The organism is Bradyrhizobium canariense (assembly GCF_018130465.1).
Classification (GTDB): Bacteria; Pseudomonadota; Alphaproteobacteria; order Rhizobiales; family Xanthobacteraceae; genus Bradyrhizobium; species Bradyrhizobium canariense_C.
In genome coordinates this window covers 276,843-330,608 of the sequence record NZ_JAFCKJ010000004.1, presented here as the reverse complement: position 1 = coordinate 330,608, position 53,766 = coordinate 276,843, and the positions used below count along the sequence as shown (strand labels likewise).

At 64.8% G+C, this 53,766-nt stretch carries 59 protein-coding genes and 1 pseudogene (1 of these 60 cut by a window edge); 33 read left to right on the top strand and 27 right to left on the bottom strand.

The features are described 5' to 3' along the window. The first annotated feature begins 41 nt into the window (after positions 1 to 41). Positions 42 to 1,187, top strand: coding sequence for a GNAT family N-acetyltransferase (locus JQ591_RS14940; protein WP_211396759.1), 1,146 nt, complete (start codon positions 42 to 44; stop codon positions 1,185 to 1,187). A 43-nt stretch (positions 1,188 to 1,230) separates the two neighbouring features. Here the strand turns inward: JQ591_RS14940 and wrbA are convergent, their stop codons facing one another. From wrbA to JQ591_RS14925, 3 genes are read right to left on the bottom strand one after another with little or no spacing between them, the layout of a single operon-like run. Next, entirely contained in the window at positions 1,231 to 1,830 is a 600-nt protein-coding gene (gene wrbA, locus JQ591_RS14935; RefSeq protein WP_211396758.1) for an NAD(P)H:quinone oxidoreductase, read from the bottom strand. Positions 1,831 to 1,879: 49 nt separating this feature from the next. Next, the gene (locus tag JQ591_RS14930; protein ID WP_211396757.1) at positions 1,880 to 2,578 is read right to left on the bottom strand and encodes a pirin family protein; all 699 of its coding nucleotides are present in this window, start codon (positions 2,576 to 2,578) and stop codon (positions 1,880 to 1,882) included. Positions 2,579 to 2,611: 33 nt separating this feature from the next. Next, positions 2,612 to 3,364: an SDR family NAD(P)-dependent oxidoreductase gene (locus JQ591_RS14925; protein ID WP_211396756.1), complete on the bottom strand. Its 753-nt coding sequence runs from the start codon at positions 3,362 to 3,364 to the stop codon at positions 2,612 to 2,614. 117 nt (positions 3,365 to 3,481) lie between these two features. On the opposite strand from JQ591_RS14925, the gene JQ591_RS14920 reads away from it, so the two are divergent. Further along, positions 3,482 to 4,417, top strand: a complete 936-nt coding sequence (locus JQ591_RS14920; RefSeq protein WP_211396755.1) for a LysR family transcriptional regulator — start codon at positions 3,482 to 3,484, stop codon at positions 4,415 to 4,417. A 28-nt stretch (positions 4,418 to 4,445) separates the two neighbouring features. On the opposite strand, the gene JQ591_RS14915 is transcribed toward JQ591_RS14920, so the two are convergent. After that, positions 4,446 to 4,703: a hypothetical protein gene (locus JQ591_RS14915; RefSeq protein ID WP_211396754.1), complete on the bottom strand. Its 258-nt coding sequence runs from the start codon at positions 4,701 to 4,703 to the stop codon at positions 4,446 to 4,448. 155 nt (positions 4,704 to 4,858) lie between these two features. On the opposite strand from JQ591_RS14915, the gene JQ591_RS14910 reads away from it, so the two are divergent. Continuing rightward, positions 4,859 to 5,842, top strand: coding sequence for a tripartite tricarboxylate transporter substrate binding protein (locus tag JQ591_RS14910; RefSeq protein ID WP_211396753.1), 984 nt, complete (start codon positions 4,859 to 4,861; stop codon positions 5,840 to 5,842). Positions 5,843 to 5,952: 110 nt separating this feature from the next. After that, the gene (locus JQ591_RS14905) at positions 5,953 to 6,309 is read left to right on the top strand and encodes a hypothetical protein (protein ID WP_211396752.1); all 357 of its coding nucleotides are present in this window, start codon (positions 5,953 to 5,955) and stop codon (positions 6,307 to 6,309) included. A 91-nt stretch (positions 6,310 to 6,400) separates the two neighbouring features. Here JQ591_RS14905 and JQ591_RS14900 read toward each other — a convergent pair whose 3' ends face one another. From JQ591_RS14900 to JQ591_RS14885, 4 genes are all read right to left on the bottom strand, one after another. Next, the gene (locus tag JQ591_RS14900) at positions 6,401 to 7,240 is read right to left on the bottom strand and encodes an adenylate/guanylate cyclase domain-containing protein (RefSeq protein ID WP_211396751.1); all 840 of its coding nucleotides are present in this window, start codon (positions 7,238 to 7,240) and stop codon (positions 6,401 to 6,403) included. 62 nt (positions 7,241 to 7,302) lie between these two features. Continuing rightward, positions 7,303 to 7,770: a YbaK/EbsC family protein gene (locus JQ591_RS14895; protein WP_211396750.1), complete on the bottom strand. Its 468-nt coding sequence runs from the start codon at positions 7,768 to 7,770 to the stop codon at positions 7,303 to 7,305. 41 nt (positions 7,771 to 7,811) lie between these two features. Next, positions 7,812 to 8,543: a haloacid dehalogenase type II gene (locus JQ591_RS14890; RefSeq protein ID WP_211396749.1), complete on the bottom strand. Its 732-nt coding sequence runs from the start codon at positions 8,541 to 8,543 to the stop codon at positions 7,812 to 7,814. Positions 8,544 to 8,658: 115 nt separating this feature from the next. Next, entirely contained in the window at positions 8,659 to 9,669 is a 1,011-nt protein-coding gene (locus tag JQ591_RS14885) for a zinc-dependent alcohol dehydrogenase family protein (protein ID WP_211396748.1), read from the bottom strand. A gap of 84 nt (positions 9,670 to 9,753) precedes the next feature. Here JQ591_RS14885 and JQ591_RS14880 point away from each other — a divergent pair, with 84 nt between their 5' ends. Then, positions 9,754 to 10,101 carry a MerR family transcriptional regulator gene (locus JQ591_RS14880; RefSeq protein ID WP_211396747.1) on the top strand — a complete coding sequence of 116 codons (348 nt, stop codon included), beginning with the start codon at positions 9,754 to 9,756 and terminating at the stop codon, positions 10,099 to 10,101. Positions 10,102 to 10,227: 126 nt separating this feature from the next. Here JQ591_RS14880 and JQ591_RS14875 read toward each other — a convergent pair whose 3' ends face one another. Continuing rightward, positions 10,228 to 11,112 carry an amidohydrolase family protein gene (locus tag JQ591_RS14875; protein ID WP_211396746.1) on the bottom strand — a complete coding sequence of 295 codons (885 nt, stop codon included), beginning with the start codon at positions 11,110 to 11,112 and terminating at the stop codon, positions 10,228 to 10,230. A 318-nt stretch (positions 11,113 to 11,430) separates the two neighbouring features. Here JQ591_RS14875 and ykgO point away from each other — a divergent pair, with 318 nt between their 5' ends. From ykgO to JQ591_RS14860, 3 genes are all read left to right on the top strand, one after another. Further along, positions 11,431 to 11,556, top strand: coding sequence for a type B 50S ribosomal protein L36 (gene ykgO, locus JQ591_RS14870; protein WP_006611362.1), 126 nt, complete (start codon positions 11,431 to 11,433; stop codon positions 11,554 to 11,556). A 106-nt stretch (positions 11,557 to 11,662) separates the two neighbouring features. After that, positions 11,663 to 12,304: a tetratricopeptide repeat protein gene (locus JQ591_RS14865; RefSeq protein WP_211396745.1), complete on the top strand. Its 642-nt coding sequence runs from the start codon at positions 11,663 to 11,665 to the stop codon at positions 12,302 to 12,304. A 124-nt stretch (positions 12,305 to 12,428) separates the two neighbouring features. Continuing rightward, complete coding sequence (locus JQ591_RS14860; RefSeq protein ID WP_211396744.1) at positions 12,429 to 12,689, top strand: hypothetical protein; 261 nt, start codon at positions 12,429 to 12,431, stop codon at positions 12,687 to 12,689. 12 nt (positions 12,690 to 12,701) lie between these two features. On the opposite strand, the gene JQ591_RS14855 is transcribed toward JQ591_RS14860, so the two are convergent. Beyond that, positions 12,702 to 12,884 carry a hypothetical protein gene (locus JQ591_RS14855; protein ID WP_211396743.1) on the bottom strand — a complete coding sequence of 61 codons (183 nt, stop codon included), beginning with the start codon at positions 12,882 to 12,884 and terminating at the stop codon, positions 12,702 to 12,704. 326 nt (positions 12,885 to 13,210) lie between these two features. On the opposite strand from JQ591_RS14855, the gene JQ591_RS14850 reads away from it, so the two are divergent. Beyond that, positions 13,211 to 14,167, top strand: coding sequence for an alpha/beta fold hydrolase (locus JQ591_RS14850; RefSeq protein ID WP_211396742.1), 957 nt, complete (start codon positions 13,211 to 13,213; stop codon positions 14,165 to 14,167). Between the two features lie 108 nt (positions 14,168 to 14,275). Here the strand turns inward: JQ591_RS14850 and cycA are convergent, their stop codons facing one another. After that, complete coding sequence (cycA, locus tag JQ591_RS14845; RefSeq protein ID WP_211396741.1) at positions 14,276 to 14,671, bottom strand: cytochrome c-550 CycA; 396 nt, start codon at positions 14,669 to 14,671, stop codon at positions 14,276 to 14,278. 274 nt (positions 14,672 to 14,945) lie between these two features. Here cycA and JQ591_RS14840 point away from each other — a divergent pair, with 274 nt between their 5' ends. After that, positions 14,946 to 16,439 (top strand): FAD-linked oxidase C-terminal domain-containing protein, encoded by a 1,494-nt coding sequence (locus JQ591_RS14840; protein WP_211396740.1) that lies wholly within the window; start codon positions 14,946 to 14,948, stop codon positions 16,437 to 16,439. Positions 16,440 to 16,456: 17 nt separating this feature from the next. On the opposite strand, the gene JQ591_RS14835 is transcribed toward JQ591_RS14840, so the two are convergent. After that, a complete protein-coding gene (locus tag JQ591_RS14835) occupies positions 16,457 to 17,446 on the bottom strand; it encodes an alpha/beta hydrolase (protein ID WP_211396739.1) in 990 nt (329 codons plus the stop codon). 18 nt (positions 17,447 to 17,464) lie between these two features. Further along, the gene (locus tag JQ591_RS14830; protein ID WP_211396738.1) at positions 17,465 to 17,800 is read right to left on the bottom strand and encodes a putative quinol monooxygenase; all 336 of its coding nucleotides are present in this window, start codon (positions 17,798 to 17,800) and stop codon (positions 17,465 to 17,467) included. Between the two features lie 222 nt (positions 17,801 to 18,022). Between JQ591_RS14830 and JQ591_RS14825 the strand changes: the two genes are divergently transcribed. From JQ591_RS14825 to JQ591_RS14810, 4 genes are all read left to right on the top strand, one after another. Next, positions 18,023 to 19,261 carry an FAD-binding protein gene (locus JQ591_RS14825; RefSeq protein ID WP_211396737.1) on the top strand — a complete coding sequence of 413 codons (1,239 nt, stop codon included), beginning with the start codon at positions 18,023 to 18,025 and terminating at the stop codon, positions 19,259 to 19,261. After that, positions 19,258 to 20,580: a glycolate oxidase subunit GlcF gene (gene glcF / locus JQ591_RS14820; protein ID WP_211396736.1), complete on the top strand. Its 1,323-nt coding sequence runs from the start codon at positions 19,258 to 19,260 to the stop codon at positions 20,578 to 20,580. The genes JQ591_RS14825 and glcF overlap by 4 nt, the downstream gene beginning before the upstream one ends. Before the next feature lie 86 nt (positions 20,581 to 20,666). Continuing rightward, entirely contained in the window at positions 20,667 to 21,050 is a 384-nt protein-coding gene (locus JQ591_RS14815; protein WP_211396735.1) for a histone, read from the top strand. A 403-nt stretch (positions 21,051 to 21,453) separates the two neighbouring features. After that, complete coding sequence (locus JQ591_RS14810; RefSeq protein ID WP_211396734.1) at positions 21,454 to 22,458, top strand: TorF family putative porin; 1,005 nt, start codon at positions 21,454 to 21,456, stop codon at positions 22,456 to 22,458. 267 nt (positions 22,459 to 22,725) lie between these two features. Here the strand turns inward: JQ591_RS14810 and JQ591_RS14805 are convergent, their stop codons facing one another. Next, entirely contained in the window at positions 22,726 to 24,489 is a 1,764-nt protein-coding gene (locus JQ591_RS14805; protein ID WP_211396733.1) for an ABC transporter ATP-binding protein/permease, read from the bottom strand. Positions 24,490 to 24,801: 312 nt separating this feature from the next. Here JQ591_RS14805 and JQ591_RS14800 point away from each other — a divergent pair, with 312 nt between their 5' ends. Next, complete coding sequence (locus JQ591_RS14800) at positions 24,802 to 26,466, top strand: L-lactate permease (RefSeq protein WP_211396732.1); 1,665 nt, start codon at positions 24,802 to 24,804, stop codon at positions 26,464 to 26,466. Positions 26,467 to 26,604: 138 nt separating this feature from the next. After that, positions 26,605 to 27,003: an META domain-containing protein gene (locus JQ591_RS14795; protein ID WP_211396731.1), complete on the top strand. Its 399-nt coding sequence runs from the start codon at positions 26,605 to 26,607 to the stop codon at positions 27,001 to 27,003. A 168-nt stretch (positions 27,004 to 27,171) separates the two neighbouring features. On the opposite strand, the gene JQ591_RS14790 is transcribed toward JQ591_RS14795, so the two are convergent. After that, complete coding sequence (locus tag JQ591_RS14790; RefSeq protein ID WP_211396730.1) at positions 27,172 to 28,383, bottom strand: hypothetical protein; 1,212 nt, start codon at positions 28,381 to 28,383, stop codon at positions 27,172 to 27,174. Here JQ591_RS14790 and JQ591_RS14785 point away from each other — a divergent pair. Beyond that, complete coding sequence (locus JQ591_RS14785; protein WP_211396912.1) at positions 28,283 to 28,588, top strand: hypothetical protein; 306 nt, start codon at positions 28,283 to 28,285, stop codon at positions 28,586 to 28,588. The two genes, JQ591_RS14790 and JQ591_RS14785, sit on opposite strands and share 101 nt — an antisense overlap. Here the strand turns inward: JQ591_RS14785 and groL are convergent. Both groL and JQ591_RS14775 read right to left on the bottom strand, forming a co-directional pair. Then, positions 28,585 to 30,216, bottom strand: coding sequence for a chaperonin GroEL (gene groL / locus JQ591_RS14780; protein ID WP_211396729.1), 1,632 nt, complete (start codon positions 30,214 to 30,216; stop codon positions 28,585 to 28,587). The two genes, JQ591_RS14785 and groL, sit on opposite strands and share 4 nt — an antisense overlap. A gap of 148 nt (positions 30,217 to 30,364) precedes the next feature. Next, positions 30,365 to 30,661 (bottom strand): co-chaperone GroES, encoded by a 297-nt coding sequence (locus JQ591_RS14775; RefSeq protein WP_211396728.1) that lies wholly within the window; start codon positions 30,659 to 30,661, stop codon positions 30,365 to 30,367. A 315-nt stretch (positions 30,662 to 30,976) separates the two neighbouring features. On the opposite strand from JQ591_RS14775, the gene JQ591_RS14770 reads away from it, so the two are divergent. After that, positions 30,977 to 31,498, top strand: coding sequence for a hypothetical protein (locus JQ591_RS14770; RefSeq protein ID WP_007596953.1), 522 nt, complete (start codon positions 30,977 to 30,979; stop codon positions 31,496 to 31,498). Positions 31,499 to 31,682: 184 nt separating this feature from the next. Here the strand turns inward: JQ591_RS14770 and JQ591_RS14765 are convergent, their stop codons facing one another. Next, a complete protein-coding gene (locus JQ591_RS14765) occupies positions 31,683 to 32,462 on the bottom strand; it encodes a protein phosphatase CheZ (protein WP_211396727.1) in 780 nt (259 codons plus the stop codon). Positions 32,463 to 32,776: 314 nt separating this feature from the next. Here JQ591_RS14765 and JQ591_RS14760 point away from each other — a divergent pair, with 314 nt between their 5' ends. Continuing rightward, positions 32,777 to 33,577 (top strand): L,D-transpeptidase, encoded by an 801-nt coding sequence (locus tag JQ591_RS14760; RefSeq protein WP_211396726.1) that lies wholly within the window; start codon positions 32,777 to 32,779, stop codon positions 33,575 to 33,577. A 69-nt stretch (positions 33,578 to 33,646) separates the two neighbouring features. Here the strand turns inward: JQ591_RS14760 and JQ591_RS14755 are convergent, their stop codons facing one another. The 6 genes from JQ591_RS14755 to JQ591_RS14730 form a co-directional block, all read right to left on the bottom strand. Next, the gene (locus JQ591_RS14755; RefSeq protein WP_211396725.1) at positions 33,647 to 34,465 is read right to left on the bottom strand and encodes a DUF2076 domain-containing protein; all 819 of its coding nucleotides are present in this window, start codon (positions 34,463 to 34,465) and stop codon (positions 33,647 to 33,649) included. Between the two features lie 160 nt (positions 34,466 to 34,625). Beyond that, positions 34,626 to 35,471, bottom strand: coding sequence for a ChbG/HpnK family deacetylase (locus JQ591_RS14750; protein ID WP_211396724.1), 846 nt, complete (start codon positions 35,469 to 35,471; stop codon positions 34,626 to 34,628). Then, complete coding sequence (locus JQ591_RS14745) at positions 35,468 to 36,529, bottom strand: glycosyltransferase family 2 protein (protein ID WP_211396723.1); 1,062 nt, start codon at positions 36,527 to 36,529, stop codon at positions 35,468 to 35,470. The genes JQ591_RS14750 and JQ591_RS14745 overlap by 4 nt, the downstream gene beginning before the upstream one ends. 87 nt (positions 36,530 to 36,616) lie before the next feature. Continuing rightward, positions 36,617 to 37,594, bottom strand: a complete 978-nt coding sequence (gene hisG / locus JQ591_RS14740; RefSeq protein WP_211396722.1) for an ATP phosphoribosyltransferase — start codon at positions 37,592 to 37,594, stop codon at positions 36,617 to 36,619. A gap of 3 nt (positions 37,595 to 37,597) precedes the next feature. Next, positions 37,598 to 38,749, bottom strand: coding sequence for an ATP phosphoribosyltransferase regulatory subunit (locus tag JQ591_RS14735; RefSeq protein ID WP_211396719.1), 1,152 nt, complete (start codon positions 38,747 to 38,749; stop codon positions 37,598 to 37,600). Between the two features lie 132 nt (positions 38,750 to 38,881). Then, positions 38,882 to 39,634 carry a 16S rRNA (uracil(1498)-N(3))-methyltransferase gene (locus tag JQ591_RS14730; RefSeq protein WP_211396718.1) on the bottom strand — a complete coding sequence of 251 codons (753 nt, stop codon included), beginning with the start codon at positions 39,632 to 39,634 and terminating at the stop codon, positions 38,882 to 38,884. A 210-nt stretch (positions 39,635 to 39,844) separates the two neighbouring features. Between JQ591_RS14730 and JQ591_RS14725 the strand changes: the two genes are divergently transcribed. Together JQ591_RS14725 and ubiA are read left to right on the top strand one after the other, a co-directional pair. Continuing rightward, positions 39,845 to 40,504 (top strand): hypothetical protein, encoded by a 660-nt coding sequence (locus JQ591_RS14725; protein ID WP_211396717.1) that lies wholly within the window; start codon positions 39,845 to 39,847, stop codon positions 40,502 to 40,504. Next, positions 40,501 to 41,433, top strand: coding sequence for a 4-hydroxybenzoate octaprenyltransferase (gene ubiA, locus JQ591_RS14720; protein WP_211396716.1), 933 nt, complete (start codon positions 40,501 to 40,503; stop codon positions 41,431 to 41,433). The genes JQ591_RS14725 and ubiA overlap by 4 nt, the downstream gene beginning before the upstream one ends. On the opposite strand, the gene JQ591_RS14715 is transcribed toward ubiA, so the two are convergent. Then, entirely contained in the window at positions 41,430 to 41,948 is a 519-nt protein-coding gene (locus tag JQ591_RS14715; RefSeq protein WP_211396715.1) for a DUF6101 family protein, read from the bottom strand. The genes ubiA and JQ591_RS14715 overlap by 4 nt on opposite strands. A 264-nt stretch (positions 41,949 to 42,212) precedes the next feature. Between JQ591_RS14715 and JQ591_RS14710 the strand changes: the two genes are divergently transcribed. From JQ591_RS14710 to JQ591_RS14680, 7 genes are all read left to right on the top strand, one after another. After that, positions 42,213 to 43,616 carry a TldD/PmbA family protein gene (locus tag JQ591_RS14710; RefSeq protein WP_211396714.1) on the top strand — a complete coding sequence of 468 codons (1,404 nt, stop codon included), beginning with the start codon at positions 42,213 to 42,215 and terminating at the stop codon, positions 43,614 to 43,616. Further along, positions 43,603 to 44,421 carry an inositol monophosphatase family protein gene (locus JQ591_RS14705; RefSeq protein ID WP_211396713.1) on the top strand — a complete coding sequence of 273 codons (819 nt, stop codon included), beginning with the start codon at positions 43,603 to 43,605 and terminating at the stop codon, positions 44,419 to 44,421. Before JQ591_RS14710 ends, JQ591_RS14705 begins: the two co-directional genes overlap by 14 nt. A gap of 60 nt (positions 44,422 to 44,481) precedes the next feature. Continuing rightward, positions 44,482 to 44,724: a DUF4170 domain-containing protein gene (locus JQ591_RS14700; protein ID WP_007596929.1), complete on the top strand. Its 243-nt coding sequence runs from the start codon at positions 44,482 to 44,484 to the stop codon at positions 44,722 to 44,724. Continuing rightward, positions 44,721 to 45,434 carry a lysophospholipid acyltransferase family protein gene (locus JQ591_RS14695; protein ID WP_211396712.1) on the top strand — a complete coding sequence of 238 codons (714 nt, stop codon included), beginning with the start codon at positions 44,721 to 44,723 and terminating at the stop codon, positions 45,432 to 45,434. The genes JQ591_RS14700 and JQ591_RS14695 overlap by 4 nt, the downstream gene beginning before the upstream one ends. After that, entirely contained in the window at positions 45,397 to 46,743 is a 1,347-nt protein-coding gene (locus JQ591_RS14690) for a 3-deoxy-D-manno-octulosonic acid transferase (RefSeq protein ID WP_211396711.1), read from the top strand. The genes JQ591_RS14695 and JQ591_RS14690 overlap by 38 nt, the downstream gene beginning before the upstream one ends. Continuing rightward, positions 46,736 to 47,752 carry a tetraacyldisaccharide 4'-kinase gene (gene lpxK / locus JQ591_RS14685; RefSeq protein WP_211396710.1) on the top strand — a complete coding sequence of 339 codons (1,017 nt, stop codon included), beginning with the start codon at positions 46,736 to 46,738 and terminating at the stop codon, positions 47,750 to 47,752. Before JQ591_RS14690 ends, lpxK begins: the two co-directional genes overlap by 8 nt. Before the next feature lie 202 nt (positions 47,753 to 47,954). Next, positions 47,955 to 48,260 (top strand): hypothetical protein, encoded by a 306-nt coding sequence (locus JQ591_RS14680; RefSeq protein WP_211396709.1) that lies wholly within the window; start codon positions 47,955 to 47,957, stop codon positions 48,258 to 48,260. 10 nt (positions 48,261 to 48,270) lie between these two features. On the opposite strand, the gene JQ591_RS14675 is transcribed toward JQ591_RS14680, so the two are convergent. Continuing rightward, on the bottom strand, positions 48,271 to 48,498 hold the full coding sequence (locus JQ591_RS14675) for a DUF2093 domain-containing protein (protein WP_007596922.1): 228 nt from the start codon (positions 48,496 to 48,498) through the stop codon (positions 48,271 to 48,273). 176 nt (positions 48,499 to 48,674) lie between these two features. Between JQ591_RS14675 and JQ591_RS14670 the strand changes: the two genes are divergently transcribed. After that, the gene (locus JQ591_RS14670; RefSeq protein WP_211396708.1) at positions 48,675 to 49,499 is read left to right on the top strand and encodes a dienelactone hydrolase family protein; all 825 of its coding nucleotides are present in this window, start codon (positions 48,675 to 48,677) and stop codon (positions 49,497 to 49,499) included. A 141-nt stretch (positions 49,500 to 49,640) separates the two neighbouring features. Further along, positions 49,641 to 49,826, top strand: coding sequence for a hypothetical protein (locus tag JQ591_RS14665; RefSeq protein ID WP_211396911.1), 186 nt, complete (start codon positions 49,641 to 49,643; stop codon positions 49,824 to 49,826). A gap of 454 nt (positions 49,827 to 50,280) precedes the next feature. Here JQ591_RS14665 and xseA read toward each other — a convergent pair whose 3' ends face one another. Then, on the bottom strand, positions 50,281 to 51,921 hold the full coding sequence (gene xseA / locus JQ591_RS14660) for an exodeoxyribonuclease VII large subunit (protein ID WP_211396707.1): 1,641 nt from the start codon (positions 51,919 to 51,921) through the stop codon (positions 50,281 to 50,283). A 116-nt stretch (positions 51,922 to 52,037) separates the two neighbouring features. Between xseA and JQ591_RS35300 the strand changes: the two are divergent. The 3 genes and pseudogenes from JQ591_RS35300 to JQ591_RS14650 form a co-directional block, all read left to right on the top strand. Beyond that, positions 52,038 to 52,124: pseudogene (locus tag JQ591_RS35300) on the top strand (transcriptional regulator); the annotation flags it as partial. Positions 52,125 to 52,599: 475 nt separating this feature from the next. After that, positions 52,600 to 53,523 carry a helix-turn-helix domain-containing protein gene (locus JQ591_RS14655; RefSeq protein ID WP_211396706.1) on the top strand — a complete coding sequence of 308 codons (924 nt, stop codon included), beginning with the start codon at positions 52,600 to 52,602 and terminating at the stop codon, positions 53,521 to 53,523. Further along, positions 53,520 to 53,766: the 5' portion of a hypothetical protein gene (locus JQ591_RS14650; RefSeq protein WP_211396705.1), read on the top strand. The gene runs 92 nt beyond the window's last position; only the first 247 of its 339 coding nucleotides appear in the window; its start codon is at positions 53,520 to 53,522; the stop codon falls past the right edge of the window. The genes JQ591_RS14655 and JQ591_RS14650 overlap by 4 nt, the downstream gene beginning before the upstream one ends.

Sequence of the window (53,766 nt, the reverse complement as noted above, 5' to 3'; positions counted from 1 at the left end):
ATAATCTATCCTGACACATTCAGTAACCGTAAGCACCGCGGATGACGTTCGTCAGCGTCGAGCAACCAGATGGTCTTGTGTCCAGTACGTCGGGAATCGCGGTCGATTTCGTGCGTGACTGGCAGCAGGCCGCATCGCACCTGAACGCAGGCCATCGCACTGCATTCCAGCATGGCTACTGGCTCGGCGCCTGGTACGAAGCGTTTCACGACCTCGCGCCGCTGATTGCATTGATCTCCGATGCCACGACCGGCAGGGACATCGCGATGGTGCCCATGATCAGCCACCTCAGGCGCGGCATCCGCATCGTCGAATTCGCCGACCTCGGCGTCTCCGACAACAACGCGCCGATCCTGCTGCTCGATGACGCCTTGGACGCGGCGGCGGCGGATGCGATCGGCAAGGCGCTGATCGAGGCATTGCGCGCATTGCCGGACGGCTTCGATCTGCTGCGCCTGAAGAAAATGCCGGCCCATGTCGACGGCAACCCGAACCCGCTGGTGTCGCTCGGCCGGATCGGATCCTGCTCGCTCAACGGCAACCTCGTGCTGACGGGCGACGACTATGAAGACTACCAGGCCTCGATCAAGCGCATGCAGATGCCACGCTGCTGGCGCGTCTTCAGCCGTCATGCCGGCGCGCGATTCGAGATCGCCACTGATGTTGCACGTGCGCGCGAGCTGCTGGACGTGATGGATGTCCAGCAGCAGACGCGCATGCGAAAGCTGGGTTCGCGCTTCGTCCTCAACGACGAAACCCATGCGCGGTTCTATCGCGAGGTCGCCCGTCAGGGTGTCGCGGACGGTTACGCCGTCATTTCGGCTCTGGTGTGCGACGAGGCCGTCGTGGCCACCACGCTCGGTGTCAGGTTCGGTGCGACCTATTTTCTCCTGCGCATCAGCCACGCCGGCGATTCCTGGTCGAACTGCTCGCCGGGGCTGCTCGTGACCGAGCGCACCATGGCGGCGCTGCATGCGGAAGGCGTGCGCCGTTTCGACCTCAGCATCGGCAACCAGGACTACAAGCGCCGCTTCGGCGCCGAGCCGGTGCCGCTGACCGATGTCAGCGTCGCGCTGTCCTGGCGCGGCATGCCCTTCGCGTGGCGTGACCACGCGGCGCAGGGCCTGCGTCGCCATCCAAGGCTTGCCGCTGTCGCGGCGCGGGCGTTGGGCAAGGGGACGCGCTGACGGGCGCTCCCCTCGCATCAGCCGTGAAGTTCAGCCATGAAGTTCAGCCATGGAGTTTCCTGGCGGTCTCCGCGATCTGGCGGCCCTGATAGCGTGCGCCGGCGAGTTCGTTGGCGCTGGGTTGCCGGCTGCCGTCGCCGCCGGTGATCGTGGTGGCGCCGTAAGGCGCGCCGCCGGTGACCTCGTCGAGCTTCATCTGGCCCGCAAAGCCGTAGTTCATGCCGACCACGACCATGCCGAAATGCAGGAGGTTGGTGATGATCGAGAACAGCGTCGTCTCCTGGCCCCCATGCTGGGTCGCGCTCGACGTGAAGGCACCGCCGACCTTGCCGTGCAGCGCGCCCTTGGCCCAGAGCCCCCCGGCCTGGTCGAGGAAGTTCGCCATCTGCGAGGCCATCCGGCCGAAGCGGGTTCCGGTGCCGACGATGATCGCGTCGTAGTTCGCGAGGTCATCGATCGTCGCGACGGGTGCGGCCTGATCGACCTTGTAATAGGAGGCCTTGGCGACCTCGGCCGGCACCAGTTCAGGCACGCGCTTGATGTCGACGGTGGCGCCGGCTTCGCGCGCGCCTTCGGCAACGGCATTGGCCATCGCTTCGATGTGGCCATAGGCGGAGTAATAAAGGACGAGAACTTTGGTCATTGGTGGTCTCCATTGAATAATGAGTAGAGTTGCTCTGTGAGAGTGGCGCTTACGCCGCGTCGACGAGCACGAGCTCGGTGTCTTCCAGAGCGGTGATCTTCAGCCTGTCCTCGTCGCGGATCGCGGCGCCGTCGCGGGCATTGACGCGCACGCCGTTGACCTCGACTGAACCCGCTGCGGGCACGAGGTAGAGGTGCCGCGACTTGTGCGGCACGTACTCCGCGCTCTCGCCCGCCTTCAGTGTGGTGGCGAGCACCCGCGCATCGGCGCGGATCGGCAGCGCGTCCGTGTCATCCTCGAAGCCGCTCGCGATGGTGACGAGCTTGCCGGAGCGGTCTCCTTTCGGAAACGGCTTCGAGCCCCAGGTCGGCTGCCCCCCGCGCGCGGTCGGCTCGATCCAGATCTGGAAGATGCGAGTCTTGGTCGGCTCGAGATTGTACTCCGAGTGGCGGATGCCGCTGCCGGCGCTCATCACCTGCACGTCGCCCGCCTTAGTCCGCCCCGCGTTGCCGAGGTTGTCCTGATGGGTGATCGCGCCTTCGCGCACATAGGTGATGATCTCCATGTTGGCGTGGGGATGGGCGGGAAAGCCGGTGTTCGGCGCGATCTCGTCGTCGTTCCACACCCGCAAGGCGCCGTGACCCATGTTGTCGGGGTCATAATGGCTTGCGAAGGAGAAATGATGCTTGGCGTTGAGCCAGCCGTGATCGGCGCCGCCGAGCTTTGCGAAGGGTCTGAGTTCGATCATCTGCGTAATTCCTTATGTTGGGACGGGTGGCGCCTAGGCGCCGAAACCGCCGTCGACGTTGAGCACCGTGCCGGTGACGAAGGAGGCTTCCGGGCTTGCGAGGAAGACGACGCCGGCCGCGACTTCCTCGGGGCGGCCGAAGCGCTGCAGCGCGTGCTGCTTGCGCTGGGTCTCGGCGAACTCGCCGCCGTCCTTCGGGTTCATGTCGGTGTCGATCGAGCCGGGCTGCACCACATTCACGGTGATGCCGCGCGGGCCGAGGTCGCGCGCTGCGCCCTTGGTGTAACCGACCACGGCGGCCTTGGTGGCGACGTAGTCTGCAAGGCCCGGGAACGAGGCGCGGTCGGCAAGCATCGAACCAACGGTGACGATGCGGCCGCCTTCACCCATCAACTGCGAGGCGGCACGGATCGCCGCGATCACGCCATGCACGTTGATCGAATCCTGTCGGACCAGCGCTTCCGTGTCGGCATTGGCATCGTCGATCGCGCCGCCGCTCGCGACGCCGGCATTGTTGACGAGGATGTCGAGATGGCCGAACTCCTTTGCGACGTCGTTGACGAGCTGCGCCACGTCCTTGGCCGAGGCCTGGTCGGCCTTGAAGGCGCGGGCCTTGACGCCCTTGGCCTTCAGCTCAGTGACGACCGCTTCCGCCTTTTCGGGCGAGGCGACATAGCTGATGGCGACGTCCGCACCTTCGTCGGCGAGTGCGCGGGCGGAGGCCGCGCCGATACCGCGCGAGCCGCCGGTGACGAGGGCAACCTTGCCTGAGAGCTTCTTGGTCATTGGATTTCTCCATTCCTGAATTTCTGATGGCCCTTGGATAAGCCTCCGCTTGTGGTATAGAAATAGAAACTGTTGAAATGCATTGTTTCCATAAACACCCTAATTGGATCCGCCTTCATGGCCAAACTCCCCGATTTCGAGGCACTCGCGATTTTCGCAAAAGTCGTGGAATTACGGTCGTTTGCGGGTGCCGCGGGCGAGCTCGCGATGTCCAAGGCGACGGTGTCCAAGGCCGTCACGCGCCTCGAAGAGCGGCTCGGCGCCCGGCTGTTCAACCGCACCTCACGCCGGCTCGCGCTGACCGACGCCGGGCATAAGCTCGCCGAGCGTGCGACGCGCCTGCTGTCCGACGGTGAGGCGGCGGAGAACGAGGCGCTGGCGCAGTCGGTGGCACCGCGGGGCCTAGTGCGGCTCGCCGTGCCCATGACGTTCGGAACCAAGGCGGTGGCGCCGCTGCTGCCGGAGTTCTTCGAGGCTTATCCGGAGGTCTCGATCGATCTGCACTTGAGCGATGCGACCATCGATTTGATCGGCGAAGGCTTTGACATGGCGGTGCGGATCGCACGGCTGCCGGACTCCTCGCTGATCGCGCGGCGGCTCTTCACCATGCCGCGTTTCACGGTGGCCGCGCCGTCCTATCTCAAGCAACACGGACGGCCGACGCATCCGATGCATCTGGCCGAGCACAAATGCTTCAGCTACGCCTATCTCTCGACGCCCAACGTCTGGCACTACACCAACTCGACCGGCGAGCAGGCCAGCGTGCGCCCGGGCGGACAGCTCCGCGTCAACAACGGCGAAGCCGTGATGCCGGCGCTGATCGCCGGCCTCGGCATCGCCGAGCTGCCGGAGTTCATCGTCGGCGAGGCGATTTCATCCGGCGAGGTCGAAGTGATCCTGAAAGACTGGAAGCAGGCTGAAGGCGCCGTGCACCTGGTGACGCCACCCGGCGGCCCGCGCCCCGCACGCGTCGAGGCGCTCGGCGATTTTCTCGCGGCGAAGCTGCCGGGTACGTGCAAGCGGCGGGTGCGCGGAAAGGCAAAGCCGTCATAGACCAAGCGGCTTCGGCCACGGTGTCTGACTACGATACCTTCACGCCATCCTTCGCGACAATTCGCAAGCTCGGCTTCAACGTTTCTTCCAGCCGCGACTTCAAATCATGAACACGCGGATCGCGCGAGCGCTTCGCGCAGACCGCGTATTGATGCACGGATTGCGCCAAGGCGCGGCGCGCTTCCGGCGTGCGCGTCACGTCAGGCTTTGAAAGCCGTAAGACGATAGCGGCGAGATTCACCAGCATCTCGTCCAACGCCACGTCAATGGTCCGAAGTCTATTCATCGCTCCTCTCCCTGGGAGGCAACGGTGGGTCCAGGGAGGCGTTCCTGACCGGGCGGAACATGGATAATGCTTCGTAAATGCTGCCGCGCGACTTGTTCTTGCGGACGTTAACGCTAGGCTGGCAGCGAAACAAGAAAAACAGGGGGAAATCTGCCATGGATCGACGCGATGTCCTGCGCGCCGCTGCCGCATTGCCGTTGTTGCCTGCGTTGTCGAGCTCGGCTTTCGCGCAAGCCTATCCCGCTCGCAACGTCACCATGATCGTGCCGTTTCCGGCCGGCGGCCAGGCGGATCTCGCGGCGCGCCCCGTAGCACAGGCGCTGGAGCGAATCCTCGGCAAGGCGGTCATCGTCGACAACCGCGCCGGCGGTGGCGGTGGATCCGTCGGTAATGCCGCGGCGGCGCGCGCCGAGCCCGACGGCTATACGCTGCTGATGACGCTGTCTTCGCTTGCGGTGCTGCCCGAGGCCGACCGGCTGTTCGACCGTCCGGTCGCCTACGAGGTCTCGCAGTTCATGCCGATCGCGCGCGTGCTGGCCGATCCCACGCTGCTGGCGGTCCCGGCCTCGGCGCCGTGGAAGACGGCGCAGGATTTCGTCGAGGATGCGAAGAAGCGCCCGGGCCAGATCACCTATGGCTCGTCCGGTCCCTACGGAACGCTGCACGTGGCGATGGAGATGTTTGCGAGCAGCGCCGGCATCAAGCTGCTGCACGTGCCGTTCCGCGGCGCCGGCCCCGCGCTGACCGCGATCCTCAGCGGCACCGTGCAGGCGATCGCCGCGGCACCCGGCACGCTGAAGCCGCAGGTCGACGACGGCAAGCTGCGCGTGCTCGGCAATTGCGGAGCGCGGCGCATCGCGAGCTTCCCCGACGTTCCGACTTTCCAGGAGCTCGGCTACAAGGACGTCGAGATGTACATCTGGGCCGGGCTCTTTGCACAGAGTGCCCTTCCTGCCCCGATCGCGAGCCGGCTGCGCGAAGCGATGGCGCAGGTGATGACGAGCCCCGACGTGCTCAAGGCCTTCGAAACGTCGGGCAGTCTCGTCGCCTATCAGGACGCACCGGCGTTTGCCGAGTTCGTGGCGGTTGACAGCGCGCGGCTGATTACGGCCGTCAAGAAGATCGGCAAGGTCGAATAGGTTCCCAGCCCGATTTCACATTTTTTTGTTGGTCCAGAACCTCTCCGCGTCTCATTGATTGAAGAGAATTCGAGGGACTCAAATTCAAGAGACTCAAGAAGGATCAGGTCATGCGGACAGAGCGGATTGTGCTGGGTGTAGCGCTCGCGATCGGCGGCATCGTCGCACAGAGTGCTGCGTCCGCCGAAGAGTATCGCGGAACCATGGAGCAGCAGATGGCCTGCACGCCGGATGTGTGGCGGCTGTGCAGCGACCAGATCCCTGACGTGAGCCGCATCACGGCCTGCTTGCAGCAGAACACGCCGCAGCTTTCCAGCGGCTGCCGCGCGGTGTTCCAGTCCAACAACCAGATGCAGCCGCAGCAGCCGGTTCCGCGCAATCGCGCCGCGCCCGTGCCCCGCTATAACAATGCGCCGCCACCACCTCCGCAATCACAGCCGCGGCCTTATGACGACAACGACGATTAGTGCTGCCAGACGATTAGCGCTGCCAAGAGGCTGCCAATGATCCGGGAGCGTGCGCAGCAGTAGGCGCGAAGATGCGGGCGTGCCGCCTCGTTCAGCGCTCGCCCTTGCTGTCCGACTCAGGTCGATGGCGGAGCGCCGTCCGCATGATGGCACCGAAGAGCAAAGCTGCGACTGGCCAATGGAACCAGATCCTGTGCATGCCGGTGAAAATATTGATCAGAATCAGAAAGGCCGACACCGTGAGGGCCGCTGCAACCGGGCGCGGCAGCTTCGCCAACCCATCTGAAACGAAGCGCATCCACGTGGATGACTCGTATCTGTCGCGGTGGACGGCGTCAGTTGCCGAGCCCGCAACTGCGCCCTGAGAAGCCAGGCGTTCGCCAGGCGGAAAGCTCCGTGCTTGAGCGGTTTGGCCGCTCATGGTCACACGATAGCTGGTCACGGGAGCAATGTTTTTCATTGGACGCTGACCGAGACAGTCGAAGCCCACCGATAATTTGTTGTGCACCTGATCATAGGCAGAACTGGAGATCACGATGCCACCGGGTTCGGCAAGTTCTTGCAGACGCGCCGCGATATTGACCCCGTCTCCATAAAGATCGGAACCGTCCACCATCACGTCGCCGAGATTGATGCCGATGCGAAAACGCATCGGTGGAGGTGGGTCCGAATCCTGGTTGGCAATTTCCTGCTGAATCTCGACCGCGCATTGCACGGCCTCGACGACGCTGGCGAATTCGGCGATGACGGCATCACCCCAGGTGTTTACGATGCGCCCGTCATGGCGCTCCACCAATCCCGCAATGGCCGTGCGGTAGCGGCGGAGCGTCTCCAGCGTTCCCGCTTCGTCTGCTTCCATGAGGCGGGAATAGCCGTGCACATCGGCGCACAGCACGGTGGTCAGCCGTCGTTTTACCTTATCGTCGGGCATGGTCCGTACATTAGCCTCCCTGACCGGCGAATGCATCAGGCATCAGGCATTCCGCAACTGCCTTACGGCCTGACCTCGCAGACATCGACCCATTCAGCCCCGGTCAGCTCGGCCATCCGGTCCGGCGTGATGCGCACCGCGCTATGGGTCGAGCCGGCGGCGGGCACCACCACGTCGAACGCCTTCAGCGACACGTCGCAATAGACCGGCAGCGGCGCCTTCAGTCCGAACGGACAGACGCCGCCGACCTCGTGGCCGGTGATCTCGGCAACCTCTTCCAGCCCCAGCATCTTCGGCTTGCCGCCGAAGGATGCCTTCACCTTCTTGTTGTCCATCCGCGACGTGCCGGCCGCGACGATCAGGATCACGCGCTCGCCGATCCGCAACGACAGCGTCTTGGCGATCATTCCGGGTTCGACGCCATAGGCTTCGGCGGCCAGCGGCACTGTCGCGGAGCTGATCGGGGATTCGATAACGGTGATGTCGGGGGCTTTTTCAGCGAAGAAGGCGCGAACGGATTCCAGGCTCATTCCAGTCAGCTCATTCCAGACTTATGGGCGGGCGGCGATTCCTAAGCAATCCCTGGCAGTTCGGAGAGCGCCCGGACGCGGTGGTCCGGCGCAAAGCCGAGCTCGTCCATCTGGGTGCGGATCGCCTTGAACATCGTCAGCGGTGCCACGAGTTCGTTCTCGACGCAAGCCAGCGCCATCGCTTCGGGCGTCACCCGTTCGATCCAGGCAACGTTCAGTCCGAACGCTTTCGCGCCCGCGACGTCCCAGGGATTGGAGGAGACGAACAGCACCTCGTCAGGCGCGGTGCCGAGCACCTCGCCGATCAGCTCATAAGCTTCCGGGCTCGGCTTGAAGATCTTCTTCGCGTCGACGCTGATCGTGGCGTCGAGCAAGGCGTCGAGGCCGGAGTTGCGCACGAGCGCATTCAGCATGTCCGGACTGCCGTTGGAGAGGATGGCGAGTTTTCGCGGTTTCAGAGCCGTGAGCGCTGCCGTCGCATCCGGATAGAGATCGAGATGCAGGTACTTCTCGACGACGCGCTCGAATGCCTCGTTCTCGTAAGCGAGCCCGAGCACGCGCAGCGTATAGGCAAGCGAGTCGCGGGTGACGGCGGCAAAATCCTGGTAGCGCCGCATCAGCGAGCGCAACCAGGTGTATTCGAGCTGCTTGATCCGCCAGATCTGCGTGATGATCTCGCCGTAGCCCGGAAACGCGTCCTCCGTGGTCTCTGCGACCGACTGGATGTCGTAGAGCGTTCCGTAGGCATCGAAGACAACGGCTTTGAGGCTCAATGGACCTGTCCTCCGGGATCTTGCGGTCCACGGACTATACAAGGCGCCGCGATATCGATCCAAGCAGGAACTCGAATGGGGCGCTGCCTTTGCGCGACTGACCCGGCCCTGGCTTCTAGAATCCTACAACGATCTTGCCGAAGTGTGAGCCGGTCCGCAGGTGCGTATACGCTTCGGGCGCATCGTCGAAGCGGTAGACCCGATCGATGATCGGGCGGATCGCGTGTTCGGTCAGGAAGCGATTCATCGCGACAAAGTGTTCGACCGATCCGACGGTGACACCGATGATGTCGGCATTCTCCCACTGAAGGCGCGCGAGGTCGGGCTTGGGGCCGAACCCCGTCAAAACACCAATCTGAACGATCTTGCCACCCGAAGCGACCGATCGCAGCGATCGGTCATAGGTGCCGGGCCCGCCGAGTTCGAGGATATGACTGGCGCCTCCGCCATTCGTCGCCTTCATCAGCGCGACATCCCAGTCGGGCGTGTCGCGGTAGTTGATGAGAGTCGAGCCGCCCAGCGCCTTGGCGCGGGCGAGTTTTTCGTCGGAGGAGGATATCACGATTGTGCGTGCCCCCAGCGCGGCTGCGAACTGAAGACCGAACAGCGCGACGCCACCCGTTCCCTGGACCAGCAACGTATCGCCTTTGTTCATCCCGCCGCGTGCGATGAGGCCATGGAAGGCCGTAACGCCGGCACAGGGCAGGGTCGCGGCCTCGACCGGGGACAAATGCGCCGGCACGGACACCAGTGCGGTCGCCGGCAGCACGGCATACTCCGCCAGCATTCCATCCTGGGTGTTGCTGCCGAGAGCTGAAGCAATGTAGCTCGCCTTGAACGGCCCCGAGATCCAATCGCGAAAGTACGATGCGGCGACACGGTCGCCGACCTGCCACTGCACGACGTCGGAGCCGACGGCGTCAACGACGCCTGCGCCGTCGCAGAGCGGTACGCGGCCGTTGAGCCCGCCTTGGCCCGCTCGGTCGAGGATCAGGAGGTCGCGGTAGTTGAGACTGGCTGCTTCGACCCGGATGCGGACCTCGCCGTTGGCGGGTTCGGGTTTGCCGAGATCGACGCGCACAAGGCGGCCAGCACCAGAATGGCCATTCAAATGGTAGGCTTTCATCGTTGCACCCTTCACAAGCGGCATTACTTGGATGAGCACAGTCCGTAGGGTCTGACAGCACTGTCAGGGTCAAGAGGTTTTCAGATGAAAATTGGCGAACTCTCCCGGAGGACGGGGGTAAGCGTCCGGATGCTGCGTTACTACGAAGGCGAGGGGTTGCTTGCGCCGCTGCGGACGAACTCCGGCTATCGCGACTATGGGCCGGCCGAAGAGGAAACGGTACGGCGGATCAAGATGCTCGGCGGCGCAGGGATGACGCTCGAAACCATCAAGCGGTTGCTCCCGTGCGTAAGGAACAACGATCCAGCTTTCACGCCGTGCAACGAGCTGCGAAAGATACTCGCTCAGCAGGTCGGCCTGATCGACGAGCGTATCGAGACGCTCAGCCAGAGCCGGACAATTTTGGCGGGCTATCTGGCAAGCGTGAACTGATCGCACCCAACGCGGCCATCGGATTCACCGCGCCAAGGCCGCCATCCGCAATTTGGCCTTGAGGGCCTGAGCGTGAGGGTTTCGATAGCAGCGTCGAAGCCCTCAATGCGCTACGGCGATGAGTATCTAAATTCCCAAAATCTTGCGCGCGTTGGCCTTCAATACCTTCGGCCGGATCTCGTCGCGGATGTCGATCTTGGCGAAATCCGACAGCCAGCGGTCCGGCGTGATCACCGGCCAGTCCGAGCCGAACAGCATCTTGTCCTGCAGGATCGAGTTGATGTAGCGCACCAGGATCGGCGGGAAATACTTTGGCGACCAGCCCGAAAGATCGATGTAGACGTTCGGCTTGTGGGTCGCGACCGACAGCGCCTCTTCCTGCCAGGGGAAGGAGGGATGCGCGAGGATGATCTTGAGGTCGGGGAAATCGGCCGCGACGTCGTCCATGTACATCGGGTTGGAATATTTCAGCCGCATCCCCATGCCGCCGGGCATGCCCGAGCCGACGCCGGTCTGGCCGGTGTGGAACAGCGCGATCGCGCCGCCATTGTTGATCTCTTCATAGAGCGGATAGGCCATGCGGTCGTTGGCGTAGAAGCCCTGCATGGTCGGGTGGAATTTGAAGCCGCGGACACCGTATTCTTCGATCAGCTTGCGCGCCTCGCGCACCCCGAGCTTGCCCTTGTGCGGGTCGATCGAGACGAAGGGGATGAGGACGTCGAGATGGTCGGAGGCGACCTCCAGCATCTCGTAATTGCTGTAGCGGCGGAAGCCGGTCTCGCGCTCGGCGTCGACCGGGAAGATCACCGCGGCGATGTTCTTGGAGCGATAGTAGGCCGCGGTTTCCGGCACGGTCGGCGGATGCTTGTTCGGTGACTTGAAGTACTCCGCCATCTGCGCCTGGAAGTCGTCATAGCCGTCGTCGGCGTGGCAGCCACAGGGCTCCTCGGCGTGGGTGTGGATGTCGATCGCGACGACGTCGTCGATATTGGGCAGCTTCAGCTTCGGCATTGATTTCCTCCCGACGGTTGCCGAATTGATTATATGATATAACGAATTTAGCAAGGCGTCGTCCAAGGTGACGTCCAAGGCGTCGTCAGAGGCGCAGATTGGGCCGATCCGGCCGCTTCTACTTTGCAGGGGGTTGTTTTCAAGATTTTGCTGGGTGGGAACGGGGCAGTTAACATTGACATCCGGTCCTCCCATGCCTTAAGAACCGCCCCGTCCCGGGCGGTCGGTCTGCCAGCGGGAAAAATCTCATTTTGCCTCATTCGCGCGTGCCGAAACGGTAGTGCCGAACACGGCCTTTCGAACGTTCAGGATTCTGCCATGAAGGTCCGTAACTCGCTGAAATCGCTGCGCGGTCGCCATCGCGCCAACCGCCTGGTCCGCCGCAAGGGCCGGGTCTATGTGATCAACAAGGTGCAGCGCCGCTTCAAGGCTCGCCAGGGCTGATATTGCCCGGCGGTCGCCTGCGCGCGCCCCGCAAGACCACGGTCTCACAACAGTTTGACGCCGCCTTTGCTTTGCAAGGGCGGCTTTGCGCGTTTAGACTTTCGCCATGGCAGTGAGATTCCCGTTCGCGCGCACCCTGTGTCTGGCTCTTGTCTTGGGAGCCCCCGGCCTCGCTCCGGCGCGGGCGCAGCAGATTGATCCGCCGGCCCCGCCCGGCAAGCAGAAGAAACTTCCGGAAGCGCCGGCCAAGCTGCCCAAGGTCGATCGCAGCAAGAATCTCGATTTCCTGTTCGGCGCGCTCAAGGCTGCGCCTGACGAGGCTAGCGCCAAGCATGTCGAGGCGCGAATCTGGGCGATCTGGATCCAGACCCCGAGCGACACCGCCTCGCTGCTGATGGCGCGGGCCAAGACCGCGGTCGACGCAAAGAAGATCGAGGTTGCGATCAAGCTGCTGGATTCGGTCGTCAAGCTCAGGCCCGACTACATCGAGGCCTGGAATCGTCGCGCGACGCTCTACTACATGCAGAACGATTATGGCCGCTCGCTTGCCGACATCCGCGAGGTGCTGATCCGCGAGCCCCGCCATTTCGGCGCGCTCGCAGGCCTCGGCATGATCATGCAGGAGGTCGGAGACGAAAAGCGCGCGCTCGAGGCCTACCGCAAGGCGCTTGCCGTCAATCCGCACCTCGAGAAGATCCCCGACCAGGTCAAGGCGCTGACCGAGAAGGTCGAAGGCCGCGATATTTAGCGGACAAGTCGATCATTGCTCGATCGAATGCGGCGCAGGCGGATTAACCACGATGACACGCGCCGCGTCACAAGGGGTATGGGTGGCACTGCCGCAGGCTTACCTTCATGGTTGGAGCACAGCCATGAAGCGTTTGATCTTTGCAGGTATATTGCTGCTGGCGTCGGGGACGGTGAGCCTCGCCGACGGACTGTTCTGGGTGGTCGGCAACCGCGCCACCGGAAAATGCAACATCGTGACCAGCAATCCCGTGATCATCGGCGACGTCTGGTTCGGTGACGGCCCGTACAAATCGAAGGCCGACGCCAAGCTTGCCCGTTCGACCATCCGCGCCTGTCCCGCGCCCACGCCTGACGAGGAAAAGAACGAGGACAGCACGAACTAGGTCGACAGCGACCTAGTGTAAAACGTTGCCGCCGCGCTCGGCGAGGCCGCGATCGACCGCTGCGGCGTAGGCCTTTGCAAGCTCCGTCTCGAGGTGCTCATTGATCAGCAGCAGCGCGCGCACGGCACCGCGCAGGTCGCCGTTGCAGCTTGCCACGATCTCGTCGATCGCAGTGTCTTTGGATCTGAAGCTCATCGAAATTCTCCGGTTCAAATCGGGACAAATCCAGCCGGCCTTTCCCGCATCCCCTGGGGTTGCGAGCAGGATCGGCGCCCACCCGCGTCTAAATGGCGGAACCGACCGTGGCGATTATATGGAAGCCGCGATGACGACTGCATGAAGCTGTTTCGAAGCTTGCCTGCCGCGAGGAAGATCATTGATTTCGTTGCCTTTTTCCCTGCCTGAATTATGCACATATCCACAGCCCCGGCATTTCAGTGGAGCGCGGGGGCTCCCCGGGCGAAACTGCCGCCCGCAAGCCACGTAACTGCCCTATGCCCTGGATCGCCCGGATTCCATCCATGATCGTGATGTCAGTCGTGACCGCGCTGGTTCTGCTGGCGCTGGTCACGCAGGCCGGCGTCCTCGCCGTGCAACGCGCCTTTCCACCGCAGGGCCGGATGATCGAGGTTGATGGTGCCGTGCTTCACCTCGTCGATATCGGCTCCCGCGATTCGGGCCTGCCGATCGTGATGCTGCACGGCGCGAGTTCCAACCTCGAGGCGATGCGGCGGCCGCTCGGCGATCTCCTCGCCAGGGATCATCGCGTCATCCTGATCGACCGTCCCGGCCATGGCTGGAGCACGCGGGCGCGGCGGCAGGATTCGACGCCGCAGGTCCAGGCGCGGATGATCGACGAGGCGCTTCGAAAGCTCGGGATCGATCGCGCGGTCTTCGTGGTGCATTCCTGGAGCGGCGCGCTCGGCGCGCGGCTGGCGCTCGATCATCCCGACCGTGTCGCGGGCCTTGTGATGCTCGCGCCCGTCACCCATCCCTGGCGCGGCGGCGTCGGCCGCTACAACGAGGTCATCGCAACGCCGGTGATCGGCCCGCTGCTCGCCTACACCATAACCCTGCCGCTCGGCTATTTCCTGAGCGAGCCCGGCGCGCGCAACGTCTTCCTGCCGCAAATGATGCCGGATGGCTTCGTGCAGGACTCCGCGACGCCGCTGCTGCTGCGCCCGCGCGAGTTCATCGCCAATGCTTATGATCTGGTGACGCTGAAGGAAGCGGTCGCCGCGCAGGTTGCGCGCTACGGCGAGATATCGGCGCCGGTCACGATCATCGCCGGCGAACCCGACAAGACGGTGAAGACCAACATTCACGCGCGCCCGTTCGCCGCCACCGTACAGAATGCGAAGCTGATCGTGCTGCCTGATCTCGGCCACATGGTGCAGAACGCGGTGCCCGATCTCGTGAAGACCGAGATCGAGACGATGATCGGAAAAATCGTCCCGGCGCAGCCGGCCGCCGATTAGAGTGTTTTCGAGCGAAGTGGATGCCGGTTCGCGTGAAGAAAACGCGTCAAAACAAGAAGCTGGAGCTTCGGTTCAGAACCGAAGCTCCAGCGGCCGCCTGTCGCGCGCTTACTGCTTGATCTTCCCGTCCTTGTCGAACTGCGACACATAGGTCCAGAGATTGTTGATCTCGGTCTCGTTCTTGATGCCGGCGAACGCCATCTTGGTGCCGGGGATCTTCGCCTTGGGGTCCTTGATGTATTCCTTGAACACGGCCTCGTTCCAGGTGATGCCGGAATTCTTGTTCGCGTCGGAGTAATTGTAGTCCGGGGCGGTGCCGGACTTGCGGCCGTCGAGGCCGTTGAGCTCGGGGCCGACCTTGTTCTTGGCGCCTTCGCCGATCGCGTGGCAGGCCAAGCATTTGTTGAACGACGACTTGCCGGCCGCGGCATCCTGCGCCATCGCGGCGGGTGCGGTGGCAATCGCGGTGAGTATGGTCAGTGCGCCAAGAATCAGTTTTGTCATCGGGTGCTCTTCGTCTCTTCCCTGGGGGGCTGGTTAGTTGCATGCCTGATCGGCAATCGTCGAACCTGCCGGTTTTGGCAGGCCTGCTCGGCTGGGACAAGCCGCCAAACCATGACAGGTTTCACGATTTCCTACTTGTCCCAGAGCGAACTCGCGCAAGATCGTCGATCCGACTTTCGGATGGCCTACCCAAACCACCGCGGACGTGGTTGATTTGGCGCGACAAATCGATCGTGCGGCCTCAGCCGGAAGGATATGCCATGAAGGAAATGTTATGGCCATCATGATGCCTGCGAGCGACCAGGCGGTGCTTGCGCGCCGGGCTGAGATCGTGGCTGCATTGCGCGCTATCGTACCGGGCGAAGGCGTGATCGACAGTGCCGCCGAGATGCGGGCCTATGAATCCGACGGATTGACGGCCTATCGGCAGCCGCCGATGGTCGTGGTGCTGCCCGACACGACCGAACAGGTTTCGCTCGTCCTGAAATATTGTGCAGAGCAAGGCATCAAGGTGGTGCCGCGCGGCTCCGGCACCTCGCTGTCCGGCGGCGCGCTGCCGCTGGAAGACGGCGTGCTCTTGGGCCTCGGCAAGTTCAAGCGCATCCGCGAGATCGATTTCGACAACCGCGCCGTCGTCACAGAACCGGGCGTCACCAACCTCGCGATCAGCCAGGCCGTCGCCCATGCCGGGTTCTACTACGCGCCGGATCCGTCCTCGCAGATCGCCTGCTCGATCGGCGGCAATGTCGCGGAGAATTCCGGCGGCGTGCACTGCCTGAAATACGGCATGACCACCAACAACGTGCTCGGTTGCGAGATCGTGCTGATGAGCGGCGAGATCCTGCGCATCGGCGGCAAATCGGCGGAGAACTCCGGCTACGATTTGATGGGCGTCATCACCGGCTCCGAAGGCCTGCTCGGCGTCATCACCGAGATCACGGTGCGCATCCTGCAAAAGCCGGAGACGGCGCGCGCACTGATGGTCGGCTTCGCGCAAGTCGAAGCGGCCGGCGAATGCGTGGCGCGCATCATCGGCGCCGGCATCATTCCCGGCGGCATGGAGATGATGGACAAGCCTGCGATCCACGCCGCGGAGGCCTTCGTCCATGCCGGCTATCCGCTCGATGTCGAGGCGCTCCTCATCATCGAGCTCGACGGTCCCAAGATCGAGGTCGACGAGCTGATCACGCGGGTTGAGACGATTGCGAACGCCTGCGGCTCGACTACCTGCCAGATCTCGACCTCGGAGGCCGAGCGCAATCTGTTCTGGGCCGGCCGCAAAGCTGCGTTCCCCGCCGTCGGCCGCATCTCGCCCGACTATCTCTGCATGGACGGCACCATCCCGCGCGGCGCGCTGCCGAAGGCGCTGGCGCGCATCCGCGAGCTATCGGAAAAATACCAGCTCGGTTGCGCCAACGTGTTCCATGCCGGCGACGGCAATCTGCATCCGCTGATCCTCTATGACGCCAACAAGCCCGGCGAGATCGAGCGCGCCGAAGCCTTCGGCGCCGACATCCTGCGCGCCTGCGTCGAGTTCGGCGGCGTGCTCACCGGCGAGCACGGCGTCGGCATCGAGAAGCGCGATCTGATGCCGGAGATGTTCACCGAGATCGACCTCAACCAGCAGCAGCGGCTGAAATGCGCCTTCGACGCGCAAGGCCTGCTCAACCCCGGCAAGGTCTTCCCGACGCTGCACCGTTGCGCGGAGCTCGGCCGCATGCATGTGCACGCGGGGAAGCTCGCGTTTCCGGATATTCCGCGGTTCTGAGCTCTGCCTGGCCGGGTTCAGAGGGGCTGCGCGATATCATCGTGGAGCAAGAAGTTGATGCTCTCGTGCCAGAGCGCCAACCTCATGACCTCGAAGTGCAGCAGATGCGTGCCGCGACTGATCTTGATGTCGCGCCTGCTGGGTGATCCGCTGAAGCTGCGGAACAGCCATTGTGCGTCCGCATCCGGCAGCAAGCTGTCCCATTCGCCGCGGATGATGGCGACCGGAGAGCGGATCTTCGCCGAGTCATAGGCGAGCTGGCCGCGCCAGGCCTTGCCGATGTCGCTGACCGGACCCATGGGGACCTTGACGCTGGCCGGATTGCGGGAGCGGCTTTCCGGATCGCTGTCGAGGTAGAGCCTGCTCCATTCGTCGAAGTGCACGCGGGACAGCACAGGGGGCTCGCGTGCAGGGACATCCTCGATGAAACGGCTCCACTGCTCCTCGGACGTGACGATGCGCCAGGCCGGCAAGGCCGGCGCTGCTTCGACGCTTTGCGCATCGCGCCGGCCGATCGGCGCGAACAGCACGACGCGATCGACCAGCGCAGGCTGCATTCCGGCAAACAGACTGGCCGGCATTGAGCCCCAGGAATGTGCGATCAGTGACAGTTTCTCGATGTCCTGGCGGTCGAGGATGAACGCAACGGCCGCCGCGAGCTGCCCTGCTGCATCCTGTGCGGTGCAAAGCGCAGGGCTTTCGAAGGGCGGCTTGTCCATCTCCTGATAGCGGTCGGATTCACCGTAGCCGTAGAAGTCCAGTCCCCAGACATCGAAGCCTGCCTCGCAAAGTGCGTCGCGCCAGGACGTGCCGTCAAACCGATGCGCAATCGAAAGTGCGGAAGGAAAGGTCGCGCCGTGGACGTAGAGCACGGCGCGAGGTGGCTGCGCGGGCTTCCTGTCTGCCGGCAGGAACCGCAGAAAAAGCGACAGATCCTTGCGTGGACCGGGGATGCGAAAATGCTGTTCGCGCGGGTCGAGGAGGGGCGAGGGCGGCCGCTCTTTCATGGCAAGCGCCTGTGACGGCTACAGCAGCGCATATTGAGCCCGCTCGCGCTTCGCCAGTAGCGGCAGGGCTTCGCCGGCGATGTAGGTCTTGAAATGTGCGCTCTCCTGGTGCGCCTTGAAGGCCGCCTCGTCGCGGAACAGTTCGTAGAACAGGAACTGGGCCGGATTGTCCTTGGCACGCGAGATCAGGAACAGTTTTACGCCCGGCTCGCTTTGTGCTTCCGGCAAGAAGCGGTCGAGGATCGCGGCGACCTTGTCGGCCTCACCCGGCTTTGCCTCCCATTGCGCGACGACGAGCAGGCCGCCGCCGTCGACGGCGTCGCTGAGAGATTTCTGCGTGGCATAGTGGTTCATGATGTCCGTCTCCATCGGTTGGTGTCGATCGCGATCGACGCGACTTGTAGCGATGGTCTTGCCGGCCTTGGTTCGCCGGTGATCGAAGTGTCGATGTCGTGAACGCTTCGACCATGCTCGAAGCATCAATGCGGCCTGTGGTGAACCCGATCGCGCCGGCAGTGCTCGCCGACGTCACGCCGCATTTGATTTTCTTGCCAAATTTCGTTACCCGCTAGACGCGTGGATACGCTTAGGGTCAGAGACGCCAAAGACGTCGAAGAAGTGGTGCGCGCGGCGATTGCGAGCGAGCAGCCGCTCGAGATCATCGGTCATGGCAGCAAGCGCAGCATCGGCCATGCGATGGCGACCAACGCCGTGCTCGACGTCTCCGCGCTGAATGCCATCACCGCCTACGAGCCCAACGAACTCATTGTCACGCTCCAGGCCGGTGCGCCGCTGGCCGACGTGCTGTCGCTGATCGATGCCAAGAACCAGCAATTCGCCTTCGAGCCGATGAACACAGCGCCGCTGCTCGGCACGCCCGCGCGCGGCACCATCGGCGGCATGATCGCGGCCGGGCTCGCCGGTCCGCGCCGGATCAGGGCGGGCGGGGCGCGCGACCATCTGCTCGGGGCGCATGCCGTCTCCGGTTTCGGCGACAGCTTCAAGACCGGCGGCAAGGTGGTGAAGAACGTCACCGGCTACGACCTCTGCAAGCTTCTCGCCGGTTCCTGGGGCACGCTGTCGGTCATGACCGAGGTCACGCTGAAGGTGATGCCGAAGCCGGAGGCCGAGCGGACGCTGTTGCTGCGTGGGCTCGACGATGCCGCCGCCAACAAGGCGATGACGGCGGCGCTCGGCTCGCCCTTCGACGTCTCCGGTGCCGCGCACCTGCCGAAATCGGCGTTCCGGACCAGGATCGAAGGTCTCGGCGATATCGTGGGCCAGGGCGAGGCGCTGACCGTGCTGCGGCTCGAAGGCATTACCGCCTCCGCCGCCCATCGCGCCGGCTCGCTGCGCGAATTGCTGGCCTCGTTCGGAACCGCGACGCTGGTCGAGGACACGACGTCCGCGGCGCTGTGGGCCACGATCCGCGACGTCCTGCCGTTCGCGGCTGACGGCGCGCTGGGGGCCTGGCCGGTCTGGCGGATCGTCTGTCCGCCGGCATCGGGCGCGGCGCTCGGAACGCTGCTGGCACGCGAGACCGGCGGCGACGTGATCTACGATTGGGGCGGCGGACTGATCTGGGCGGCGTTGCCGCCGAAGTCGGACGCCCATGCCCCGGCGGTGCGGATGCGCGCCAATGCGGTCGGTGGGCACGCCACGCTGATCCGGGCGGCGGAGGACGTCAGGCGCAGCGTCGATGTGTTCCATCCGCAAGCGCCCGGCGTCGCAGCGCTGAGCGAACGAGTGCGCGCGGGTTTCGATCCAAAAACCATTCTCAACCGGGGCCGGCTGACGCGGGGCGCTGCGGAATGAAGACCGAATTCTCACTCGCGCAGCTCGCCGACCCCGATATCGCGGAAGCCGACAAGATCCTGCGCGCCTGCGTCCATTGCGGCTTCTGCACCGCAACCTGCCCGACCTATGTGCTGCTCGGCGACGAGCTCGATAGCCCGCGCGGCCGCATCTATCTGATCAAGGAGATGCTGGAAAAGGACCAGACGCCGACGGCCGAAGTGGTCAAACATGTCGACCGCTGCCTGTCGTGCCTGTCCTGCATGACGACCTGCCCCTCCGGGGTGAATTACATGCATCTGGTCGATCAGGCCCGGGTCAGGATCGAAGAGCGTTACGAGCGGCCGCTGGCCGAGCGGCTGCTGCGCCGGGTGCTGGCCTTCGTCCTGCCGGACCCGCAGCGTTTCCGCGCCAGCATGCGGCTGGCGCGGCTGGTCCGCCCGCTGGCCGTGTTCCTGCCGACGCCCCGGCCGTCGGCGACGCCCGGCCTGATCCTGCGCCTCAAGGCGATGCTGGCGCTGGCGCCGAGCCGGCTGCCGCCGCCGGGGCCCGCCGCTGGCAGTGTGTTCGCAGCACTCGGCAAGAAGCGCGGCCGGGTCGCGCTGCTCCAGGGCTGCGCCCAGCAGGTGCTGGCGCCGCGTATCAACCAGGCCGCCATCAGTCTCCTCACGCGCCACGGCATCGAGGTCGTCCTTGTCAGGGACGAGCAGTGCTGCGGCGCGCTGACCCATCACCTCGGCAACGACCAGGACGCACTGGCGCGGGCTCGCGCCAATGTCGCGGCGTGGCGCGCGGAGGCGGCCGGCGAGGGGCTCGACGCCATCCTGGTGACCGCGTCTGGCTGCGGCACCGTGATCAAGGACTACGGCTATCTTCTGCGAGAGGACGCTGCGTTTGCCGTCGATGCGGCGAAGGTCTCTGCGCTCGCCAAGGACATCACTGAATACGTCGCCGGCCTTGGCCTCGCTGCCACCGCGCGACAGGACAACATCGTCGTCGCCTATCACTCTGCGTGTTCGTTGCAGCACGGGCAGAAAATCACGGGCCTTCCGAAAGAATTGCTTTCCAATAATGGATTCGTGGTGAAAGATGTGCCGGAGAGCCATTTGTGTTGCGGTTCGGCGGGGACCTACAACATTCTCCAGCCCGAGCTTGCGGGCCGGTTGCGCGATCGCAAGGTCGCCAACATCGCGAGCGTCAAGCCGGACATGATTGCCGCAGGCAATATCGGCTGCATGGTGCAGATTGCCAGTGGCACGTCAGTTCCGGTCGTACACACGATTGAGCTTCTCGATTGGGCTACGGGCGGGTCGCGGCCGGCTTTGAACGCGCAAGTTTGAGCTTTCTAAAGGCCTGAGCTTTCGTCCGGAGGTGACGGCTGAAGACGCCCGATCGACCATTGTTCGGCGGCAACAGGAGGACCACGATGGCGAAAGCGAAGAAGAAGAAAAGCAAGAAGGCCAAAAAGGCCAAGAAGGCGGTAGCGGCGAAGAAGACCGCAAAGAAGGCAGCCAAGAAATCCGCGAAGAAGTCTGCCAAGAAGGCTACCAAGAAAGCCGCAAAGAAATCTGCGAAGAAGGCCGCGCCGAAGAAGGCCGCCAAGAAGTCGGCCAAGAAGGCCGCCAAGCAGGCTGCCCCTAAGAAGGCCGTCAAGAAGGCCGCGAAGAAAGCGGCGCCGAAGAAGGCGAAGGCAGCTCCCGCGCCGAAGCCGTCAACGCCGGCAGCTCCGGCTCCCGAGCCCGCCGCCGAGACAAGCTGGGCGATGCCTTCGTCTTCTGCGGAAACGACGCCGGCCGAGGGACAGGGTTAGGCCGAAGGCTGGATCCAATCCGACGACCATGATCGACAACAGGAAGGCCGCAGCGGAGATGCTGCGGCCTTTTTGCATCGGCGCGGCGGCGTGCGGGGAATGGTCTTGTCCGGGAGCTGCCTGATTCGTGGCGCGGACAGCACGGTACCGCGGGGACCCGTATTAACCCGGGCCGCCCAGTGCACTTTGGAATGCAAATAATGTGATCGAGAAGACACACAGGCTGACAACCTTTCGTGGAATCGCCAGAACGCCCAAAAAGTCGGCAGATGCCTGCGTTTTTTGCTTCACGGTTTCCCTCACCCCATCCAAATTGCCGCAGTTACGAAATTTGCAATCAGGTCGTGCGTTCCGGGGGCTTCCGGGACCGACTGGGGTCTTAGAACTGGTGATGGGGATCGAAATGAAAAAAGTGGCTTTGTTGGCAACGGCGCTGGCAATGGTGACGGGCTCGGCTTTCGCGGCAGACATGGCGGTGAAGGCTAAGAAAGCCCCGCCGGTGGTTGCTTTCGATCCCTGGGATATCGCCTTCGGCGGCGCCATCATGAGCGACTACATCTTCCGCGGCGTCACCCAGTCGAACCACAAGCCGTCGGTCGCGGCCTATTTCGAGCCGCGCTACAACGTCAACAAGGACCTCCAGCTCTACGTCGGCGTGTCCGCGGAGAGCATCTCCTTCGCCAATCGCGCCGCTGCTGAAGTCGATATCTACGGCGGTATCCGCCCGACCTTCGGCGCCTTCGCCTTCGACATCGGTGTCTGGGGCTACCTGTATCCGGGCGGAAGCTGCGCCGACAACGTGCTCACCGGCGGCATTCCCGGCGGCAACGTCTGCGGCGTCAGCACGACCACGATCTTCCTCGCCGACGGCAACGTCATGAAGAAGGACGTCAGCTTCGTCGAAGTCTACGGCAAGGTGAACTACACCATCAACGACAGCTGGACGGTCGGCGCGACCGAGTACTACTCGCCGAACTTCCTGAACTCGGGTGCCTGGGGCAACTACGCTTCGTTGACCGCCAAGTACACGGCGCCCAGCACCGCCTTCGGCGCCTCCGGCATGGGCATGTACGTGTCGGGTGAATTCGGCCGGCAGTGGTTCGGTACCTCGGACGCCTTCTACGGCACCGGCGTCGGCACCGTTTTCGCCAACGGTATCCCCTACAAGGACTACAACACCTGGAACATCGGCATCGGCTTCACCTACAAGGTGTTCACGCTCGACCTGCGTTACTCCGACACCGACCTGAACAAGGGTGATTGCAACGCCTTCACCAGCGCCTTCAACGCCACCGGCACCACCAACGTCACCGCGATCAACCCGGGCGGCGCTGGCTCCAACTGGTGCGGCGCGGCCGGCATTGCCAAGCTATCGTTCGACCTGACGGCGATGAGCAACCTGAAGTAAGCTTCTTCCTGAAGCGACTTGACGAGGGCGGCAGGGCAACCTGCCGCCCTTTTGCTTTGGGGGCGGGTCTGCGAAGGGCGTGGACTTCATGGTTCGAGACGCGCCGCAAGGCGACGCTCCTCACCATGAGGGTTGGGATTTCGCCGCGAGACAAGATCTCACCCTGAGGGCCCGCCAGAGGCGGGCGTCTCGAAGGGATGGGCCGCAACGAAGGGCCTTGAAAGGGCCTCGAAAGGGCCTTGGGCGCCCGCAGCGCCCGCTGGCGCTTCAGCGTGCCGCGCTCGGCTCCTTCGCGACCGGCGCACCACCGTCACCGAGGACGTGGATCGCGCCGTGCTTGACCATCGTCACCTTGCGGGTGTGGAAGGCGTCGAGCGTCGAGCGGTGGCCGATCGAGACGATGGTGGCCAGTGGCAGCTTTTCCGTCAGCAGCCGGTACAGCCGGGCCTCGGACGGCTCGTCCAGCGAGGCGGTGGCCTCGTCGAGGAACAGATAGTCGGGCGCGTGCAGCAGCGCGCGGGCGAGCCCGAGGCGCTGCTGCTCGCCGAGCGACAGCATCCGGTTCCAATGGCCTTCCTCATCGAGCCGCTCGGCGAGGTCGGGCAGCCCGACCGCGATCAGCGCGTCCCTGACACGTGTGGATTCGAATGCGCCCGGTGCGGCCGGATAGACCACCGCGTCGCGCAGCACGCCGACCGGGAAATAGGGGCGCTGGGGCAGCATCATCAGCTTCGCCTTTTCCGGGACGAAGATGGTGCCGGTGCCGAACGGCCAGATGCCGGCGATGGCCCGGAACAGCGTCGACTTGCCGGAGCCCGACGGTCCGGTCACCAGCACGCGCTCCGGCGTCTGGATGGCGAAGGCGTCGGCGGCGACCAGCGGCGTGCCGCTCGGCAGGTTCACGCAGAGCTGTTCGAGGGCGATATTGCGATTGCCGCCGGCGGCCTTGAGGGCAATCGCCGGCTCGTGCGGCGGCAGGTTCGTAGCCGCATCGACCGACATCTCGAAGCCGTCGAGGCGCGCGACGATCGAGCGCCATTCCGCCAAAGACCGGTACGCCGTGACGAAGAACGACAGCGCGCCCTGTACGCTCGAGAAGGCGGAGGCGGTCTGCATCATGTCGCCAAGCTGGATCTTCTTGGCGAAGAAGGCCGGCGCCACCAGCACGTAGGGAAAGATCACGGCGGCCTGCTGATAGCTCGCCGTGAACGCGGTGAGGCGTTTGGTTCGGCTCATGATGGCGTACCAATTGCCGATCACGAAGCCGAAGCGATCCAGCAGGCGGCCGCGTTCGGCACCTTCGCCCTTGAGCAGCGCGATCTGCTCGGAATTCTCGCGGACGCGGACGAGGTTGAAGCGGAAGTCGGCCTCATAGCGCTGCTGCTCGAAATTGAGGTTGACCAGCGGTGCGCCGATCCAGTGCGTCAGGGCGGTGCCGAAGATCGCGTAGACCAGCGCGCCCCAGCACAGATAGCCGGGGATCATGAGATCGGCGCCGAACAGGTGCAACGGCGCGGCATTGGAAAGCCCCCAGAGGATGATCACGAAGGAGAACAGCGTCACGATCGACGAGAGCAGGCCAAGCCCGATGGTCAGGGTCTGCTCGACGAAGTTCTTGACGTCCTCGGTGATGCGCTGGTCCGGATTGTCGGCCGCATCGCCCTTGAGCTGCATGCGATAGTGGGTGGCGCCTTGCAGCCATTCGCCCAGATAGTGCCGGGTCAGCCATTGCCGCCAGCGGATCTGGAGCCATTGGTTCAGGTACAGCTTGTAGACCGCCAGTGCGATGAAGGCGGAGGCGAGGCCGATGAAGATCCAGATCTCCCTGACGAAACTATCCCAGTCACTTGCCTGCAGCGAGCTGTAGAACCGGTTCTGCCATTGATTTACCAGGACGTCGATCGCGACCAGCGCCAGCTCCATCGCGATGACAGCGGCGAGCAGGCCGCGGCCGGCCCATTTGTCCTCCGATCGGAAATACGGGGCGGCGATTCGCCAGACGATCGCGAGCGTGGCGCTGATGTTCTTCACAGAGCTCTGTCTCCTGAGGGGATGTGCACAACTGCCCGGGGCCAAAGACTTGGGGCGGCGCCGGAAATCGGCGCGCTTAGACTAAAGTCGCAAGGTCTGCAATTTGCGTTGGCTTGTCGCAGCTTGCAACCCTAGCATGGGGTCAACGGCGCGGGGTGGGGGCCTTCGGGATTTCGCGAGCTTGTGAGCGGACGGGAACCGCTGCATTCGCGAGGAATTCGCGTCCGGCTCGGGGGTTATCGCTTCAGCGTCAAGCAGGATCGGCTGTCCACGCGGGCCGCCTGCAGCACACATGCGTGGGGGAGGAAGATCATGTGGAATCAAGTCTATGACCCGTTGCACAGCCCTGTGCTGTCGACGATCGCGGCGGCAATCCCTGTCGTCACACTGCTGGTCCTGATCGCGAGCGGCCGCGTCCAGGCTCATATCGCGGCAGTCATCGCCGTGATCGTGGCCAATTTGATCACGATCTTCGTCTTCACCATGCCGGCGAACATGTCGATCCGCGCCTCGGTGCTGGGCATCGTCACCGGCTTCTTCCCGATTGGCTGGATCGTTCTCAACGTCATCTTCCTCTACCAGGTGACGGTAACCACCGGACGCTTCGAATTGCTCAAGCGCGCGGTCGGCGGCGTCACCGAGGACCGGCGGTTGCAATTGCTGCTGATCGCGTTCTCGTTCGGCGCCTTCTTCGAGGGCGCCTCGGGCTTCGGCACGCCGGTCGCGATCACGGGCGCCGTCCTGATCGGCCTCGGCTTCTCGCCGCTTGCAGCAAGCGGCCTGTCGCTGATCGCCAACACCGCGCCGGTCGCCTATGGCGCGCTGGGCACGCCGATCCAGGGCCTTGCCTCGGTCACCGGCCTCGACCCCTACATCCTGGGTGCGATGGTCGGACGGCAATTGCCGTTCTTCTCGCTGATCGTGCCGTTCTGGGTGGTGTGGGCGTTCGCGGGCTGGAAGGGCATGAAGGATGTCTGGCCGGCGATCCTCGTCACCGGCGTGTCATTCGCGATCCCGCAATTCGTGATCTCCAACTTCATCAATCCCTGGATCGTCGACATCGGGGCGTCGCTGATCTCGATGGGGGCGCTGATCCTGTTCCTGAAGGTCTGGCAGCCCAGGCAGCTCTGGCTGTCGCCGGCGCTGCGCGGCCGCGATGAATCCGCCGCCACCATGGCGGCGGCAAAACCGCTCGACAAGACACCGCTGACGCAGAGCGAGCTGTTCAGCGCGCTGCTGCCGTGGATCATCGTCTGTATCGTGATGCTGGTCTGGGGCAATGGTGGATTCAAGACCTGGGCGAACTCGATCTTCACCTGGAACTACCCCGTTCCCGAGCTGCATCAGATGATCAACAAGATGCCGCCGGTCGCGCCAGGGCCGACGAAAGAGAGCGCGGTGTTCGGCTTCACCTATCTCTCGTTCACCGGCACAGGCATGCTGATTGCCGCGATCATCTCCGGCTTCCTGATGGGCGTCGGGCCCGGCAAGCTCGTGCTCCAGTACGGCCGCACCATCCGGCTGTGCGCGATCTCGCTGATCACGATCTCGGCGATGCTCGCCATCGGCACGCTGACGCGGCTCTCCGGCGTCGACGCGACGCTCGGCCTCGCCTTCGCTGCAACCGGCGTGCTCTATCCCTTCTTCGGCACGCTGCTCGGCTGGCTCGGCGTGGCCCTGACGGGATCGGACACCGCCTCCAACGTGTTGTTCGGAAACCTGCAGAAGATCACCTCCGAGCAGCTCGGCCTGTCACCGATCCTGATGGGTGCGGCGAACTCGTCCGGCGGCGTGATGGGCAAGATGATCGATGCGCAATCCATCGTGGTCGCCTCGACAGCCACCAACTGGTACGGCCATGAGGGCACCATCCTGCGCTTCGTGTTCTGGCACTCGATCGTGCTGGCCTGCCTCGTCGGTGTGCTCGTGACGTTGCAGGCCTATGTCTATCCGTTCACGGCAATGGTCCTGAAGTAGCAGGCCACGCCCGGTTTCAACGCAAATCCCCGCGAGGTTGGTCCTCGCGGGGATTTTTGCGTCGCGCATGGGCGAACCTTCTCAACGGCGCCGCCATCTTATAGAAGGTGCCGCAAATCAGGTCGGTCGAGAGGTTTCATGGTTTGGCTCAAGCAGATGGTGTGTGCGGCGGTTGCAATGCTCGCGATGTCCACGCTCGCGCGTGCGGAGGACGGTTTTCCGTTCGGCACCGAGATGACGCTGGAGGCGCTGCCGCAGCCGGGCTCGAAGCGGATTCCGAACATCGAGATCGGCGACAATGGCGAGGTCGTGCTGGAGCTCTGGTGCAAGGGCGGCAAGGGCCAGTTCTCGGTCGCCGGCAACACCGTGATCTTCGTCCCCGGCCAGATCCAGGACCGCTCCTGCCCGCCGGCAAGGGCTCAGGCCGACGACGATCTCGTTGCAGCGCTCGGCAGCGTCGAGACCTGGAAGCGCCAGGGCGACGTGCTGACGCTCGTCGGCCCCAAGCCGCTGCGCTTTCGGGTGAACGGGAACTAGCCTGGCCATCGCTGTCATTCCCCGCCACCGGGTCTCGCCTTCGGGGAGCCCGATGACAGGCTCCGGCGGGGAATCCAGTACGCCGCGGCCTATCGATTCAACCACAGCCGTCTCGGAATACTGGATCGCCCGCCTTCGCGGGCGATGACTGAGAGCGGGTGTCTGCGCCTACTTCCACACCGACTTGTCGGCGTCCCAGCGCTGGCCCTTCAATTCCTTTGCGAGCGCCTCAACCGAGCCGTTGTCGTCGGGCTGATCGCCTTCCTCGTCGGCCGTCGCTTCGTCCGAGAGATTGAGCTTGGCGCCGCTGCTCTCGTCGGAGGTCGTGGTCGCGGGACTCCCGACCCAGAGCATGAGCTTGTCGGTCGTGCCGGGCTTGTCGGGCGAGACGAGACCCGCAACCTCGATCGTGTCGGTGAGCTCGAGCGCGGGAAAATCCTGGTTCGGCCGCTTGAACACCAGCTTGAGCTTGCCGGTCGCCGGGTTGAAGCTTTGCGAGACCGGCTTTGCCGCGAGCGTCCTGCTCAGCACGCCCGCCACCGCGGCCGCGAGCTTGTCGCGGTTGATCTTGTCGCCATCGCGCCAGTCGGCGGCGGGAATGCGGATGGTGCGGTCCATCTCGGTCATGCCCGCGGTCCAGCCCGCGGCGGTGACGCCGGGCATTGCCTTAAATTTCGCCAGCAGCGCGCCGGCGCGCTCCGGGTCGACCGACATGTTGATGGTCTGCTCGCCCGCGCGCAGCGCGTCGCAGCCGACGGTGAGACTCGCCAGCGTCACCTCGACGTCCTGGCCCTTCAGGCTCTTCAGGAACTCGGTCGCGGCATCCAGCTTGACCTTGACCGCGATCGCTTCCGGCGAGACGTCGGTGAAATCCTTCGGCTGCGGCGTGATGCCGTCGTCGGAGGTCTGGTTGTCCAGGAATTCCTTCTCGCTGAGATCGGAATTGTCGGGCGAGGTGACCTCGGTCACGGCCTGGCCAATGCTGATCTGGCCGCGGAATTCGAACGTGTCTCCGGCCTGTTTGCGCAGCAGCTTGACGGTGACGGGCGCCTTCGCGCCGAGGCTCTGCGTCGTACCCGTCAGGTTCTGGCCCGCCACCTGGAGATTGACGACGAAGCGGTCCTTGCGGTCGGAATTCTTCGCGACGGGATAACAGACGTCGAGCACGGCTGCGGTGACGGTCCTGCCCTGCCGCGTCTCCTTCAGGATCACGTCGGCATTGCCGTCCATCAGCCCGTCGATCGAGGTGAAATAGCGCGTCTCAGCGCCGCCGGGCGCCGTGGCCTTCGGCGACAGCTTCATCTGGGCAGAAGCGACCTCGGGCGAAACTGCAAGCAGAGCCGCCAACAAAACCGTCGGGCAAACCAGAAGCGCGCGCATCGACGAAATCCCCGGGCAATGGGGCATGATCCGGAAAAGTGCGAAGCGGTTTTCCGATAAGATCATGCCCAAACAATTCGAATCGGGCGTCACCGTAGTGGGTTTTGGCCGCCGGTTGAATTGGAAAGCACGGGCCATGATCGGCAAAAAAGAAGGCCGCCCGGAGGCGGCCTTCGCAACACTGTGGGCTGAGGATCGGCCTTAGAAGCCGCCCATGCCGCCGCCGCCGGCCGGCATCGCGGGCGCTTCCTTCTTCGGCGACTCGGCGACCATGGCCTCGGTGGTCACCAGCAGGCCGGCGATCGAGGCGGCGTCCTGGAGCGCGGTGCGCACCACCTTGGCGGGGTCGATGATGCCCTTCTCGACCATGTCGACATAGTCCTCGGTCTGGGCGTCGAAGCCGAAGGTCTCGGACTTGTTCTCCAGGATCCTGCCGACGACGATCGAGCCTTCCACGCCCGCGTTCTCGGAGATCTGGCGGATCGGGGCTTCCAGCGCCCTCAGCACGATGTTGATGCCGGCCTGGACGTCGGCATTGGCGTTGGTGAGACGGCCCACCGCCTTCTTGGCGCGGAGCAGCGCGACGCCGCCGCCGGGGACGATGCCTTCCTGCACCGCGGCGCGGGTGGCGTTGAGCGCGTCCTCGACGCGGTCCTTCTTCTCCTTGACCTCGATCTCGGTGGCGCCGCCGACGCGGATCACCGCGACGCCGCCTGCGAGCTTGGCGAGGCGCTCCTGGAGCTTCTCACGGTCGTAATCCGAGGTGGTCTCCTCGATCTGGGCCTTGATCTGGCCGACGCGGGCCTCGATCTCCGGCTTCTTGCCGGCGCCCTTGACGATCGTGGTGTTCTCCTTGTCGATCACCACCTTGCCCGCGCGCCCAAGCATCTTCACCGTGACGTTCTCGAGCTTCATGCCGAGGTCTTCGGAGATCAGCTGGCCGCCGGTGAGGATCGCGAGGTCCTCGAGCATGGCCTTGCGGCGGTCGCCGAAGCCCGGCGCCTTGACGGCGGCGACCTTCAGGCCGCCACGGAGGCGGTTGACGACCAGGGTGGCCAGCGCCTCGCCCTCGACGTCCTCGGCGATGATGACTAGCGGCTTGCCCGACTGCACCACGGCTTCCAGCACCGGCAGCATGGCCTGCAGGCCGGACAGCTTCTTCTCGTGCAGGAGGATGTAGGCGTCCTCGAGCTCGGCGGTCATCTTCTCGGGGTTGGTGACGAAGTAGGGCGACAGATAGCCGCGGTCGAACTTCATGCCCTCGACGATGTCCACCTCGGTGTCGAGCGACTTGTTTTCCTCGACGGTGATGACGCCCTCGTTGCCGACCTTCTGCATCGCCTGCGCGATCATCTTGCCGATCGCGGCATCGCCGTTGGCCGAGATGGTGCCGACCTGGGCGACCTCGGAGGAGGCGGCGACCGGCTTGGCACGCTTCTGGATGTCCTTGACGACGGCTGCAACCGCGATGTCGATGCCGCGCTTGAGGTCCATCGGGTTCATGCCGGCGGCAACCGATTTGGCGCCTTCGCGCACGATGGCCTGGGCCAGCACGGTCGCGGTGGTGGTGCCGTCGCCGGCGAGGTCGTTGGTCTTGGAGGCGACCTCCCGGACCATCTGGGCGCCCATGTTCTCGAACTTGTCCTCGAGCTCGATCTCCTTGGCGACGGTGACGCCGTCCTTGGTGATGCGGGGCGCACCGAACGACTTCTCGATGAGTACGTTACGACCCTTCGGGCCGAGTGTCACCTTGACGGCATTGGCGAGAATGTCGACGCCGCGCAGCATGCGATCGCGCGCGTCTCCGGAAAACTTGACGTCTTTGGCAGCCATGTTCTGCAATTCCTCTTGTTTCGTGATGTGTCTGCCGCCCGGTCCGTCGCATCATGTCCGGGGGTCCGAAGTCGAACCCGGCGGAACGATGGATGCCCGGATCGCGCGACCCGGGCATGACATTCAGCGGCTGTTCAGGCTGATGGCCTTAGGCCATTACGCCCATGATGTCCGACTCCTTCATGATCAGGAGCTCTTCGTTGTCGATCTTGACCTCGGTGCCCGACCACTTGCCGAACAGCACGCGGTCGCCGACCTTGAGGTCGATCGGGATCAGCTTGCCGGCCTCGTCGCGACCGCCGGGGCCGACGGCGACGACTTCGCCCTGGGACGGCTTTTCCTTGGCGGTGTCCGGAATGATGATGCCGCCCCTGGTCTTTTCCTCGGCGTCGATACGTTTGACCACGACACGGTCATGCAGCGGACGAAATTTGGATTTAGCCATGACGTTTCCCTTTGGAGGCTCGCTTCGGAAGTAGTGGAAGTGGGTGGGGCGGCGCTTCCGTCCACCCTCTTGCCAAGGATCGAACGGTGCGCTTAGCAATCGGTCTTTCCGAGTGCTAATAGTGAGCCCGGGAATATGGCTTGGCCGCGATCCTGTCAAGCAAAGGTGGTTAAGCGATTGGTGAGACGGATATAGGATGGTGACATTGGAAACTTGTTCGGGGCGCCGGCGTATAAATGGACGTCATTGCTCCGGCGGCGGTTTTGCGCTTGGCTGCAAAAGGGGTGCGGCCATGGTTTTGTCCGGGGGAATGCCATGATCAGTTCAGCTCACGCGCGCACGGTCGCCAATCTGGCGGCGGCCTCTTGCTTGGCGCTGCTGCTTGGCGCTTGCGGCGGCGGCATGAGCCTGCCGTCCTTCTCTTCGTCCTCACCGCCCCCCGAGGCCGAGCCCGGCACCGGTCCGGAAATGCCCGCCTCGATCCGCGCCGACGAGATCGTCGGGCGCTGGGGCCTCGCCTCGTTCCAGAACCCGGCCGACCGCGCCCGCACCGAGGCGGCTGCCCGGGCCCAATGTAAAAATCCTTACGTGATCACCGCCGGCTCCTCCGGCGGCGTGATCATGCATCTGGCGGACCAGGCAACACCGCAGGAACTGCGGCTGAAGGGTTCGCCCAGCGGCAAGAACTATATCGGGCCGGCGGGTCCGACGCCCGGCGAGCAGGACCGCGAGATCGTCTCCTTCGACGGCCGCGTCCTCATCACCCGCTTCATCGACAAGGACGCCGCCACCCGCTACGGCAACATGGTCTACGTCCGCTGCGCGCCGAGGGCGTGAATTTCTCTCTTCCGTCATGCCCCGCGAAGGCGGGGCATCCAGTACGCCGCGGCTTCTCGGCTCAATCATTGCCGTCTCTGGAATACTGGATCGTCCGCCTGCGCGGACGATGACAGCGGGGGACGATAGAAAACAAAAACGCCGGCTTGCGCCGGCGTTTTGTTTTTCAGAGTGTCGCGTTCGCTCAGTCGAACAGCGCGTCGATGTCGTCCTGCGAGGCGTGGCCGATGTCGCCGGCGAGCTTCGGGCCGTTGAGAAGCTTGTCGTCGTCGCTGCGGGTGTCGACCTGCGGCACGACGTGGGACTTGATCGCGTCGACGCCGCCCCAGATCTCCATCATGGAGTTGATGTGCTGCTCGATGAACTTCATCGTGGTCATGACCTTGCTGATGCGCTGGCCGGTCAGGTCCTGGAAGTTGCAGGCTTCGAAGATCGAAATGACGCGTTCCTGGATATCGTCGGCGAGCCGCTTCTGCTGATCGGCCGATTGCACCTTGGACATAGCGCTGGCCGCCTGGTCGATCGACTCGGCGGCTTCGAGGATCTGCTGGGTGGCCTGTTCGGTGCCGCCGACGACCGCGCCGAGCTCGCCGTTGACCTTGGCCATTTCGCCGCCGTCGAAGCTCTTGCCGTGCAGCGTCGCGATCTCGCGCTTGGTACGGTCGATGGCGTCGTGGATGAGGTCGAGCTCGACCTTCAGCTTCTCGCACTGCTCGATCTGCGCCCGATAAGTATCGAGCATGGTCCGAGCTTCGGAGAGCTCGTGGGCGGTGGAGGCATCGATCGCCGCCATGGCAGCGCTGCCGGACAAGGGTACAGCGCCCTTCGCCATCTGTGCACGGATCGCGCGCAGCTCGGCCATAATCTCGCTATGCATTGGCGCAGCCTCCTCAATCATTTCGGGGCTGGGCATCTCGCCGACAATAGCCTCTTCGACACGAAAACGTTTGCGGTGAATAGCCATCAGGAACTCCCCCCACCTCACTCACGCGTCTTTGTAGACAGAAGCGATTTAACACGAAGTTCACAGCCGGAACTGTCGTGCGGCCGCGTGCGACGGCGCGCAAACGGCCGATTAACCATGCGTTTGCGGCATTCATCGAAAATAAACGCTGATCGGCAAATTGCACCGCTGCCGACGACGTGGTGAATCGAAACGCCGTTTCCGTTTACCAAACAAAACGGCTTTTGCTCTTTATTGACCACGTCGCGGGTGCGGATCAGCCATCAGCTCACCACGACCCATGTGATCTAGACGAAACAGTACAGAGTACGTCGATGTTCAAGAAAATGTCTGTCGCGCTGCTTGGCAGCGCTTGCACCTTCATTGCCGGCGCCAACAGCGCCAGCGCCTTCGACAATAGCGTGCCGAACGATCCGCCCGCGGTGCTCTACCAGCCGCAGGTGCCGCCTGCCCCGGTGCGCGTCGCCTCCAGTTCGAACATGGGCGGCGGCTTCATCGAGTTCATGTTCGGCGACGGGCCCGGTCGCGGTCCGGCCTACGCTCCGCAGCAGCCGATGTATCAGCAGCAGCCCGGTTATTATGACCAGCGCCGCCTGCCGCCGATGGGCGAGCCGCAGATGCAGGGCGCAGGTCTCCAGCAGGAGGCGGTCGATCCGCGGCAGCGTCAGTTCGACCCGAGATTCGAGAAACAACTCGTTGACTATAGCGGCAACGAAAGCGCCGGCACGATCGTGGTCGATACGCCGAACAAGTTCCTCTATCTCGTCGAGGGCAACGGCCGCGCGATGCGCTACGGCATTGGCGTCGGGCGTCCCGGCTTCACCTGGTCCGGCGTGAAGTCGATCACGGCCAAGCGCGAATGGCCGGACTGGACGCCGCCGGCCGAAATGATCGCGCGTCGCCCCGACCTGCCCAGGCATATGGAAGGCGGCCCGGAAAATCCGCTCGGTGCGCGCGCGATGTATCTCGGCTCGACGCTCTACCGTATCCACGGCTCCAATGAGCCCTGGACCATCGGCACCAACGTCTCCTCGGGCTGCATCCGCATGCGCAACGAGGACGTCATCGACCTCTACGGCCGCGTCAATGTCGGCACCCGGGTCGTGGTGATGTGAGGCTCCGAGCTTCGAAATGAAAACGGCCGCCCCATGGGCGGCCGCTTTTGTTTGGCGCAAGGAGCAGCCTCAGGCGTAGTCGCTGCCGCCGTCGTCATTGCCGAAATCGCTGTCGTCGGCGAGATCGACATTGTCGTCGCCGTTGTCGTTCTGATCGGTGTCATTCCGATCGTCGTTCGACGCCTGATCTGCGAAGCTCTGGCGCGAGTCGCCGCTGTCGCGGTTGGAGCCGATATCGTTGAGGCCGGCATCGCGCGAAAGCGAGCCACCGGACTGGTCGCTGCCGCTCCATGGGCTGCCGCTGCGGTCACCCAAGGCGTTGGTGTCGCCAAAAGCCTGGTGCGATCCGCCGCCCATCATGCCGCGGATGCTGGAGAGCAGCAGCGAGCCGCCGACGACGCCGGCCGCAGCCGCCGCTGCCGTGCCCAGGAACGAGCCGCCGCCCCCGCCCATCGGCGGAGCGCCATAACCTTGTCCCTGGCCCTGGCCGGGAGCCTGCCCGTAAGGCGGCTGGCCATAGCCCGGCTGTGCCTGCGGCATCGCCTGACCGGTGTTCCAGACCGGCCGTGAGTCACGCGGCGGCACGTTCGGAACCGAGCCGCGCGACGGGCCCCCACCGAACAGCGTGTCGCGCATGGTGTCCAGGAAACCGCCGGACTGCGCCTGCTCGGGCGCCTGCCCCGCCTCCAGTTCCTGGATGCGGGCATGGGCGCGCTTCAGCGCTTCGTCCTGCAACAGCACGGTCTGCACCAGCGCATAGATCGCGCCGGGCGCCTTGCGCAGGCCGTCGGAGATCGCGGCGATCGCGTCGGGATCGCGCGGTGCGTTTTCCAGTTTCGAAAGCCGGTCGAAAAGGTCGTCGACAAGCTGGCGTTCCTGCGGCGTCATGATCAGTCTCCCTCGCGCAAAACAAGCGCGAGGGAGATGTAGGGTTCCATTGTGGCCCCAACAGTGCCGGCAGGATTAAATTTCGGTATGCGACAAGCTGCCTCGCAAGGGCTGTTTTACCGCAAGGCCTGCTTTCTCGCACGACCCGCTTCCGTCGGTTTCACCCCAGCGTGACGCCGCTATCCGCCAGCAGGCGCGCGAAGGCATTGCCGGCGAGATACTCGTGCTCGCGTTCGCGGACATCCGTCATTGGGTCGAGCCCGGAGAGGACGTCGTCGACGAAGCCGGGATGGCACATGATGAGGCCGCCATCCGGCAGGCCCTCGAGGAATTGCCGCATCAACGCACCGAAATCGGCCGCTTGCGTGAAATCATAGGCGCCGGCGAAGCCGGGATTGAAGCTCAGGCCCGCGCTGCCGGCACGGCGGCGGAATTGCGCGCTGAGGATGTCGAGCACCATGGCTTTCGGTGAGGCCAGCCGCTGTATCAGCGGCAGGTCGCGGCCGCCCTGGCGCACCCAGGCGTTCGGCGCGCCTTCGCTCACCGCATCGACAAAGCCGTCGCGCACCTGCGGGTAGAGCTGCACATGCTGATGGCCGTCGACGAAGTCAGGCGCGCGCCCGAACCCTTTCGCGAAGGCCGCCAGCTGCGCCTTGACCTCGTTGCGAAAGAATTCGCGGTCGAGCCTTCGCGCAAGGCCCGCGCGCAGCAGTTTCGGAAACGGGAGAAACATGTCGCCGTCGAGCGGGCGGAAATGCATGGTGAGCGGCCGGAACGGTGCCGACAATGTCACGTGCAATCCGATCGCGCAGCGCGGGCTCGTTTTCGCTGCCGTCTGGAGCGCCTCGATCTCGCTGCGCTCGATCGCAGGTCCCACCATCATCACCGAGGTGGCGTTGAGACGGCCGCGTTCGATCAGGTCGCGGATGGCACGATTGACGCCCGGGCTGATGCCGTAATCGTCGGCGCAGAGCCAGATCCGCCGCGGCGGCGCGGCCGCGCTCATTCGGCCGCCGTCCGCTTCGAGGCGTCCTGGCTTGAAGCGTCCTGGGCCTTGTCGGTCTCGAAATGCTTTTCACTGTGCTCGGCGACGAAGTAGATCGGGCGCGCCTTCAGCTCGGAGAGGATCTTGCCGATATATTCGCCGACGATGCCGATCATGATGAGCTGCACGCCGCCGATCGTCATCAGGCCGATCACGAGCGAGGGATAGCCGGGCACCTGCTTGCCGGTGGTCAAGACCTCCCAGAGGATCGACAGACCGAACAGGAAGGCGCCACCGGCGAGGATCACGCCGAGCAGGCTGGCGAAGCGTAGCGGCGCCACCGAGAACGAGGTCACGCCTTCGATCGAAAGACCAAGCAGGCGCGCGGCGCTGAAGGTTGTCACGCCATGGGTGCGCGGCGCGGGCTCGTAATCGACGCGGATCTGGCGGAAGCCGATCCAGCTCGCGAGGCCTTTGAAGAAGCGGTTGCGCTCCGGCAGCTGCCTGAGTGCCGCCACCGCGCGCGGCGAAAGCAGGCGGAAGTCGCCGGCGTCTTCGGGGATCTTCTGGCGCGCGCCCCAATTGATCAGGGCGTAGAAGCCCCGTCCGGCGAGCCGCCGCAGGAAGGGCTCGTTGTCGCGATGCGCCTTGGCGGTATAGACGACGTCGTAGCCGTCCTCGATCCAGTGCCGCACCAGTTGCTCGACCAGCGACGGCGGATGCTGGCCGTCGCCGTCCATGAACAGCACCGCGCCGAGCCGGGCATGGTCGAGGCCGGCCATCAGCGCGGCCTCCTTGCCGAAATTGCGCGACAGCGACACCACCTGGACGTCGACCGCGTCGGCCGGCAGTGAGCGGGCGATCGACAGCGTCGCGTCCGCGCTGCCGTCGTCGACATAGACGACCTCGCAAGGCAGGCGATAGCGCTGCCGCAAGGTCTTTGCGAGATCGCAGATGCGCTGGTGCAAGGCGGCGAGGCCCGCCGCTTCGTTGTAGACGGGGACGACAATCGACAGTCCCTTCGCGGCGGCGCTTGCCGCGGCGGTCGTCATGCCGGAAACGTCAGAGCCCAGCGTCATCGATCAAGGTTCCAGAGGCGTTCAAGGTCATCTCAACAGCATATGGTAGCTGCCGTTTGCTGTCGCTACGCTGAACGGACCTGAGGCTCACTGCCGCAGGAACGCCTCGAGCCTGGCGAACAGCGGGTTCTCCCGGTCGAACACGTAATCCAGCGAAACCACCGAGACGGTCTCGGCGCCATGCCCGCGCAGGAAGCTCGCGAGTGCATAGAGCTGGCCCGGCGGGCAGTGCAGCGTGAGCATGCCCGACGAGGTCGGCCCGCCGAACGGGGCTTCGACGCCGAAGCGCTCGTGGGCCTCAGCGAGCATGGCCGCGTCGCACTGGCGGAAGCGGGTGCGGACTTCGCGGTATTTGTTGGCCCGCGCCCGCGCCGCGATGTGGTCGAGGATGATTCGCGCGGTCTCCCGCGCCTGCGGCGACCAATCGGCGTCCCTTGAGGCGACCAGATTGGCCTGGCTGCGCAGGATCACGCCGTCGTCGAGCACCCGCAATCCGTTGGCGGCGAGCGTCGCGCCGGTCGTGGTGATGTCGACGATCAACTCGGCGCTGCCGGCGGCCGGCGCGCCTTCGGTCGCGCCTGTGCTTTCGACGATGCGGTAATCGGTGATGCCCTGGCTCTGGAAGAAGGCGCGGGTGAGGTTGATGAACTTGGTCGCGACCCGCATCCGCATGTGATGCTGCTCGCGGAAGCCGGTGGTGACGTCGTCGAGGTCGGCCATGGTGCGGACGTCGATCCACGCCTGCGGCACCGCGACGACGACGTCGGCATAGCCGAAGCCGAGGCCTTCGATCAGGGAGACGCGCTTGTCGGCGTCCGCGATGGTCTCGCGCACCAGATCTTCTCCGGTGACGCCGAGATGTGCCGAGCCGCGGGACAGCTGCGAGGCGATCTCGCTCGCCGAGAGATAGGCGACCTCGACATTGTCGAGGCCTGCGAGCGTGCCGCGATAGTCGCGTGCGCCGCCCGCCTTCGACAGCTTTAGCCCGGCGCGGGCGAAGAAGGCCTCGGTGTTTTCCTGAAGGCGGCCCTTGGAGGGAACGGCCAGAACGAATGGCGCGCTCATGACTTAAGCTCCCACCTTGCGGCCGATCCGGGTCAGCGCATCCACCCAGACCGAGAAACCGACCGCGGCGATCGGCTCGGCCGATCCAAGCTGGGTCATCAGCCCGTCATAGCGGCCGCCGGCAACCAGCGGCTCGGCGCCGTTGCCCCTATGATGCAGCTCGAATTCGAAGCCGGTGTAGTAGTCGAGCCCGCGCCCGAACGCGGTCGAGAAACGGGTCTGCTTCACGTCGATACCGCGCGCCGCCATGAAGCCGACCCGGCTTTCGAACTGGTCGATGGCGGCAGCGAGGTCGAGCTTCGCGTCGGTGGTGAGCGCGCGCAGCTCGGCGACGGCATCGTCCGGATTGCCGGATATCCCGAGGAAGCGCTTGAGCACGGCGATCGCCTCGCGCGGCAGTGCGCCGCCTTTCAGCGTCGACTGCTCGAGGAAGCGGTCGGCGATCTCGGCCGTGGTGCGGCCGCCGACATTGGTGGTGCCGGCGATCGACATCAGATCGGTGACGAAAGCGAGTGCCGCCTTGCGGTCGGAGCCGGCGAGCGCCGCGAGCACGCCCTCATATTCGCTGCGGGTTGCGGTGGTCGCGGCTGCCAGCCGCTCCAGATCCTGCTCCAGGCTGATCTTGCGGTTGAAATCCTTGACCAGGCGGCGGCGCCAGACCGGATAGAGGTCGAGCGCGTCGAGCAGTGCGTTGAACAGCGCCACGTCGCCGGTGCGGATCTCGACGTCGCGGACGCCGAATGCGGCGGTTGCCTCCAGCGCCAGCGCCAGCATCTCGGCATCGGCCGCGGCGCGGTCCTGGCGGCCGAACGATTCGATGCCGGCCTGCAGGAATTCACTGGTCTGGCCGCTGCGGTAGCGGAACACCGGACCGAGATAACTGAACCCGGCCGGCTGGCCGGCACGGCCAGAGGCGAGGTAATCGCGGGCCACCGGAATGGTCAGGTCCGGGCGCAGGCAGAGCTCCTCGCCGGAGAGGTCCGTGGTCAGGTACAGGCTCTTGCGGATGTCCTCGCCGGAGAGGTCCAGGAACGGTTCGGCCGGTTGCAGGATGGCGGGCTCGGCCCTGACATAGCCGGCCTGCGCGAACGACAACAGCAGCGTATCCGCCCAGGCGGCGGAGCCGGCAGCATTTGAGGTGGCAGTCGCGGTCATCTCGGGGGTCCATCGTCCCGGTGGAACCGGGCAGGGCAAGCAAGGAAGCGAATTGCCGCAGGCCTTAGCATGGCCGGAAAGCGGTTTCGACCTCCAAAGGATCAATCGCTTAACGGTCGGCCAACACCGGCATCAAGCCGTCTTGCCACCCCAATCGCCCAGCACTGCCTGCACCAGCGCCAGCGCGGCCACGGCGGCCGTGTCGGCCCGCATGATCCGGGGTCCCAGCGCCAGCCGCAGAATTTTCGGCTGCCGCAGCAGCAGCGCCCGCTCTTCCTCGGCAAAGCCGCCTTCGGGGCCGATCAGCACGTCGATGCCTTCCGCCGCGCGTGCGCCTTGCAGGCTCTGAATGGGGTTTTCGAGCTCCGCCGCCTCGTCGCAGAAAATGAGCAGCCTGCCGGCGGCGCGCTGGCTGAGGAAACGCTCCAGCGGCGCCGGCTCGGCAACGGTGGCGATGCTGAGAATGCCGCATTGCTCGGCCGCCTCGACGACATTGGCGCGCATCCGCTCGGTATTGACCCGGGAGGCCTGGGTGAACCGGGTCAGCACCGGCTGAAGCGTGCCGGCCCCCATCTCGATGGCCTTCTGCACCATGTAGTCGAGCCGGGCATGCTTGAGCGGGGCGAAGACGTAGGCGAGGTCGGGCAGTCGGTCCTGCGGCCGGGTCTGCTGAAGGATAACGAGGCCGTCCGGCCGCTTGCGGCCTTCAATGGCGGCCTGCCATTCGCCGTCGCGGCCGTTGAACGCCAACACCTCGGCCCCGGCGGCGAGCCGCAGCACATTGCCGAGATAATTGCTCTGGTCGCGGTCGAGCTCGACCCTGCCGTCCTGGGCGAGGGGGGCATCGACGAACAGGCGGGGGCCGCGGAAATCGTGGGAGGGCATCGTTCAAAGGTCCAATTTGGCGCCGTTCTTAACCGAAAGCGGTACTTTCGGGGTAAATATTGCCAAGTTGGTGCGTCGGCGCGCCGCGCTCTTGCCCTATTCAACGGGTTGTTAAGGGCCGGCGGGAATCGTAAAATCGCGAGCACGCTGGTTGCGCTTCAATTGGGAAGACGCCGAACCCCGCAAGCTCCTGCCGGAGAGACTGCCTTGATGATCCGTCATTTGATGGTTCCGATCACTGCCGCCATGGTCATGATGGGCGCCGCGGGCGCCTATGCGCAGGGTTTCCCCGCGCCGCTGCCCGGCCAGGCCCCAACCAGTTCCGCGTTCCCGCCAGTGAATGGCGCCGCGCCAGTCGCTTCTGTCGGCGGCGCGCCGCAATCGTCCTTCCCCGTGAACGGCGCCGCGCCCGTCGGTGGCGCCGGCGCTTTCAGCGCGGCTCCGCCCACGCAAGGCGGTCCCGGCGAGGACTGCATGAAGGCCTTCATGCCTCTGCGCGAGGATGCCGAGAAGCGCGGCAAGCTGATCAAGGCCGCGAGCGACCGTCATGCCCCGCCGGACGAGGCCTGCAAGCTGATCCGCAACTTCAGCCAGGCTGAGACCAAGATGATCAAGTACATCGAGGTCAACGCCTCGAAGTGCGGGATTCCGGCGCAGGTCGGCGCTCAGATGAAGGACGGCCACAAGAACACCGAGGCGATGGCGGCGAAGGTCTGCAACGTTGCGCAGCAGATGCAGAACCAGCCGCGCGGTCCGGCCGGTCCGTCGCTGAGCGAAGTGCTGGGTTCGGGCTCGGCGCCCGAGGCCAATGCCGGCAAGAAGGGCGGCAGCACCTTCGACACACTCAACGGCAACGTCCTGACCCGATGAGCGACACATCCGCCCGCGTTGCCGATTCCACCGGCAACTGGGTCGATACGCGCGCGCCGCAATGGGCGCGGCCGTATCTGCGGCTGTCGCGCTTCGATCGTCCGATCGGCTCCTGGCTCCTGTTGATGCCGTGCTGGTGGTCGGCGGCGCTCGCCGCCGGCATGGCGCATGACGTTCGCGGCCTGCCGCTCACCATCGTCCTGTTCTTCATCGGCGCCTTCGTCATGCGGGGGGCAGGCTGTACCTGGAACGACTTCACCGACCGGGACCTCGACGACAAGGTCGAGCGCACCCGCTCGCGGCCGCTGCCGTCGGGCCAGGTGAGCGCGAAGCAGGCGCTGGCCTTCATGGTCGCGCAGGCGCTGATCGGGCTCGTGGTGTTGCTGCAGTTCAACCGCTTCGCGATCCTGACCGGCATTGCCTCGCTGCTGATCGTCGCGATCTACCCGTTCATGAAGCGCATCACCTGGTGGCCGCAGATCGTGCTCGGGCTTGCGTTCTCCTGGGGCGCGCTGATGGGATTTGCCGTCACCTTCGGGCGCATCGACGTCACGGCGCTCGTGCTCTATGCCGGCGCGATTTCCTGGGTGATCGGCTACGACACGATCTACGCGCATCAGGACGCCGAGGACGACGCGCTGATCGGCATCAAGTCCACCGCGCGCCTGTTCGGCGCGCATACGCACCAGGCGCTGATCCTGTTCTACGGCCTCGCGGTTATGCTGATCGGCGTGGCGCTGGCGTCAGGCGACGCACGCTGGCCGGCCTGGCTCGGACTTGCGGCCTTCGCCGTGCATCTGGCCTCGCAGATCGCGCGGCTGAATATCGGCGACGGCGAGCTCTGCAAGCGCCTGTTCTATTCGAACCGCGACGCGGGATTGCTGCTGTTTGCGGGTTTGCTGGCCGACGCGGTGATGCGGGCGGCTTAACTCCGCGCGATGATCTCGCGCTCATCGCGATGCACCGACAATTCCCGTGCGACGCCGGTGCGGCGGCGCATCAGAAATTTCGGACGGCGGTCGCGGATCGCGTTGGCGCGGCGACGGCGCGGCGCGGGCTTGCGCGCGCCTTCGTCGAGCTGCGGAAGCGCGAACAGCTCGCTCCAGATCGCCCAGGCCTCAACGAGTTCGTCTCCATCGGCGCTGACCAGCAGCGGAACGGAGAGCGAGGGATCGCGATGCACGAGGACGAGGGTCTGGGCCTCGTCGTTGCCGCGCAGCGCGACGCCGGTGAAGTCGCTGACGCGGACGTTGATCGCCATCCGCATGCCGCGGACGGCACGGCGCAGCACGACACGTTCGCGATGAAGCTCGATCTGCCGGACATATCCGTCGGCGCGCGGATCATGCGCATCGAAGCGGACCGGAAGGGAAAGGGGGTCGAGCCGCAGGGAGCGGCTCGACCCGGCGGGAGTGATCCCGCTTGTTGCTGTTTGACGCCTCACGGCTTTAGTTCTCCCCGCCGGGATTATGTTCCCGGTCGATGCGAGGACCTTAGCGCGAGCCTTTCCGAAACCGCTTAAAAAGGCTGGTTAATCCAACCTCACCGCCGCGCATGATTGACAAGACCTTGGCACGCATGATTGACGAGACGTTGCGCCCAAGGTGCGAATCTGAGCTTTTGGTGGGCTGAAAATGCTTGAAGTCCGCGCTATCAGGGCACATCTGTGGGTTCCGGTCCCGCAGCTCGCCCCAACAGGATTTCGTTTGTGAACCCTTCACCAAGCTCGACGCTTTCGCCCAAGGATTCGTCCGCAGCCAGCCGCGACCTGTTCGACCAGTCTGCGCTCTCCGATCTCGCGCAGCGGCTGGTGGAGGCTGCCAGGCGCGCCGGCGCGGATGCGGCCGATGCGGTCGCGGTGCGTGGCGTCTCGCAAGGCGTCGAGGTGCGCGACGGCCGCGTCGAGGAATCCGAGCGGTCCGAGGGCGACGATGTCGGCCTGCGCGTGCTGGTCGGCCGGCGCCAGGCGGTGGTCTCGACCAACGACGCCAGCGGTGATGCCGTGACCAAGCTTGCCGAGCGTGCGGTTGCGATGGCGCGCGTCGCGCCCGACGACAAATATGTCGGCCTTGCCGATCCCGCACTGCTCGCGCGCGACTTCCCCAATCTCGATCTGCTCGACCCCGACGTGCCCGCGACCTCGGAACTCGAGCGCCGCGCGCTCGAAGCCGAGGCTGCGGCGCTCGGTGTGAAGGGCGTGGCCAAATCCGGCGGCGCCTCGGCCTCCGCCGGCATGGGCGGAATGGTGCTCGTCACCTCGACCGGCTTCCACGGCTCTTACCTCCGTTCCAGCCAGGGCATCTCGGCGACCGCGATCGTCGGTGAAGGCACCGGCATGGAACGCGACTACGACTTCACGTCGGCGCCGCATGGTGTTGACCTCTTGTCGCCAGAGATCGTCGGCCGTTCCGCCGGCGAGCGCACCGTGGCGCGCGCCAATCCGCGCAAGGTCGAGACCTGCAAGGTACCCGTGGTGTTCGATCCGCGCGTCGCGGGCTCGCTGGTCGGTCACGTCGTCGGCGCCATCAATGGCGCTTCGATCGCGCGCAAGACCAGCTTCCTGAAGGACAAGCTCGGCCAGCAGCTGTTCGCCAAGAACATCCGCATCATCGATGATCCCCTGCGCAAACGCGGCCTGCGCTCGCAGACGTTTGACGCCGAAGGCGTTGCGGTGAAGAAGATCGCGCTGATCGACGAAGGCGTGCTGACGACCTGGCTGCTCGATTGCGCCACGGCGCGTGAGCTCGGGCTCACCACCACCGGTCACGCCCATCGCGGCGTCTCCTCCTCGCCGTCGCCCGGGCCGTATAATCTGCATCTTGAACCCGGCACGCCGACGCCGGCCGAGCTGATCTCCGACATCAAGCAGGGGTTCTACGTCACCGATTTGATCGGCTCGGGCGTCAACGGCGTCACCGGCGATTACAGCCGTGGCGCGTCCGGCTTCTGGATCGAGAACGGCGAACTCACTTATCCCGTGAGCGAGGTGACGATCGCCGGCCATCTGTTCGAGATTTTCAAGTCGATGCAGCCGGCGAACAATCTCGAGTTCCGCTACGGCGTCAATGCGCCGACGGTGCGCATCGAGGGTTTGACGCTTGGCGGACGTTGACGCGAACTCGACTGGCGAGACCATCCCGGCGCGCGACGCGGCGCTGCTGCAAGACACGGTGCGGGAGGCGGGCGCACTCGCGCAGTCGATGTTCCGCACCGAGCTGAAGAAGTGGACCAAGGGCGCGTCCTCGCCGGTCTCGGAAGCCGACATTGCCGTCAACGATCTCCTGGAAGCGCGCCTGCGCGCAGCGACGCCCGACTATGGCTGGCTGTCGGAGGAGAGCGCCGACGACGAGGTGCGGCTGTCGCGGCGGCTGACCTGGATCGTCGATCCCATCGACGGCACCCGCAACTACCTCAATGGCCATTACGAATGGTGCGTCAGCGTCGCGCTGGTCGAGGATGCCTCGCCCGTCCTCGCCGCGGTGTTCGCACCGACGAGCGATGAGTTCTTCTTCGCCGCCCGCGGCCAGGGCACGACCCTCAACGACGTGCCGGTGCGGGCGACGGCTGGATCCGAACTCGACTTCTCGCGTGTCGCGGGTCCGAAGCCCCTGGTTGAGCGCCTGAAGCCGTCACTGGGCGAGATCAAGCTGCATCCGCGAATCGGTTCGCTCGCGCTGCGGCTGTGCCGGGTCGCCCATGGTGCGCTGGATGCGGCTTTTGCGGGCGGCAACAGTCATGATTGGGACCTTGCGGCGGCCGATTTGATCGTGCAGGAAGCGGATGGTAGGATGAGCGACCTCTCCGGAGATCCCATCCACTATAACCGCCGGGAAGTCACGCACGGGGTGCTAGTGGCAGCTGGTCGCGATCGTCATGCGAGCATTGTCACGCATTTTCGAACCCGCCCCTTGCCGTGAAGTGCTTTCTCGTGCTTGTCGAACACTGCTTTGCCGGGCAGCCCGTTAGGAACAGAACCGATGCCAGATAGTGCCCCGCAACAACTGCTCCACCTCGTCGTCGGCGGCGAGCTCGTCGATCTCGAGCACAACACCTTCAAGAACCTCGACGACGTCGAGATCGTCGGCCTTTACCCGAACTATGCGACCGCGCACGCCGCCTGGCGGGCCAAGGCGCAGAGCACGGTCGACAACGCGCAGATGCGCTATTTCATCGTCCATCTCCATCGGCTGCTCGACCCGAATCAAGAACCGGCGCGTTGAAAAAGCTGCTTCGCAATACGCTGAGGAGCAGCTTCGTCCAGCGTGCCGTCGGAATACTGGCGGCCGAATATCTGCGTCTGGTCTGGCGGACCAACAAATTCACGTTCGATCCGCCTGACGTCTATGACCGCGTCGAGCCGCAGATCCCGGCGATCTTCGCGTTTTGGCACGGCCAGCATTTCCTCACCCCCTTCATCAAGAACAAGGACTGGTACAAGGCCAGGGTCCTGATCTCCCGTCACCGCGACGGCGAGTTCAACGCGATTGCCGCCGAGCGGCTCGGCATCGGCACCATCCGCGGGTCCGGCGACCACGGCGGCGCGTTTCACCGCAAAGGCGGGGTCGGTGCCTTCAAGGAAATGGTGCGGACGCTCCAGGACGGTTGTAATGTCGCGCTGACCGCCGATGTCCCCAAGCGCTCGCGCGTGGCCGGGCTCGGCATCATCATGCTGGCACGGGAATCGGGGCGGCCGATCATGCCTTTTGCGATGGCGACCAGCCGCTTCGTCCGGCTCAAGAACTGGGACCGCACCACCATCAACCTGCCGTTCGGGCGGGGCGCATTGGTCGGCATCAAGGAAATCCACGTTCCGCCGGATGCGGACGCCGCCACCATGGAAGCGCTGCGGCTCGAGCTGGAAGAGACCTTGAACGAGGCGACCCGCCGCGCCTATGCGCAGCTCGGCCGCCCGGGACCTGAAGATGCCTAAATCGCCGCCCGGCTCGCTGCCGATCACGCTGCGGATGTATCGGCGCCTGGCCCGCGGCCTGGTGCCGCTCGCGCCTGCGCTGATCAAGCGGCGTCTGAAACAGGGCAAGGAAGATCCCGCGCGTGTCGGCGAACGGCGGGGCCTGTCCCGGGACGTACGGCCGCACGGTCCGCTGGTCTGGATTCACGGTGCCAGCGTCGGCGAGGTCCTCGCCGCGGCGGCACTGATCGAGCGCTTGCGCGATCTGAACCTGCGCATTCTGCTCACCTCGGGCACCGTCACTTCGGCTGCTATTGTCGCTAAACGCTTTCCGCCCGACGTCATCCATCAATACGTGCCGTACGATTCCCCGCGTTATGTCGCGCGCTTCCTCGACCATTGGAAGCCGTCGCTGGCGCTGTTCATCGAATCCGACCTCTGGCCGAACCTGATCCTGGCGGGCGCTGCGCGCCGCGTGCCGATGGTGCTGATCAACGGGCGGATGTCGCCGCGCTCCTTCCCGCGCTGGCGCCGCATGCGCGGCACCATCTCGGCGCTGCTGTCGCGGTTCGATATTTGTCTGGCGCAGTCGAAGACCGATGCCGAGCGCTTCTCGACGCTCGGCGGCCGCGACGTCGTCACCACGGGCAATCTCAAGCTCGACGTGCCGGCGCCGCCGGCCGATCCCGCCAAGCTCGAACGGCTCATGGCGATGACGCGCGGGCGTCCGATCATCGTCGCGGCCTCGACCCATCCGGGCGAGGAGGAGATGCTGGTGGCGGCGCATCGCAGCCTCGCCGGTTTCTTCCCGCAGCTCCTGACCGTGATCGTGCCGCGCCATCCGGATCGCGGCTCCTCGATCACGGGCCTGGTCACGGCGTCCGGCCTGAAGCCGGCCCTGCGCTCGCGCGACGAGTTGCCGACGGCGATCACCGACGTTTATGTCGCCGACACCATGGGCGAGCTCGGACTGTTCTACCGCCTCTCGGAAATCGTGTTCATGGGCGGATCGCTGATCCATCATGGCGGCCAGAATCCGATCGAAGCGATCAAGCTCGGCGCTGCCATCGTCCATGGTCCGCACGTCTTCAATTTCGCCGATGTCTACGAGGCGCTCGATCACAGCGGCGGCGCGCGCCAGGCCGACACGCAGGAGCTGCTGATCAAGCAACTCGGGCAGTTGCTCGCCGATCCTGCCGTGCGCGACAAGATGCAGCGGTCGGGCGCAGGCGTGGTCGAGGATCTCGGCGGTGCACTCAACCGCACCATGACCGCGCTCGAGCCCTATCTGCTGCAGTTGCGGATCGAAATGGGGGCCGCCAATGCGTGAGCCGGCCTTCTGGTACCGGCCGCGTTCCCCAGAGTCCCAAATCCTCCGTCCCCTGGGCGCGCTCTATGGCGCGATCACGGCACGCCGCATGGCGCTCGAGGGTTTCGACGCCGGCATCCCCGTGATCTGCGTCGGCAACTACCATGTCGGCGGCGCCGGCAAGACGCCGACCGTGCTGGCGCTGACGAAGCTCCTGCGCGAGCTCGGCGAGACGCCGGTGGTGCTCAGCCGCGGCTATGGCGGCAGCCTCAAGGGCCCGGTGATGGTCGATCGTGAACGCCATACCGCAGCCGACGTCGGCGACGAGCCATTGATGATGGCGCGCGACGTTCCTGTGACAGTCGCGCGTGATCGCCTCGAAGGCGTCGCGCTCGCCAAATCGCAAGGCGCGTCCGTGATCCTGATGGATGACGGTTTCCAGAACCCGCGTCTCTTGAAGGACGCTTCGCTGATCGTGATCGACAGCGAGCGCGGTCTCGGCAATGGCAAGGTGTTTCCGGCAGGTCCCCTGCGTGCGCCGCTGAAGGCGCAGCTCGCGCGCACCGACGCGCTGGTCTTGATCGGCGGCGGCCGCGCCGCCAACGATGTCGCCTCCGAGCTTGCCAAGCGCAACAAGCCGGAGCTGCGCGCGCGGCTGAAACCCGAAGCCGAGTCGGTCGCAAGACTGCTCGGCAAGCCGGTGTTCGCGTTCGCCGGCATCGGCGATCCCGAGCGGTTCTTCCGCAGCTTGCGCGCTGGCGGTATCGAGGTCGCGCGCACGCGCTCTTTCGCCGATCATCACATGTTTTCAAACGACGAGATCGCAGCCCTCGCCGCGGAGGCGCGGCGCGAGCAGCAAACGCTGGTGACGACGGAAAAGGATCTCGCACGCCTGCACGGCCGCGAAGGCGTGCCAGATGGCATCGTGCCTTTCGCGGTCCAGCTCGAGTTCGACGACCCGGCAAAGCTGCGGCAACTGATCAGCGATCATCTCTACAAGGCGCGCGAGCGGCGGTTTTCAAGCCGCTGAATCCCACTGTCGTCCTGGCGAATGCCTGGAGAACTCAGGGGACCCGTTACCACCGAATTTAGTTTTGCGATTCGCTGTGGCTCCGGCTTTGCCTCACATGCACGGGCGGGGTAATGGGCCCTGGCTTTCGCCAGGGCGACGAGGATATTCAGGCGCCATTCATCGCAAGCTCCTATCGTTTTCAGACGCTCAGGAGAACACGATGAAGTTGCCGTCTGCCGCCGTTGCCGCCAGCCTTGTGTGTCTGATCATTGCGCCCGTGTTTGCGCAAACGACGCCGCCGGCGGCTTCCACCGCCACAGTGCCGGTGCCCGCGACCAAGCGCGTCACGTGTCTTTCCACGACGGCAAGCCTGAAGGGACAGGACAAGCGCGACCAGATGCAGCTCTGCATGGCGCAGGCGCGGCTCGATTGCCTGAAGCAGGCGATCGATCAGAAGGTCGTCGGCGAGACCAGGAAGAGTTTCATAAAAACCTGCGTGGGCGCGGATGGCGCGGAGCAGCAATAGAACCGCGGCCTCACGCTTGCGGCTTGGGCGCGCCGGGGTAATGCCGCTCGAGCACGGCGGCGGGCGTGGCGTAGGCTTCCTGCAGGTCCACGCTCCAGTATTTCAACTCGTCGAGCGGGATGCGCGTATCGGTGATCGCGCAGCGCACGAAGGTCCCCGGCGAGATCACGCGGAAATCGCCGTCGAGATACTGCACCTGCGCTTCGCCATGGCCAGAGGGGCCGAACTTGTTCAGCACGGTCGAAAGTCTCCGTGGAAGGCCTCTCCGGGATCACATTGGAGGGGCACGATGTGTTGGACGGGATGTAGCATAAATAGGGTGGCTTGTCCGCCCGGTAAACCCACCGGTTTGTGATGTTTTGGCGGCGTTTCCGCGTGATAGTGCATGAACGAAGGATCCAACGGCAGAGTCCGATGCGCCTTCCATTGACCGCCCTGTTCCTGACGTTCCTGATCTCGGCCGCGCACGCGTCGCCGGCGCCGCAGCCGGTCGAGATTCCGCTGGCGTCCGGCGTGCTGCATGCGCAGCTCTACAAGCCCGAGGGTGCGGGGCCGTTTCCGACCGTGATCGCGCTGCACGGCTGCGGCGGCCTCGGTGGCCATCCCGATTCCGTCCTGCCGCGCTATCGCGACTGGGCCGAGCGGCTGCTCAAGTCCGGCAACGCCGTCCTGCTCCCTGACAGCTACGGCTCGCGCGAGCTCGGGCCGCAATGCCGCGTCAAGGAGATGCACGTCAAGGCGCGGCGCGAACGCGTCGCCGACATCGCGGCTTCGCGTGCCTGGCTGATGAAGCAGAGTTGGGTTGCGCGCGACCGCGTCAGCCTGATGGGGTGGGCGAATGGCGCCAGCGCGCTGCTCTGGGCCGTGCGTCCGCAGAGCATTGCGCGCGATGCGGGCCCGGATTTCCGCGCCGCGATCGCGTTCTATCCGGACTGCAGGATTTCCGCTGGCCTGGGGTGGAGCACACGGGTGCCGACGCTTGTGCTGATCGGCGCCAATGACGACGTCTCGTCGCCGCCGGCCTGCCGCCAGATGGTCGAGGGTGCGCATGGCCGCAGCGCGCTCGCGCGCATCGTGGTCTATCCCGGCGCCTATCACGACTTCGACCGTGCCAACACGCCGCTGCACGCAGCTGCCGGCAGCCTTGATGCCGCCGCGCCCGAGCACGGCCATCTCGGTACCGATGCGGTCGCGCGCGCGGAGGCGCAGAAAGAGGTCGCGGAGTGGCTGGCGCGGTAACCAAGCGGGGCCGCCCGAGGAACAAATTTGGCGGACAGCCCCGCATCGACCACCGCCCTGCACGGAGTATGGCCGACCGTGAATCTACGGATCGCGCGCCGTGGCGGTTTCAGCCCGTGACGACGCCATCATTCGACCACGATGTCGATTAAACGCAATCCCATGCGCAACCGCTTTGTCCTGTTCTCCTCCGCACTGATCGTCTTCACCGTCGCGGTCTTCCTGTTCGAAGCCCACCTCTTCGAAGCATATGCCGGCGCGCCGCAACTCGCGCCGGAACATTGCGGCTTCTGGACCACGATCGACGCGGGATTGTCCTGCCGGTAGGCGGACTGCTCCCACACCGTCATTGCGAGCGCAGCGAAGCGATCCAGAGTCCCTCCGCGGAAAAATTCTGGATTGCTTCGCTGCGCTCGCAATGACGAGGTTGGGCTGCATGCGCGCCTCTCCCAGCGTCGTCCTGGCGAAAGCCAGGACCCATTACCCCAGGGAGTAGTTTGGCGAAGACTGGTCGTTCGGAATTGGCACCACGCGTACCCGATAAACCTCGCGGTATGGGTCCTGGCTTTCGCCAGGACGACAGCGAGTGTGTGGCACGTGCGTCCTACATACTCGCTGTCATCGCCCGGCTTGACCGGGCGATCCAGTACGCCGAGACGTCAATGGCTCGTCGAGAGGCCGCGGCGTACTGGATTCCCCGCTGGAGCCTGTCATCGGGCTCGCCGAAGGCGAGCCCCGGTGGCGGGGAATGACACCGAGGGCGGAGCGTCGCTCTCAGCCCTCAGAACAAATTACCCTGATCCACCGGCTTGCCCACGCGCTTCGGCGCGGGTTTGGCCTCTTGCGCCGCCGGCTTGGCTTGCGACGGCGCGCGCTTCGCCGCGGGCGCCGGCCGATCCGCATCCGCCGTTGCACCCACGCGTCCGTCCGCGAACTCGATCTCGACACGCGCGCCGGGACCGATCGCGTCGGCCGCATGCAGGGGATGGCCGGCTTCATCGCGCACCAGCGCAAAGCCGCGCGCGAGCACGCCGCGATAGGACAGCGCGGAGAGCAGCTTGCCGCTGTTCTCGACGCGGGCATCCAGCCGCTGCAACAGCGTCACGAGCGCGCGGCCCGCGCGCTCGGCAAGGCGATGCGTGCGCTCGCGCTGGCGCGCGAGCGCGTTGCGCTGCGCCTGCGCATTGGACAGTTTGGAGGCGCGCAAGCGCACCTCCAGCCCGGCAAAGCGGTCGCGCCGCCGCCGCAGCAGCGAGCGCGTGGACAGTCCGAGCCGCTCGCCGCACACGGTGAGGCGATGATCGGCCTGCGCGATCTGGCCGTGCAGCACCCGCAGCGTCAGCTTGGCGCTGGCGGCGGTGAACCTTCGGAAATGCGCATGGGTGTTGGCCTTGAGGCAGCGGGGCAGGGACGCCCCCGCCGAATCAAGCCGCTGCCGCGGGATCGCCAGCAGGTCGCCGGCTGCCGGCAGCGCGCGCGCGGCGGCACGCAGCTCGCTGCGACGGCTCTCCTGGCTGCGCTGCCAATAGGCGCGGGTGCGGCGCCCGAGATCGCCGACCTCGACAAAGAGATCGCTGCGCACCGGCACCGCCATCTCGGCCGCCGCCGTCGGCGTCGGCGCGCGCTTGTCGGCGACGAAATCGATCAGCGTGATGTCGGTCTCATGCCCCACGGCCGAGATCAGCGGGATCATGCTCTCGGCCGCGGCACGGACCACGATCTCCTCGTTGAACGACCAGAGATCCTCCAGCGAGCCGCCGCCGCGCGCGACGATCAGCACGTCGGGGCGCGGGATCTTGCCGCCCTCCGGCAGCGCGTTGAAGCCGCGGATCGCGGCTGCGACCTGCTCGGCCGAGCCTTCGCCCTGCACCTTGACCGGCCACACCAGCACGTGGCGCGGAAAGCGGTCCTCCAGGCGATGCAGGATGTCGCGGATCACGGCGCCGGTCGGCGACGTGACGACGCCGATCACCTCGGGCAGCCACGGCAGCAGCTGCTTGCGCGCCTCATCGAACAGGCCTTCGGCGGCGAGCTTCTTCTTGCGCTCCTCCATCAGCGCCATCAGCGCGCCGATGCCGGCCGGCTCCAGCGCCTCGATCACGATCTGGTATTTCGAGGAGCCCGGATAGGTCGTGAGCTTGCCGGTGGCGATGACCTCGAGCCCCTCCTGGGGCTTGAAGCGCATCCGCCCGTGCACGCCCTTCCAGATCACCGCCTCGATCTTGGCGCTCTCGTCCTTGAGCGCGAAATAGCAATGGCCGGAGGAATGGGCGCCGCGGAACCCGGAAATCTCGCCGCGGACCCGGACATGGCCATAGGTGTCCTCCACCGTCCGTTTCAGGGACTGTGAGAGCTCGGAAACGGTGAATTCGGGCGTGTTGAGCAGGGGTTCCGCAGGCGGCATCGGCAAACGATTCGGCATTTTGGGCGCAGCCCCGACGTTAAGGCTTTTCGCCGGCAAGCGCGAATCCTGCTCTCTCCGCCGTCATTCCGGGGCGGCGCGAAGCGACGAGCCCGGAATCCATCGTGCAACGGCGCAAGAAGCCGCAGACTATCGCTAACGGCCGTGGCGCCTTCGCTCGGCATCTCGCGACGCTGCAGGAGATCATCGCGGGGAGGCAGTTAGCTCTCTGCGATGCCGATTATTGTGCCCTCGCGCCTTGCGGGAGAGGGCAGCGATGCCAGCAGACACAAATTCACTCGGGTGAGGGGTTCTCTCGGCGAGCCCCACTCGACGTTTGGGTCTGCGGATGCAACCCCTCATCCGGCGCTTCGCGCCACCTTCCCCCACAAGGGGGAAGAAAGAAGGCGGGGCGTGTGTGCCCGAATTGCGGTGATGGTGCACTTAACTCCCAAGAGAGCTGACGAATTAGGTGCAGTCCAGCACTGTCACCGTAATTCCAAGGCTGAGACGCCAAGGTCGGTTCACGAGAGCCGTCCCGTTAGGGCGCGCTCGAACCTAGATCGAGGTAAGCATTCTGGGTTAAAAAACGCACATCGATCATGCGAAGAGCTGACTTCATTCTCGAAATGCAGTCTAAATGTCTATTTAAATGATACGTATATTAAGGTTATTTAGGTCAAGCGAGGAGATTGGCCTATGGCAAAGCTAAACCCAATGATCCTGAAGACCCTGCGACTCTGGAAAGGTTGGTCGCAGGAACGGCTTGCCGAAATGGCAAAGGTCAACAAGCAGACCATCTCCCGCATCGAGCGGCGGAGCGAGCCGTGCCAAACCCGTGAAAACACAATCAAGCGGCTCGCCCTCGCACTAAGCGTTGAGCCAGCCGAGTTGATGCGAGACGCGCTGGCGCCGGAAGGCCAGCCAAGCGAGCTGACGAAGCGGCGGCGCCAATCCGGTTTCGGCGTCAGCAGAACGGCGAACAATTTTCTCTACCTGATTTCGGAGCGCTATTTCGTTCGGCCGTGGCAAGTGATGGAACTCGCACCGCTATTGTTCTGCTGGGCGGCCGAGATGAGCCTGCGCGAACGCCGCCGTCGACTCAACAAGCTCGAGGAGGCCTGCGAAACCGCGCGGGCGATCGAGAAAGAGATGCAGCATTTGCCGCCTCCCAATCTCATGTATTCCGAGGAGAAGATCGCCGCGGAAGCGCGATCCATCGAGGCTCACGACATTTTCGGGATGTGCTTTGGGGACGACGATTTTAGCGACGGTCTTGTCCATTCGTTCGGTGACGATGTCGACAATCCGTTCGCGGTCTTCCTTTCAAAATTGACGGAGGAAATGGGCGAGATGACCAGCTTCGAGAGCTTTTCACCGATCGATTATCCAATCTTTCAGGTGTGTCGCAACGAAGCCCGGGACATGGTCAACGGTGACGAGACCCTGGCCAAGAGAATTCTGACCGGTGTCGTGGATCTCTACGACATGCCGAAGGATCTGCAGGGCGTCACTGGAAACGCGGATAAGCGCGCGGTTTGGGTGCGCGAGCAAGCCGATGCGTTCTTTAACGCACATAATGAGGCTGCCAAGCGCCGCAAGAAATCAGGGGCGGTAATATGAGCACGCTCACCATCACGAAACACGCGGCGGTACGCATGTCTCAGCGCGGCCTCGTGCCGAGAGATGCTGAGTTGATCGCCCTGATTGGCACGGAAGTCAATGATGGCTATCTGGTTCGGGAGAAGGATTATCGAGAAGCCGAGCACGGCCTAAAGCTGCTTCTGCAACGCTTCCGCCGTCTCGTCGGCAAACGGCTGGTCGTGAAGAATGGCCAGATCGTGACGGCATACCACCCCACCAGGA

Excerpts from the sequence above, each read along its gene's own strand:
- JQ591_RS14940 (WP_211396759.1), top strand. The coding sequence starts at position 42 with ATGACGTTCGTCAGCGTCGAGCAACCAGATGGTCTTGTGTCCAGTACG.
- wrbA (WP_211396758.1), bottom strand. The coding sequence starts at position 1,830 with ATGACCAAAGTTCTCGTCCTTTATTACTCCGCCTATGGCCACATCGAA.
- JQ591_RS14930 (WP_211396757.1), bottom strand. The coding sequence starts at position 2,578 with ATGATCGAACTCAGACCCTTCGCAAAGCTCGGCGGCGCCGATCACGGC.
- JQ591_RS14925 (WP_211396756.1), bottom strand. The coding sequence starts at position 3,364 with ATGACCAAGAAGCTCTCAGGCAAGGTTGCCCTCGTCACCGGCGGCTCG.
- JQ591_RS14920 (WP_211396755.1), top strand. The coding sequence starts at position 3,482 with ATGGCCAAACTCCCCGATTTCGAGGCACTCGCGATTTTCGCAAAAGTC.
- JQ591_RS14915 (WP_211396754.1), bottom strand. The coding sequence starts at position 4,703 with ATGAATAGACTTCGGACCATTGACGTGGCGTTGGACGAGATGCTGGTG.
- JQ591_RS14910 (WP_211396753.1), top strand. The coding sequence starts at position 4,859 with ATGGATCGACGCGATGTCCTGCGCGCCGCTGCCGCATTGCCGTTGTTG.
- JQ591_RS14905 (WP_211396752.1), top strand. The coding sequence starts at position 5,953 with ATGCGGACAGAGCGGATTGTGCTGGGTGTAGCGCTCGCGATCGGCGGC.
- JQ591_RS14900 (WP_211396751.1), bottom strand. The coding sequence starts at position 7,240 with ATGCCCGACGATAAGGTAAAACGACGGCTGACCACCGTGCTGTGCGCC.
- JQ591_RS14895 (WP_211396750.1), bottom strand. The coding sequence starts at position 7,770 with ATGAGCCTGGAATCCGTTCGCGCCTTCTTCGCTGAAAAAGCCCCCGAC.
- JQ591_RS14885 (WP_211396748.1), bottom strand. The coding sequence starts at position 9,669 with ATGAAAGCCTACCATTTGAATGGCCATTCTGGTGCTGGCCGCCTTGTG.
- JQ591_RS14880 (WP_211396747.1), top strand. The coding sequence starts at position 9,754 with ATGAAAATTGGCGAACTCTCCCGGAGGACGGGGGTAAGCGTCCGGATG.
- JQ591_RS14875 (WP_211396746.1), bottom strand. The coding sequence starts at position 11,112 with ATGCCGAAGCTGAAGCTGCCCAATATCGACGACGTCGTCGCGATCGAC.
- ykgO (WP_006611362.1), top strand. The coding sequence starts at position 11,431 with ATGAAGGTCCGTAACTCGCTGAAATCGCTGCGCGGTCGCCATCGCGCC.
- JQ591_RS14865 (WP_211396745.1), top strand. The coding sequence starts at position 11,663 with ATGGCAGTGAGATTCCCGTTCGCGCGCACCCTGTGTCTGGCTCTTGTC.
- JQ591_RS14860 (WP_211396744.1), top strand. The coding sequence starts at position 12,429 with ATGAAGCGTTTGATCTTTGCAGGTATATTGCTGCTGGCGTCGGGGACG.
- JQ591_RS14855 (WP_211396743.1), bottom strand. The coding sequence starts at position 12,884 with ATGAGCTTCAGATCCAAAGACACTGCGATCGACGAGATCGTGGCAAGC.
- JQ591_RS14850 (WP_211396742.1), top strand. The coding sequence starts at position 13,211 with ATGATCGTGATGTCAGTCGTGACCGCGCTGGTTCTGCTGGCGCTGGTC.
- cycA (WP_211396741.1), bottom strand. The coding sequence starts at position 14,671 with ATGACAAAACTGATTCTTGGCGCACTGACCATACTCACCGCGATTGCC.
- JQ591_RS14840 (WP_211396740.1), top strand. The coding sequence starts at position 14,946 with ATGGCCATCATGATGCCTGCGAGCGACCAGGCGGTGCTTGCGCGCCGG.
- JQ591_RS14835 (WP_211396739.1), bottom strand. The coding sequence starts at position 17,446 with ATGAAAGAGCGGCCGCCCTCGCCCCTCCTCGACCCGCGCGAACAGCAT.
- JQ591_RS14830 (WP_211396738.1), bottom strand. The coding sequence starts at position 17,800 with ATGAACCACTATGCCACGCAGAAATCTCTCAGCGACGCCGTCGACGGC.
- glcF (WP_211396736.1), top strand. The coding sequence starts at position 19,258 with ATGAAGACCGAATTCTCACTCGCGCAGCTCGCCGACCCCGATATCGCG.
- JQ591_RS14815 (WP_211396735.1), top strand. The coding sequence starts at position 20,667 with ATGGCGAAAGCGAAGAAGAAGAAAAGCAAGAAGGCCAAAAAGGCCAAG.
- JQ591_RS14810 (WP_211396734.1), top strand. The coding sequence starts at position 21,454 with ATGAAAAAAGTGGCTTTGTTGGCAACGGCGCTGGCAATGGTGACGGGC.
- JQ591_RS14800 (WP_211396732.1), top strand. The coding sequence starts at position 24,802 with ATGTGGAATCAAGTCTATGACCCGTTGCACAGCCCTGTGCTGTCGACG.
- JQ591_RS14795 (WP_211396731.1), top strand. The coding sequence starts at position 26,605 with ATGGTTTGGCTCAAGCAGATGGTGTGTGCGGCGGTTGCAATGCTCGCG.
- JQ591_RS14790 (WP_211396730.1), bottom strand. The coding sequence starts at position 28,383 with ATGCGCGCGCTTCTGGTTTGCCCGACGGTTTTGTTGGCGGCTCTGCTT.
- groL (WP_211396729.1), bottom strand. The coding sequence starts at position 30,216 with ATGGCTGCCAAAGACGTCAAGTTTTCCGGAGACGCGCGCGATCGCATG.
- JQ591_RS14775 (WP_211396728.1), bottom strand. The coding sequence starts at position 30,661 with ATGGCTAAATCCAAATTTCGTCCGCTGCATGACCGTGTCGTGGTCAAA.
- JQ591_RS14770 (WP_007596953.1), top strand. The coding sequence starts at position 30,977 with ATGATCAGTTCAGCTCACGCGCGCACGGTCGCCAATCTGGCGGCGGCC.
- JQ591_RS14765 (WP_211396727.1), bottom strand. The coding sequence starts at position 32,462 with ATGGCTATTCACCGCAAACGTTTTCGTGTCGAAGAGGCTATTGTCGGC.
- JQ591_RS14760 (WP_211396726.1), top strand. The coding sequence starts at position 32,777 with ATGTTCAAGAAAATGTCTGTCGCGCTGCTTGGCAGCGCTTGCACCTTC.
- JQ591_RS14755 (WP_211396725.1), bottom strand. The coding sequence starts at position 34,465 with ATGACGCCGCAGGAACGCCAGCTTGTCGACGACCTTTTCGACCGGCTT.
- JQ591_RS14750 (WP_211396724.1), bottom strand. The coding sequence starts at position 35,471 with ATGAGCGCGGCCGCGCCGCCGCGGCGGATCTGGCTCTGCGCCGACGAT.
- JQ591_RS14745 (WP_211396723.1), bottom strand. The coding sequence starts at position 36,529 with ATGACGCTGGGCTCTGACGTTTCCGGCATGACGACCGCCGCGGCAAGC.
- hisG (WP_211396722.1), bottom strand. The coding sequence starts at position 37,594 with ATGAGCGCGCCATTCGTTCTGGCCGTTCCCTCCAAGGGCCGCCTTCAG.
- JQ591_RS14735 (WP_211396719.1), bottom strand. The coding sequence starts at position 38,749 with ATGACCGCGACTGCCACCTCAAATGCTGCCGGCTCCGCCGCCTGGGCG.
- JQ591_RS14730 (WP_211396718.1), bottom strand. The coding sequence starts at position 39,634 with ATGCCCTCCCACGATTTCCGCGGCCCCCGCCTGTTCGTCGATGCCCCC.
- JQ591_RS14725 (WP_211396717.1), top strand. The coding sequence starts at position 39,845 with ATGATCCGTCATTTGATGGTTCCGATCACTGCCGCCATGGTCATGATG.
- ubiA (WP_211396716.1), top strand. The coding sequence starts at position 40,501 with ATGAGCGACACATCCGCCCGCGTTGCCGATTCCACCGGCAACTGGGTC.
- JQ591_RS14700 (WP_007596929.1), top strand. The coding sequence starts at position 44,482 with ATGCCAGATAGTGCCCCGCAACAACTGCTCCACCTCGTCGTCGGCGGC.
- JQ591_RS14690 (WP_211396711.1), top strand. The coding sequence starts at position 45,397 with ATGCGCAGCTCGGCCGCCCGGGACCTGAAGATGCCTAAATCGCCGCCC.
- lpxK (WP_211396710.1), top strand. The coding sequence starts at position 46,736 with ATGCGTGAGCCGGCCTTCTGGTACCGGCCGCGTTCCCCAGAGTCCCAA.
- JQ591_RS14680 (WP_211396709.1), top strand. The coding sequence starts at position 47,955 with ATGAAGTTGCCGTCTGCCGCCGTTGCCGCCAGCCTTGTGTGTCTGATC.
- JQ591_RS14670 (WP_211396708.1), top strand. The coding sequence starts at position 48,675 with ATGCGCCTTCCATTGACCGCCCTGTTCCTGACGTTCCTGATCTCGGCC.
- JQ591_RS14665 (WP_211396911.1), top strand. The coding sequence starts at position 49,641 with ATGTCGATTAAACGCAATCCCATGCGCAACCGCTTTGTCCTGTTCTCC.
- xseA (WP_211396707.1), bottom strand. The coding sequence starts at position 51,921 with ATGCCGAATCGTTTGCCGATGCCGCCTGCGGAACCCCTGCTCAACACG.
- JQ591_RS14655 (WP_211396706.1), top strand. The coding sequence starts at position 52,600 with ATGGCAAAGCTAAACCCAATGATCCTGAAGACCCTGCGACTCTGGAAA.